This window comes from Kitasatospora sp. NPDC041988 (genome assembly GCF_055588525.1).
This window is the reverse complement of the sequence record NZ_JBVJCO010000030.1, coordinates 1-44,199: the sequence shown is the minus strand read 5'-3', so window position 1 is coordinate 44,199 and position 44,199 is coordinate 1. Positions and strand designations below refer to the sequence as shown.

The window sequence follows — 44,199 nt, the reverse complement described above, 5'->3', positions numbered from 1 at the left end:
CCGACGGCAACCGACCCGCGCACCGACGCCTGGCCTGCCTGGCCGGTCTGTGGCGTGTCGACGTCCTCCCTGTCTCCCCTGCCCCCCCCCCCCCCCCCCCCCCCCCCCCGCCGACGGCCCCCGGCGGGGGCGGGAGCCGGGAGCCGGGGGCCGTCGGGCGGAGCGGCGTCAGTCCTGGTCGCGCGCGCCTTGCCCGTCACGGGGCGCCGAGTTGGTGCCACGCGCGGCACCGGCGAAGGTGTCGCGGAGCTTGCCGCCGACGGTGGCCGCGCCGCCGGCGACGTCGCGGATCAGGCCCATCAGCGGGTCCTTGCTCTCCTTCACCGAGCTGCTGTAGTGGTCGGCGGCGGCCTTCCACTGCTCGCCGACCGAGGTGTCGGCGTCGTCGGTGCGGCGCGGGTAGGCACCGGCCATGATCGAGCGGTACTCCTCGCTCTCCGCCCACTTCTTCAGCTTGGCGACCCGCACCACGGCGAAGGGGTGGCTCTGCGGCAGCACCTGGAGCAGCTTGAGCACGCCGTCGCGCAGGTCCCCGGCCTTCTCGTACTCCTCGGCCTGCTCCAGGAAGGCGTCGACGTTCATCTCGGCCAGGTTGTGGCCACCGGCCAGCTTCATCAGGGCCCGCATGGACGCCTGGAGGTCCTGCCCGGCGAGCAGCCCGGCCCGGTCACTGGAGAGCTCGGCCTTGCGGAACCACTCCTTGAGCGCGGTGACGATCGCCATGATCGCCAGGTTGCCGAGCGGCACCCAGGCGATCCGGGCGGCGATGTTGGTGAGGATCAGCAGCATCGTCCGGTAGACCGCGTGGCCGGACATCGCGTGGCCGACCTCGTGGCCGATGACGGAGCGCAGCTCCTCCTCGTCCAGCAGCTCCACCAGGCCGCTGGTGACCACGATGATCGGGGTGTCGATACCGATGCAGTACGCGTTGACCGTCGGGTCCTGGCTGACGTAGAGGTCCGGGACCTTCTCCAGGTCGAGCACGTAGGCGGCGTCGCGCACCATCTCGTACAGCTCGGGGAACTGCCGCTCGGAGGTCTTCACGGCGGTGGCCAGGAACATCAGCCGGATCGCGCGCTCGGAGACCAGGCCGGCGAGCTTCTTCAGCACGTCGTCGAAGCCGGTCAGCTTGCGCAGGGCGACCAGGGCGGAGCGGTCCGCCGGGTGCTCCCAGGCCCTGGTGGAGATCTCCGGGAAGCGCTGGCGACGCCGGCTGGGGGTCTTCGCGGTGATGTCGGTCATTGGTGTGAGTACCTCCTGGTCGACGGCGGCTCCGGCCGCCGGCCGGCCCCCGCTGGTCTTCGCCTGCAACGACTGTCTGTGCAACGTCCGTGGTTGCGTACTCGTCCCCGCGTTCACCTTACGCGGCACGGAATCCGCCCCGGAGCGGGCCCGGCCGCGCCCGGGAGCGCGGTCCGCGGCGCGCCGCGGACGGGGCCCGAGGGGGCGGTGGGCGGCGCGGGTGTGAGGCCGGTTTACCCTGAATGCCCTGGAGAGCCGAGACCAGACCTGGCCGCGGTACCGAGCAGTCCGAGGAGCCCGCAGATGTCCACCGACGCCCTTGTCAGCCTGGCCGGCCCGATCTCCACGGAGAACGGCCCGGGGCTCTTCCTGCGGATCATCGTGGTGGCCTCGTTCGTCGGGGTCGGCCTGCTGGCCTGGATCCTGCTGCGGGCCGGCCGCAACAACTGAGCACCCCACCGAGCATCCCCCACCGCCCTCCGGACGTCCGGCACCCCTCCCTCACCGTCGGGGCCCGGCTCACACCGGATCAGACGCGGTGGGCCGCCGAGCGGTTGCCTTGTAGGCCCCCGTACGATGACAGGTGGGCCCTCACCGGCCCGCACACCCCCTGGTCCGTCATCCGAGCCGAGAAGGTCCGCCGACCATGAGCACTGCCGCCGCACTTCCCGTCCTGAACCTGCTCGCCTCCGAGGGCGAGGGGGGCAACCACGAGAGCCTCAGCCCGTATCTGACGGGTGGCGCCGCGCTGTTCATCCTGCTGCTGCTGCTCTACGTGACCACCCGGTTCAACCGGGACCGCTGAGCCTCGCTCGGGGACCGCTGAGCTTTGCTCCGGGGCCGCTGAGCCGCGCGGCCCGGGCCGCTCGGGGAGCGTCCGGCAGGTGTGCCGGCCGCTCCCTCACGCATCTCCAGGGAGCCCGCACCCGGGCGTTCCCGCACCGTAACGGGCGTCGCGTATGGTGTGACGCCATGGGAGAGCAGGCCGGGAATCCCGGCGGACCGGCACCGGTGAAGAAGCGCCTCGGCGTCATGGGCGGCACCTTCGACCCGATCCACCACGGGCACCTGGTCGCCGCCAGTGAGGTGGCGAGCGCGTTCCACCTGGACGAGGTGGTCTTCGTTCCGACCGGGCAGCCGTGGCAGAAGACCGACCGGCACGTCACCCCGGCCGAGGACCGCTACCTGATGACGGTCATCGCCACCGCGGAGAACCCGCAGTTCTCGGTCAGCCGGATCGACATCGACCGCGAGGGCCCGACGTACACCGTCGACACCCTGCGCGACCTGCGGGCCATGCACCCGGACGCCGACCTGTTCTTCATCACCGGCGCCGACGCGCTCGCCCAGATCCTGTCCTGGCGGGACTCCGAGGAGCTTTTCTCGCTCGCCCACTTCATCGGCTGCACCCGGCCGGGGCACACTCTTTCGGACGCCGGGCTTCCGGTGGGCGGGGTCTCCCTGGTGGAGGTCCCGGCGCTGGCCATCTCCTCCACGGACTGCCGCAACCGGGTCGCCAAGGGCGAACCGGTCTGGTACCTCGTCCCGGACGGCGTGGTCCGCTACATCGACAAGCGGGCGCTCTACGCGCCGCACCGGACCTGATCCCCGGAGGGGCCGACCGATGAGCGATCGCAGGGGACCGCAGGACGACTGGTCCACCGGACAGTACCCGCAGCACTCCCAGCACGGGCAGCAGTACGACCAGTACGGGCAGCCGGTGCAGGGTGGCGGTTACGAGCAGCAGTACGACCAGTACGACCAGTACGACCAGTACGGGCAGCCGGTCCAGCAGCCGTACGGGCAGGACCAGTACGCGCCCTACCAGGGGCAGGGCCAGGACCAGTACCAGCAGGCCTACCAGCCCTACGAGCAGCCGCAGCAGGGCGGCGGCTACGAACAGCAGCACGGGCAGCAGTACGACCAGTACGACCAGTACGGGCAGCCCGTGCAGCAGCCGTACGGGCAGGACCAGTACGCGCCCTACCAGGGGCAGGGCCAGGACCAGTACCAGCAGGCCTACCAGCCCTACGAGCAGCCGCGGCAGTACGCGACCGCGCCGATGCCGGTGGTCACCGAGCCGGAGCCCGGGCCCGCCGCCGCGGCGCCCGCAGCCGTCCCGGCGGCGGCCCCGGTGCCGCCGCGCCCGCGCACGCCCCGGCCCGCCGCCGGCGAGCCGCCCGCCCGGCCCGAGCCGCCGTCCGAGCAGGTCGGCGGGAGCCGCGCGGCCAGGGCCGCCGCCGGCAAGGTGTCCAAGGACGACTACCCCACCGGCGAGTTCACCTTCGTCGACGAGGAGGCGGAGGAGTCCGAGGACGTCATCGACTGGCTGAAGTTCGCCGAGTCCCGCAGCGAGGTGCGCGCCGAGCGCCGCCGCAAACTGCGCAACCGGCTGATCGGCGTGGGCGTGGTGCTGGCACTCGCGGCGGCCGGCACCGGCGGCTACCTCTGGTTCACCGGCGACGACAAGCAGAGCGCCGCCGGCGCGGCCGGCCCCCGCCAGGTCAACGTGGTGCACCTGCGCGACCTGCAGGGCAAGGTCTCCAGCGCGCTGCTGGTCAACGACTCCGCCGGGCACAAGGGCACCGTGCTGCTGCTGCCCGACACCCTGCGGCTGCCCGGCCCCGGCGACCCGCCGGTCACCACCGTCGGCCAGGCCATGGACAGCATCGGCCCGTCCGCCACCCGCGACGGCCTCACCACCGTGCTCGGCGCCCCCGTGGCCGGTACCTGGCGGCTGGACACCCCGTACCTGGAACTGCTGGTCGCCCAGCTCGGCGGCGTCCGGGTCGACACCAACGCCGAGACCCACGAGGGCGGCAAGCCCGACGGCAAGCTGCTCTCCGCCGTGGGCAAGAACACCCTGCTCAGCGGAAAGGCGGCGGTCGCCTACGCCACCCTCCAGGCGCCCGGCGAGAACCGGGACACCCAGCTGGCCCGGTTCGGCCAGGTGATGGACGCGGTGGTGCACACCATGCCGACCGAGTTCAAGGACGCCAAGGACGACGTGCACCGGATGAACGCGGTGCTCGACCCGTCGCTGCCGGAGGACGCCCTGGCCGGGGTGCTCGTCCAGCTCGCCCAGCAGGCCAAGGACGGTCACCTCGGCACCACCTCGCTGACCGTCAAGCCGGACGGCTCCCTGGACGAGGCCACCGCCGGCAAGCAGGTCAAGGACGTCCTCGGTAGCACGGTGAAGTCCGCCGCCGCCGGCGACGCCCCGGCCCGGGTCGCCATCCAGGACGCCACCGGCAACGACCAGGCGGCCGCCGCCGCGCAGGTCCAGGTGGTCAACGCGGGCCTCACCTTCATCCCCGGCGGGGCGAAGGCAGCGCCGCAGGCGGCCAGTGAGATCCGCTACACCGACGACGCCCGGCAGGCCGCGGCGAAGTCCCTGGCGATCAGCCTCAACCTGCCGGAGACGGCGGCCAAGAAGGTCACCGACGCGCAGAACGCCGACCTGGTGGTCGTCCTCGGCAAGGACTACCAGCCGCCGAAGGCCCAGTAACGCGGCCCGGCCCGGCACGGCGGGCCCGGGCGGCCCCGGAAAACGGTTCCGGGGCCGCCCGGGCGGCGTGAGATCCTGGAAGGCGATGCCCGGCCGCGCGCCGGGCTCGCCCCCAAGCAGTCGAGCCGGAAGAACACCGTGACCGTCACCGAGCACAGCCAGAACCTCATCACCGTCGCCGCCCAGGCGGCGGCCGACAAGCTGGCGCACAACATCATCGCGTTCGACGTCAGCGAGGTGCTGTCGATCACCGACGCCTTCCTGATCGCCTCCGCGAACAACGACCGCCAGGTCAAGTCGATCGCCGAGGAGATCGAGGACCAGCTGCGCGAGCAGCTGGACATCAAGCCGGTGCGCCGCGAGGGCGAGCGCGAGGGCCGCTGGATCCTGCTCGACTACCTGGACATCGTGGTGCACGTCCAGCACTCCGAGGAGCGCTCCTTCTACTCCCTGGACCGCCTCTGGAAGGACTGCCCCGAGCTGCCGCTGCCGGCCGACGCGCTCGCCTCGCGCAACCGCCCCGACGCGGACACCGACGCGGCCGGCAACGCCGTCTCCCCGGCCGAGGTCGCCCCGGCGGACAACTTCGGCGCCGAGGACTACACCGCCGAGGACAACAGCTGAGCCGGGACGCGCGGGGCCCGCGCATCGTCTTCTGGCGGCACGGCCAGACCTCCTGGAACCTCGAATCGCGCTTCCAGGGCACCACGGACATCGAGCTGACCGGCCAGGGCGTCCTGCAGGCCCAGCGGGCGGCCCGGCTGCTCTCCGGCCTGCGCCCCGACCTGCTGATCTCCTCCGACCTCCAGCGCGCCCGGCGCACCGCCGACGAGCTGGCCGAGGTCACCGGCCTGGACGTGCAGCACCACGAGGGGCTGCGCGAGACCTACGCCGGCTCCTGGCAGGGGCTCACCAACGCCGAGATCCGCGCGCGCTTCCCCGAGGAGTACGAGGCCTGGGCGCAGGGCGAGCCGGTCCGTCGCGGCGGGGGCGAGCTCTCCACCGAGGTCGCCGACCGCTCGGTGCCGGTGGTGCTCGACGCGGTCGGGAAGCTGCCGGAGAACGGCACCCTGGTGGTGGTCAGCCACGGTGGCACCATCCGCACCATGCTCGGGCGGCTGCTCGGCCTGGAGCCGGCGCTCTGGGAGTGCTTCGGTGGCCTGTCCAACTGCTGCTGGTCCGTGCTGGGCCGGGGCGCGCGCGGCTGGCGCCTGCTGGAGCACAACGCGGGCACCCTGCCGCAGCCGGTCATCGGCGACGACACCTGAGAGACGCCGGAGCGGTACCTGCGGGGGCGGATTTCGCAGTTCCGGGCCTGACCAGTTAGAGTCTTCCTCGTTCGCACGGAGGGAACGCGGCCCGGAAAACGGGAAGCGGGAAATCCGGTGAGTGCGGGGCTGTAGCTCAGTTGGTAGAGCGCTTGCATGGCATGCAAGAGGTCCGGGGTTCAATTCCCCGTAGCTCCACTCCGCACCTGCGGTCCGCGAGGGCCGTGCGTGTCGCGGGGCTGTAGCTCAGTTGGTAGAGCGCTTGCATGGCATGCAAGAGGTCCGGGGTTCAATTCCCCGTAGCTCCACAGACAGCAGGAAGGCCGCCACCCACCGGGTGGCGGCCTTCGGCGTTCCCGGGGGACCGGGACCGTCTGCGGTCACCGGGGGCCACCCGCCGCGGCGGATCACCTGCCGCGCCCCCGACCGGCGCTCAGGAGGCGCAGCTGTGCTTCCAGCGGCCGGGCGGCAGGGCGGCGAGCTGCTCGATCCGCTCACGGTCCTCCGGACCCTCCGGCAGGTAGACCACGATGTACGTCTCGGGCACCCCCGGCATCGTCAGGTACGAGGCGTTCAGCCGCAGCACCCCGACCTCCGGGTGCCGGAACACCCGCAGCCAGGTCGCCGGCGGCGCCACCTCCTGCCGGTCCCACAGCTCCCGGAACAGCTCGCTGCGCGCGGAGAGCTGCTGCACGTGCTCCTCCCAGGCCGGCTCGCCGACGTGCTTGCCGTACGCCGAGCGCAGCACCGCGACCATCCGGGGCAGCGCCTCGTCCCGGTTCAGGAAGGGGTTGCAGCACGGATCCGAGAAGAGCGTGCACCAGATGCTGTTGAAGGTGCCGTTGGGGGTGACGCTCCGGTCGGTGCCGAACAGCGACTCGTACCCCCGGTTGTACATCAGCACGTCGAACCGGGTGTTGGAGACCGCCGCCGGCAGCGGCGCGAGCGCGTCCAGGATGACCTGGGTGGACGGTTCGAGGACCGGCGGGTCGGACGGCGAGCGGGGAACGGCGGCCACCCCGGCCAGCCGGAACAGGTGCTCCCGCTCGGTCGCGTCCAGCCGCAGCGCCCGGGCCACCGCCAGCAGCACCTGCTCACTGGCGTTGATCGGCCGCCCCTGCTCCAGCCACGTGTACCAGGTGACCCCCACCCCGGCGAGCTGCGCCACCTCCTCGCGGCGCAGCCCCGGTGTCCGGCGGCGCAGGCCGGGCGGCAGGCCGACGTCCTCGGGCGTGACCCGGGCCCGGCAGGCCTTCAGGAACCGGGCCAGCTCCGTTCGGCGGCGGTCCTGCCGGCGCGGCTCGACGGCGGTCACGGTGCGGTCGTCCAGAACGGTCATACCCGCCATCGTGCCGCAGACCGCGCGGCGCAGACAGGTGCTGCCAGTACCAGGATCAGCAGGCTCTAACCACCAGTACCGGCCGGGGCCCACGCTGGAGCCATGACGGACCTTCAGATCCGGCCCGGCGTGGCCGGCGGCACCACCCCCGGCCCGGCCACCCGGCCCGGGATGCTCCTCGCCCTCGTCCTCTGCGGCCAGTTCATGGCCGTCCTGGACGTCTCCATCGTCAACGTCGCGGTCCCGACCATCCGCACCGACCTGCACGCCTCCGGCGCAGCACTCCAACTGGTCATCGCCGGCTACACCATCGCGTACGCGGTGCTGCTCATCACCGGCGCCCGGCTCGGCGCCCGCTACGGCTACAGCCGGCTGTTCCAGCTCGGCCTGGCCGTCTTCACCGCCGCCTCGCTCGCCTGCGGCCTCGCCCCGGCCACCGGCTGGCTGATCGCCTTCCGGCTGCTCCAGGGCGCCGGCTCGGCCCTGATGGTGCCGCAGGTGATGAGCCTGCTCCAGCGGACCTTCACCGGCGCCGCCCGCGCCCGGGTGCTCGGCCTCTACTCGGCGGTCCTGGCCGGGGGCATGGCGATCGGCCAGGTGCTCGGCGGGGTGCTGGTCAGCGCCGACCTGTTCGGCACGGGCTGGCGCCCGGTGTTCCTGGTCAACGTCCCGATCGGGCTGGCCCTGCTGGCGGCCGGCGCCCGGCTGCTGCCGAATGTTCCGGGCGACCGCGACCGCGGCTTCGACATCCCCGGCCTGGTCGTGCTCGGTGCGGCCCTCGGGCTGCTGGTGGTGCCGCTGGTGCTCGGCCACGAACTGGGCTGGCCGGTCTGGGGCTGGGTGATGCTCGCCGGCAGCGCCGTCCTGCTCGTCCTGTTCGCGGTCGTCGAGCGGCGGATCGCCCGGCGAGGAGGCCAGCCACTGATCTCCGGCCGGGTACTGCGGGCACCCGGGCTGCGCCCGGCGGCCGGCGGCCTGTTCATGATCATGGCGGCCTTCTCGGGCTTCCTGTTCGCCTTCGCCCTCCACCAGCAGGCCGGGCTCGGCCACAGCGCGCTGCGGGCCGGGCTCTGCTCGGCGCCGGTCGCGGTCGGGTTCGGGGCCTCCAGCCTGCGCTGGCAGCGGCTGCCCGCCCGGTTGCACGGCGTCCTGCCGGTGCTCGCCACCGTCCTGCTCGCCCCCGGCTACCTGCTGCTCGGCGTACTGCTCGGCGACGGCGCGGAGATCGGCGCGGCCGCGCTGCTGGAGATGACCGTGCTCGGGCTGGTCGCGGGCTTCGGGTACGCGCCGCTGTTCGCCCGGGCGCTGGGCGGCGTCGCCCCGGCGGACGCGGCGGACGCCAGTGGCGTGATGGTGACGGTCATCCAGCTCGGCCAGGTGGTCGGGGTGGCGGTGCTCGGCTCGGTCTTCCTCGGCGGGGTCGACCTCCCGGCCCCGGCCCGCGACTCCGGGCACGCGCTGCTGGTGACCACCGGCGTGATCGCGGGCGCCGTCGCGCTCGCAGCGGTCTTCGCCGCCCGCACCCGGCGGTCGGCGGGGTAGGCGCATGCGGGGGGTGCCCGCGAATCCGCCCGCCCACCTGCCGCGTACCCCGCCGGCGTACGTGCCCGTGCACGTGCCCGTGCGCCCGCCCGTCGGGCCTTTCGGCGGCACGTCCGGGAGGGGCGGCACCTCCCGGACGTACGTCCGGTCAATGGATTCGTGGAGCACCCCTTCGACCGTGTAAAGTAGTCGATGTCGCCGAGGGAAACGGAAGAAAACCTCCGGTGACAACGCAGGTCAAGGGGCTGTAGCTCAGTTGGTAGAGCGCTTGCATGGCATGCAAGAGGTCCGGGGTTCAATTCCCCGTAGCTCCACAGGAATCGAAGGCCGCCTCCCGTTTCGGGGGGCGGCCTTCGGCGTTCCTGGAGTCGTCCGGAGTCCTCGGCGTTCCTGGGGTTCTCGGAGTTCCGGGTGTTCCCGGTGTTCGTCGGGGTGCTTCGGGGTGGTTCGGGTTCACGGGGGTTCTCCGGTCTTCCGGTGGAGGCCGGTTTTCGTGAACGGCTCGGCGGCCGGCCCCGGAGGACCGCTACCGTCGTGTCATGGCCGATCTGGAGCGCAGGCGCAACGAGGAGTTGGCCCGGATACTCCACCAGCTGGGCTGGAACCCGGAGCGGCTCGCCCGCGAGGTGAACCTCACCCTGTCGCCCGGCCTGGCCATCAGCTCCACCGCCCCGTACAAGTGGCGCGACCGCGGCATGGTCCCGCGCAGCCCGCACGACCAGACCGTCTGCGAGGTGCTCGGCCGCGCCCTCGGCATCGCCGTCACCTACGAGCAGCTCTGGGGCCGGATGGGCGGCAATCGGGGCGCCAAGATCCTCTCGCCGCACCTGCTCACCGACCCGTGGACCGCCGACACCGCCCAGACCGCGCTGCGCGAGGCGGCCACCGACGCCGGACCGGTCCGCCTCACCGATCTCTTCCGCGGCGCCGACCTCGACCAGGCCGCCCGGCGGCTGGCCACCCCGCCACCACCGGTCGGCGGCGGCGAGGGCGCGCTGCGGATCGACCCCGGCCTGGTGGGCGACCTCGGGCTCTCCCACCAGAGCAAGCTGCGGCTGGAGCGGGCCTGTGGCGGCGGGCTGGTGCTCGGCCCGGCCCGGGCCGAGCTGGCCATGGTCGCCAAACTGCTGGAACTCGGCGGGTACGACGAGCAGCTCGGCCGCGCGCTGTACGGGACGGCCGCCCGGTTTGCCCGGCTGGCCGGCTGGGCCGCGTACGACCTCGGGCACGAGGCCGCCGCCCAGCGGGCGTTCGTCGCCGCGCTGCGGGCCGCGCACCTCAGCGGGGACCTCCGGCTCGGGGTGGGCGTGGTCGGCTGCCTGGTGGTGCTGGCCACCCAGAGCACGGGCGGACGGGGGCTGGACGCGCGGGGGCTGGACGCCGTCGGCGCGCTCGCCGGGGCGCTGGAGGCGGCCGGGGACGCGCTGGGCCCGGCCGACCGGGCGCTGCAGCTCGGCCGGATCGCCCGGGCGCACGGGCGGCGCGGCGAGCCGGAGGAGGTACGGGCGGCGGCCGAGCTCGCGTTCGCGGAGCTGGACGGGCGGGGGTTCGCGGGGCCCGCCCAGCAGGCTTTCGCGGCGCCGGACGTGCAGGCTTTCGCGGGGCCGGGTGGGCGGACCGGGGGTGTGGCCGGGGGTGCCGGGGCCGCCTCGGTGGCGGGCGACGGGTTCGGGCAGGCGCGGGCGGACCTCGCGGGCATGGTGGGGGAGGGGTACCTCTTCCTCGGCGACCACCGGCGCGCCCAGTCCCTGCTCACCGAGGCGGTGGCCGGCCTCGGTGACGGCCGGGCCCGGGCCAGGGCACTGTTGATGGTCCGACTGGCCGACTCGCAGCGCCGCACCGGCCGCCACCAGGAGGCCGCCACCACCGCCGACCGGGCCCGCGCGCTGGCCGCCGGCATGCAGTCCGAGCGGGTCGCCCGGGCACTGCGCGACTTCGACGCGGCCTCCCGGGCGGGATTGCCGGGAGAGGCCTGATGCCCTTGCGGTACCCTGAGCCCATGCGAACTGTGCGCCTGCTCCTTAGCCGGCCGCGCTGACCAGGACCGGCCCCGCTCACGGGCGGCTGCCGGAGTCGGCGTGGCATCCCCTCCTGCGAGGGGCTTTTTTGTTTTCCACCGCCTTTTCCGCAACCGCCTCACCGGCACGGCCGTCCGCGGCCGGTCACCCGTCCGGTCACCGGCCGCGGTTCGCCAACTGACATCGATGGAGCCAGAAGGACCATGAGCGAGACGACCCCTGCTTCCGGCGCGGCCGAGGCCGCAACCGAGCCGTTCCGGTACAGCGCCACCCTGGCGGCGGAGATCGAGTCCCGCTGGCAGGACATCTGGGAGAAGGAAGGGACGTTCCACGCCCCCAACCCGGCCGGCGACCTGGCCGACCCGGCCGCCGGTGACGTCGCCGCGAAGCCGCACAGCTTCATCATGGACATGTTCCCGTACCCCTCGGGCGCGGGCCTGCACGTCGGCCACCCGCTGGGCTACATCGCCACCGACGTCTACGCCCGCTACCAGCGGATGACCGGCCACAACGTGCTGCACACGCTGGGCTACGACGCCTTCGGCCTGCCCGCCGAGCAGTACGCGGTGCAGACCGGCACGCACCCGCGGGTCTCCACCGAGGCCAACATCGCCAACATGCGCCAGCAGCTGCGCCGGCTGGGCCTGGGCCACGACCCGCGCCGCTCGATCGCCACGATCGACCCGGAGTACTACCGCTGGACCCAGTGGATCTTCCTGCAGATCTTCAACTCCTGGTACGACCAGGAGGCCGGCAAAGCCCGCCCGATCGCCGAGCTGATCGCGCAGTTCGAGGCCGGCACCCGTGAGGTGCCGGGCGGCCGCGCCTGGACGGAACTGTCCGCCGCCGAGCGTGACGAACTGCTGGGCGAGTACCGGCTGGCGTACTCCAAGGAGGTGCCGGTCAACTGGTGCCCCGGCCTGGGCACCGTGCTGTCCAACGAGGAGGTCACCGCGGACGGCCGCTCCGAGCGCGGCAACTTCCCGGTGTTCAAGTCCAACCTGCGCCAGTGGATGATGCGGATCACCGCCTACTCGGACCGGCTGATCTCCGACCTGGACCTGCTGGACTGGCCCGAGGCCATCAAGCTGCAGCAGCGCAACTGGATCGGCCGCTCCGAGGGTGCCCGGGTCGACTTCGCGGTGGACGGTGAGAAGATCACCGTCTTCACCACCCGCCCCGACACCCTGTTCGGCGCCACCTACATGGTGCTGGCCCCCGAGCACGGTCTGGTCGACACGATCGTCCCGGCCGCCTGGCCCGCCGGCACCCGGGACGAGTGGACCGGCGGCGCCGCCACCCCCGCCGAGGCCGTCGCCGCCTACCGCGCCACGGCCGCCGCCAAGTCCGACGTCGAGCGCCAGGTCGAGGCCAAGGTCAAGACCGGCGTCTTCACCGGCGCGTACGCGGTGAACCCGGTCAGCGGCGAGCCCGTCCCGGTCTTCATCGCCGACTACGTGCTGATGGGCTACGGCACCGGCGCCATCATGGCCGTCCCCGCCCACGACCACCGCGACTTCGCGTTCGCCCGCGCCTTCGAGCTGCCGATGCGCTGCGTCGTCCGCCCGACCGACGGCCGCGGCGACGACCCCGCGCAGTGGGACGACGCGTTCGACACCTACGACTCCGTCATCGTCAACTCGGCGCACGACGAGGGCACTCCGGACGGTGTCTCGCTGGACGGCCTGAGCGTGGTCGACGCCAAGGCCGCCGTCACCGCCTGGCTGGCCGAGCGCGGCATCGGCGAGGGCACCGTCAACTACCGCCTGCGCGACTGGCTGTTCAGCCGTCAGCGGTACTGGGGCGAGCCCTTCCCGATCGTCTACGACGAGGACGGCGTCATGCACGCGCTGCCCGAGTCGATGCTGCCCGTCGAGGTCCCCGAGGTCGACGACTACTCGCCGCACACCTACGACCCGTACGACTCCACCTCCTCGCCGAAGACCCCGCTGTCGCGCAACGAGGCCTGGGTCAACGTCGAGCTGGACCTGGGCGACGGACCGAAGACCTACCGCCGCGAGACCAACACCATGCCCAACTGGGCCGGTTCGTGCTGGTACGAGCTGCGCTACGTCGACCCGACCAACGGCTCGCGCGTCGTCGACCCCGCCAACGAGCAGTACTGGCTGGGCCCGACCGAGCAGAAGCCGGCCGGCGGCGTCGACCTGTACGTCGGCGGTGCCGAGCACGCCGTACTGCACCTGCTGTACGCCCGCTTCTGGCACAAGGTGCTGCACGACCTGGGCCACGTCTCCTCGGTCGAGCCGTTCCACAAGCTGTTCAACCAGGGCATGATCACCGCCGACGTCTACCGCGACGAGCGCGGCTTCCCGGTGCCCGCCGCCGAGGTCGAGGAGCGCGACGGCGCGTACTTCTGGCAGGGCGAGCCGGTCAAGCGCGAGGCCGGCAAGATGGGCAAGTCCCTGAAGAACGCCGTCGCCCCCGACGAGATCGCCGACGAGTACGGCGCCGACACGCTGCGCCTGTACGAGATGTCGATGGGCCCGCTGGACGTCTCCCGCCCCTGGGACACCCGCGCGGTCGTCGGCTCGTACCGCTTCCTGCAGCGGCTGTGGCGCAACATCGTCTCCGAGGCCACCGGCGAACTGGTCGTCACCGACGAGGAGCCGGACGAGGCGACGCTGCGCGTGTTGCACAAGGCCATCGACGGCATCCGCGGCGACATGGCCGGGCTGCGCTTCAACACGGCCGTGGCCAAGGCGATCGAGCTGAACAACTTCCTGGTGAAGCGCGGTTCCACGCCGCGGTCGGTGGCCGACCAGCTGGTGCTGATCGTCGCCCCGCTGGCCCCGCACATCGCCGAGGAGCTGTGGCGCCGCCTGGGCCACGGCGAGTCGCTGGCGCACACCGACTACCCGGTCGCCGACCCGGCGTACGTGGTGGACGAGGCGGTGACCTGCGTCGTGCAGATCAAGGGCAAGGTCAAGGCCCGGCTGGAGGTCGCGCCGTCGATCTCCGACGCCGAGCTGGAGGCGCTGGCCCTGGCCGACCCGGCCGTCGTCGCGGCGATCGGGGACGCGCCGGTGCGCAAGGTGATCGCGCGGGCGCCGAAGCTGGTGAACATCGTCACCGGCTGACGGTTGCTGCTGGGTGGGCGGGCGTCCTTCGGGGCGCCCGCCCGTTCGTTTGGGGGCGTGGGGGCCGGTGGCCTGGTGGCGCGGTGGGCGTCAGGGCTGATCAGGTGTGCTTGAGCCCGTCGAGGAGGCGGGCGACGTGGGTGGGTGCCCCGGCCGGTTCGAGCGGGGCGTGGCCGACCAGCAGGCGGTACCAGAAGAGGCCGAAGAGCTGGTCGGTGGCGGCCTCCAGGTCCGCGGTGGCGGGCAGTTCGCCGCGGTCGACCCCGCGGGCGAGGATCCGCAGCACCACCGCCCGCCGGCTCTGCACCCAGGCGCGGAACGGCTCCTCGAACGCCGGGTCGAGCTGGGCCTCGGCCATCAGCCCGCGCAGCGCACGCACCCGGAGCGGGTGCCGCGTGACCGAGTGGAGGGCGGCGACGAAGACGGTGAGGTCCTCGGCGGTGCTACCGGTGTCCGGTTCGGGCATGCGCTGCGCGACCGTCTCCTGATAGGAGTCGAGGACGAGCACGGCTTTCGAGCTCCACCAGCGGTAGATCGTGCTCTTGGCGACCGCGGCCCGTGCGGCCACCCGCTCGATGGTGACGGCCTGGTAGCCGCTCTCCTCCAGGAGCGCGGCGGTGGCGGCGAGGATGGCCTGGTGGGCTTCCTCGCTGCGGATTCGCCCGCCGGCGCGGCGGGTTTTCTGCTCTGGCATGACAGCACGGTAGCAGCGGTGCTAGCTTCAATCGAAACGCAACGGATCGTTTTGATTAAGGGGAGAGTCATGAGCGCGATCGTTGTGTCCCACGGCCTGGGGGCTCGTGAGGACAGTGTCTGGTTTCCGTACCTGGCGCGGGAGTTGGCGAAGTCGGGCGACACCGTCACGGTGCCCTCGCTGCCCGGCCCGCAGACGCCGGACCTGACCGCCTGGCGGCGCACCTTCGGCGACGCCGCCGGGGCCGCCGGCCCGGCCGCGGACACCGTGCTGGTCGGCCACAGCGTCGGCGGGGCCAATGTGCTCCGCTTCCTGGAGCAGTACGACGCCGAGGCACACGGCCGCTTCGCCGGTGTGCTGCTGGTCGCCACGCCGGCCAGGGACGTCGGCTACGACGTACTGAAGGAGTTCTTCGCCGAGCCGTTCGACTGGGAGCGGATCCGGGCCACCGCGGAAGGCTTCCGTGTGCTCCAGGCCCTGGACGACCCGGTCAACCGGCCGGACCCGGCCGCGCACGCCCGCGACCTGGTGGCCGGGCTGGGCGCCACGGCCGTGATCACCGCGGAGGGCGCGCACTTCGGGGCGACGCCGGACGACCACGTGGAGGTGCCGGAGGCGGCGCGGCTGGTGCGGGAGCTGCTCGCGGCGCGGCCGCGGGGGTGAGGCGGGGGTGAGGTGGGGTGTCGGGGGTGTCAGGGTGGCGGGGCGGGGTGTCGGCGCCGCCGGGGCCGGGCTCTGGGGGAGATCCCCGATCTGTCCCTGATCTCCGGCGCAGAGCCCCGTTTGCCCTGCCCCCGGCCCCGGTGTGGCCGCTACGGTGGAACCCTCGGTGGGCCGGTCCGCGTTGGGCCGGGTGGGGGCCGGTTCGGCTGGCGGAAGGTGGCTCGTGATGGACGTGCTCGGCGTGATGCTCGGCCTGGCCCTGCTCTTCGGGCTCGCGGTGGTGGTGTTGGCCGTGGTCGGCACCGTGAAGGCGGCGAAGGCGGTGGCCCAGAAGGTCGAGCGGCACGAGGCCAACGCCCGGCGCGCGGTCGAGAACGTCACCCTCAAGGCGAAGACGTACACCAAACCCGGCCCGCAGGGCCAGATCTCGGCCGTCCGGCTCGGGCTGCGGACCTCCCTCGACGGCACCCGCCAGGTCCTGGAGAGCGGCCTCACCCAGGACGGTCAGCTCGGCGAGGCGCTCGCCCTGCTGCGGCGGCTGGACGCCCACGCGGCGGAGCTGGACGGGGAGCTGCGGATCCTGGAGCGCGAGCCGGACTCCGGGCGGATCGCGGCCAAGCTGCCCGAGCTGCGGGAGCGGGCTGAGCGGATCACGCACTCCGCCGAGACCATGCGCTGGGCCGCCCAGGACCGGATGCAGCGCTTCGCGGACGACGAGCTGAGCCGGCTCAGCCAGGAGTGCGAGAGCGAGGCGGGCGCGCTGCGGCACTGGGACTCCTCGGGCGGGGCTTCGGCGGGTGGTGTCGGGGGCTCGGGCGGGGCTGGTGCCGGGAGTGGCGCGGACGGGGGTCCTGCCCAGGGTTCCGCCACCGGGAGGCCCGCCACCGGGGGGCCCGCCACCGGGCGCGAGCAGGTGCAGCGGGCCGGGCTGACCGACGGCAAGGGCGGGCGGCCGAGCGCCGAGGAGCTGCTGGGGCTGGCCGACCCGCTGGCGCGGCTGGCGGACCGGCTGCGGAAGCCGTCGACGGGCCCTTCGGCCGGCTGAGCGGCAGCGGGGCCTGCGGGCCGTTAGGACCGAGCGGCCCGCGGGGCCGTGGGTCGGAGTGGTTGTGGCCTGAGCGGTCACGGGCTTGAGCGGTTGTGGGCCGGGGTGGTGGGGCTGAGCGGTTGTGGGCTTGAGGGTCGAGAGGGTGTGGGGCTTCGAGTTGCGTCCGGGCCTTCGGGTTGCGTCCGGGGTTCCGGGGTCGCCTCCGAGCCGGTCCGGGCGCTGTCCTCCGGGCCGGGCGCGGAGTAACCTCCGCCTCATGCCCGCCGACCTCGCGCTTGTCACCGATTCCACGGCCTATCTGCCGCAGGAGGCCGTCGACCGGTACGGAATTTCCGTGGTCCCGCTGAGCGTCGCGGTCGGTGACGCGGTCCTCGCCGAGGGCGTGGAGATCTCCCCCAAGGACGTGGCCGAGGCGCTGCGTGGCAAGCAGCGGGTGACGACGTCCCGGCCCAGCCCCGAGGCCTTCGCCGCCGCCTACCGGGCGGCCGCCGAGGCGGGCGCGCCGGGGATCGTCTCGGTGCACATCTCCGGCGAGCTGTCCGGCACCGTGGAGGCGGCGCGACTGGCGGCCGCCGAGGCGTCCGTCCCGGTGCAGGTGGTGGACAGCCGGCTGGTCGGCATGGCCCTCGGGTACGGCGTGCTGGCTGCGGCGGAGGCGATCGCGGCCGGGCAGGAGCTGGCCGAGGTGGCCGCGGCCGTCACTCGGCGTACGGCGCTGACCAGCGGTTTCTTCTACGTGGACACCCTTGAGTACCTGCGCCGCGGTGGCCGGATCGGGGCGGCTCGGGCGCTGCTCGGGTCGGCCCTGGCGGTGAAGCCGCTGCTGCACCTGGACGGTGGGCGGATCGAGCCGCTGGAGAAGGTGCGGACGGCCTCGCGGGCGATCGCCCGGCTGGAGGAGGTCGCGGTCGAGCAGGCGGGGGAGCGGGAGGTCGACATCGCCGTCCACCACCTGGCGGCCGAGGACCGTGCCGAACCCCTCGCGGAGCGGCTGCGGGGCCGGGTCCCCGGGTTGCGGGAGCTGTACGTGGGCGAGGTCGGCGCTGTGATCGGTGCGCATGTCGGGCCGGGGCTGCTGGCGGTGGTGGTCTCGCCGCGCTGAGGCGGGATCGGGTGGCGAGTAGTCAACTCTGAGGGGCGCTCCTCCCTCGTGTGAGTGACCTGATTTATCCACAACCCCCGGGTTGTCCACAGGCTTTCGGAAATTCTCGCGCGGGCGTCGGACCGCTCCTACCGTGCTCCGCATGACGAGCCTGACAAGCACGAAGACCGGCGCGCGCAAGCGCCAAGAGGTGATTGAGGCCGCGCGCCTGCGGATGGCGGCCCTGTTGCCGGCGGCCGATGCACAGGTCGGGGCGGGGGAGCCGACGACCACCGGGCCGCCGCCCGGTGGGTCGGCCGAGTCGTCCTTCGAGTCGTTGTCCGAGGCGTCGTCCGGTTCGCCGGCCCAGGCATCCTCCGGGCTGCCGTTCGGTGTGCTGCCCGGTGGGGCGACCGCTGAGGTGGCAGGCGGTCCGGCCGCCGCGGGTGCGGTGCCCGCGAGCGGCCCGGTGGCGGGCGAGCCCGGCCGTGTGCCGTTCCGGTTCGGCCCGGCGGTGATGCTCGACCGGCGGGCCGTGGTGGGGCTGATCGTCCTGCTGCTGCTTGCCGCGGGCTACGGCGTGCAGCACTTCTGGCTGGCCCGGCCCCAACCCGTCGACGTGCCGGCGATGGCGGTCGCCTCGGCGGAGCCGGAGGTGCGCGTTCCCGGCTCGCCCGAAGCCGCCCCCGGCCCGGCTCCGCCCACTGCGGGCAGCCCGGACGCGAGCACCGTGGTGGTGGTCGACATCGGCGGCCGGGTGCACTCGCCCGGCCTGCACGCCCTCCCCGGCGGCTCCCGGGTGGCCGACGCCCTCCGCGTGGCCGGTGGCCCCTTGCCCGAGACGGAGACCAAGAACCTCAACCTGGCAAGGGTGCTGACTGACGGTGAGCAGATCCTCGTCGGCGAGCCCGCGGCCCCGCCGGCCGGCGGCGCGGGTGCCGGGCCTCCCGCTCCGGCTGGGCCGAAACAGCCGGTCAGCCTGAACCACGCCACCCCCGAACAACTCGACACGCTCCCCGGGGTCGGTCCGACGCTTGCCCAGCGCATCATCGCGTTCCGCGCGGCCCACGGATCGTTCCGCTCGCTCGACCAGCTCCGGCAGGTGAGCGGCATCGGCGAGCGCACCTATGCGGAGATCAAGCCGATGCTCACCCTCTGACCAGCGGCCTGGTCCGGCCCGTGCGTCTTGCCCGTCGCCGTTCCCCCACCGCCCCGCCGACCCCGCCGAAGGGAGGTGCCGTCATCGCCGCCACCATGACCGTCACCGTCCAGTCGCCCGTCCGCCCGTCCTCGACCCCACCGCCGGTCGGCGACCTTCGACTCCTCCTTCCCGCCGTCGCGGCGTGGTCCGTCACGGCGGCCGTCCTCGGCCCCGGCGCGTGCCACCGCTCCCTGCTGCTCCCGGCAGCGGCTGCGGCCGCGCTCGCCGCCGTCCTCCTGATCGCCCGCCCGGGCGTGCGCCGTCGCCGGGGCGCAGGCCTGACGCTGGCCGCGGTGCTGCTCACCGGTGCGGCGGCCACCGTCGTGACCATGCTCCACACCGCCGACCTGCACCGGGGCCCGCTGCCGGCACTGGCCCAGGTGGCCGGCCCCGCCCCCGAGGTGGGCGTCGAGCTGACCGTCAGCGGCGACCCGGAGGCCCGCACCTCCCGGACCAGAGGGACGGCCGCCGGGCAGGCCGTCGTCACCCTGGACGCCGTGGTGGACCAGGTCACCGTCCTGGCCGGTCCCGAACCGTGGCTGGGCACCGGCGCGACCAGGACCCGAACCCCGGTGACGGTCCTGGCACGCGGGCCGGACATCGAGCGGTGGCGGCGACTGCTTCCGTCGGCCCGGGTCGCCGTCGAGGCCGACGTCCGCCCCGCGGGGGAAGGCCACGACGACGAGTCGGCCGCGCTGCTGGTCGCGCACGGGCCGCCCCGCGAGCTCGCGCCGCCGAGCCTGCCGCAGCGGATCGCCGGCCAGCTGCGCGCGGGCCTGCGGTCCGCGAGCGACGGGCTCCCGCCGGACGCGCGAGGACTGCTCCCGGGGCTGGTCGTCGGGGACACCTCGCGGCTGCCCGGTGACCTCCTGGACGCCTTCCGGGCCACCGACATGGCGCATCTGGTCGCGGTGAGCGGTGCCAACCTCGCGATCGTCCTCGGCCTCCTGCTCGGCGCGCCCGGCCAGGCCGGCACGCCCGAACGGCGAGGCCTGGCCGCCCTGTTCGGGATTCCGCTGCGCACCACCGCGCTGCTCGGCGCGGCGGTCACGCTGGCCTTCGTCACCATCTGCCGGCCCGAACCCAGCGTGCTGCGGGCCGCCGGCACCGGTCTTCTCGGCCTGCTCGGGCTGGCCACCGGCCGTCCCCGCCAGGCGGTGCCCGCCCTGGCCGGCACCGTCCTGCTCCTGGTGCTCGTCGACCCCTACCTGGCGCGGTCCTTCGGCTTCCTGCTCTCGGTGCTCGCCACCACCGGGCTGCTGGCCCTCGGCCCGCACTGGGCCCAGGCCCTGCGGGCACGGGGCTGGCCGCACCACCTGGCGGGCGCCGTCGGGGCGACGGCCGCGGCGCAGGCGCTCTGCGCACCCGTGACGGTGGTGCTGTCCGGGCACGTCAGCCTCGTCGCCGTCCCGTGCAACCTGCTGGCCGAGCTGGCCGTGGCCCCGGCGACGCTGCTCGGCTTCGCGGCGCTCGTGCTGGATCCGCTCTCCCCGGCAGCGGCCCGGCTGCTCGCGGAGGTGGCGGGCCTCCCGGCCGGCTGGCTGGCGGCGGTGGCCCGGCACGGCGCCGATCTGCCGGGCGGGCAGCTCTCCTGGCCGGGCGGACTCCTCGGCACGGTGACGCTCGGGCTTGCCACCGTGGCGCTGTGCTGGACGGTGCCGCTCCTGCTGCCCCGGCGGGCCCGAGCGGCCGGCCGCCGCGTTCGTGGCGGGTGGATCCGTCCGGTGGTCGCGGGCCTGCTCTTCCTCGTCCTGCTGGCCGTGCTGTTGCGCCCGCCCCTGCTCACCCGGCTCGCGACCGGCTGGCCACCCCCGGGGTGGCGGCTGGTCATGTGCGACGTGGGCCAGGGCGACATGCTGGTGCTGCCGGTGGCTTCGGACGGCGATTCCGCTCCGGACAGTGCGTTGGTGGTCGATGCCGGTCCGGATCCGCAGGCGGCCGACCGGTGTCTCCGCGATCTCGGGATCACCCGGGTCCCGCTCCTGTTGGTGACCCACTTTCATGCCGATCACGTGGAGGGTGTGCCGGGGGTGCTGCGGGGTCGCGCGGTCGGGGCGATCGAGGGAACGAGCGTGAACGATCCGCCGGGCGAGGCGGCCCGGGTGTCCGGGTGGGCGGCCGCCGCCGGGATCCCGTTGCTGCGGGCCCGGCGGGGTGAACGACGGGCGGCCGGGCCGGAGTTGTCCTGGCAGGTGGTCTGGCCGGAAGCGGAGCTGCCGGTGGAGGCGTCCGGCGCCAACAACGCCAGTGTGGCGTTGTTGGTAACCCTTGCGGGCGGGTTGCGGCTTGCTCTCCTGGGTGATCTCGAACCGCCGGCCCAGTCGGCGCTGCTGGGGAGGTTGGGAGGTGGGGTCAAGGTGGACGTTCTGAAGGTGGCTCATCACGGTTCGGCGCACCAGGACTGGGAGTTGGCCGCGGCGCTACGCCCCCGGTTGGCGTTGGTCTCCTGCGGCGAGGGCAACCCGTACGGTCACCCGTCGGCCAGGACGGTCGATCACTTGCGTTCTCTGGGTGCCACGGTGCTGCGTACGGACCGTGCCGGGGACATCGCCGTGACGGGCGACGCCCCGGCCCACCTCGCCGCAGTCGTCCACCCGCACGACGCCCATGCCGTGCACGGGCCCCGCGCTTCCCATGGCCTCCACCCGGCCGGCGGGCCGCGCGGCCCGCCGGCCTGACCGTCGCCCGCTCTCCTGCCCTCCTCACCGGGAGGAAGGGGACAGGGTGGGGAGGGAGGGAGGGAGGGGGTGGGGGCGGGGCCCAAGGTGACACGCCGGCCCGGGCACTGCCCGGGCCGGCGCGAGAAGAGACCAGGCCACCGCTTCGGCCCTGGCCTGGCACTTCCGAAGCGGGCCCGGAGGGCCCACAGCGTGGAGGAGTAGGAAGTCGGACAGGCCGACTTCCTACTCCGGGGACTGCGGCGGTCGGCCCCGTCGGAAGGGCCGGAGGCGACACGACGACCCGACCCCGCCCAGCCGGACCGCCCGGCCCAGCCGGACCGCCCCGCCCAGCGACCGCCCGGCCCGGGAGGACCAGTCCGGCTCAGCAGGACCAGCCCGACCCGGGGGGTGAGGTGGGGGCGAATGGGGGACCGGGACGGACGGTCAGCTCTCCTCGCGCCAGCCTTCGGCCTCGGCGGCGATGGCGTCGAGGGCGCGCAGGTGGGCGGGGGTCCAGCCGTTCTCTGGGGGTTCCACGACGACCAGCCACTGGGCGTCCTCGGCGTCGTCCTCGCCGGCCAGGGCGTCCCGGACGATTTCGAGCTCGCCGAGGTCGGGGTGGTTGGCGCTGAGCTCCTCCGCGGCCTCCTGGGCGGCGTCGCGGTCGGGCAGGACGAGGAGCTGCCGGGCGTTCGGGTCGAAGGCGTCCGGCTGGTCGGTGGTGGAGTGTTCGGTCACCCGTCCATTTTCCAGGCGCGCGCCCGGCGCCTGCGCGCACCCCCGGACTCCGGGCCGGGCGGGCCTGTCCGTACCGCGTGGGATGCTGGTAGGCGATGGCCAGGAAGAGTGCACCCGACGACCTGCTCGCCCCGCTGACCCTCGTGGTCGGCCAGGAGGAGCTGCTGCTGGACCGTGCGGTCGCCCAGGTGGTGGCCGCGGCGAAGGCGGCGGACCCCGACACCGACGTACGGGATCTCGCGCCCGGGAGCCTCCAGCCCGGCAGTCTGGCCGAGCTGACCACGCCCTCGCTCTTTGCCGAGCGCAAGGTGATCGTGGTCCGGGCCGCCCAGGATCTCGGTGCCGACTCCGTGAAGGAGGTCAAGGCGTACATCGAGGCACCGGCCGAAGAAGTGATCATGGTGCTGGTGCATGCGGGCGGCGCCAAGGGCAAGGGGTTGCTGGACGCGGGGCGGAAGGCCGGCGGCCGCGAGGTCGCCTGCGCGAAGCTGGCCAAGGCGTCGGAGCGGTTGGCCTTCGTGAAGGGCGAGTTCCGCACGCTCGGGCGGTCGGCGACCCCGGAAGCGTGCCAGGCACTTCTGGACGCGCTCGGCAGCGACCTGCGCGAGCTGGCAGCCGCGTGCAGCCAGCTCACCTCGGACGTCGAGGGCACCATCGACGACACCGTGGTGGCGCGCTACTACAGTGGCCGGGCCGAGGCGACCGGCTTCGAGGTGGCGGACCTGGCGGTCACCGGCCGGGCGGCCGAGGCGCTGGAGCGGCTGCGCTGGGCGCTGGCCGTGGGGCAGCCGCCGACCGGCATCACCTACGCGCTGGCGTCCGGGGTGCGCAGCATCGGCCGGCTGGCGACGACCGGGCGGAACATGCGCCCGGCCGATCTGGCGCGTGAGCTGGGCATGCCGCCGTGGAAGGTCGAGCGGGTCCGCCAGCAGATGCGCGGTTGGACGGGCGATGGCGTGGCCACCGCGCTGACGGCGATCGCGCAGGCGGACGCCGCCGTCAAGGGCGGCTCCGACGACCCTGCCTACGCCCTGGAGCGGGCCGTGGTGGCCGTCGCCCGGGCCGCCCGGGCCGGCTCCCGCCCGTACTGACCGGAGCGGGAGAACGGGCGAGGCAGATGGCCTCGCCTACTTCCCGCCGATGGCCTTGAGGATGTCCCGGGTGTCGTCGAGCATGGCCCGCCGGACGGAGTCGCGGTCCAGCGTGTAGTCCTTGCCGACCTGGTAGTTGTCGGTCCAGTAGAGCGAGAACGTCATTCCGCCGTCCAGGACCTGCAGGTAGTAGTTGATGTCGTGGTAGGTCCTGTCGGAGCTGGTCGGCTCGTCGCCGTAGGCGTAGTAGGCCTCCTGGCCGAGGTTCGGCACGTCGGCGATCTCGTACTTCTGCTGCTCGAAGTAGTGCCGGGTGGCGGCGTATTCGGGCGAGGAGTCGACAGCCTTGTGCAGCTCGACGCGGATGTCGAGGGTGGCGTAGTCCGGGGTGTCGCTCCCGCTGACGGAGCGTTTCATCAGGGCGTAGCACCGCATGATGTCCATGGACCCGCTGCGGCCGGTGTGCTCCAGCGGGTAGTTGTCCACCATCTTGTACTTCTGCCGGAACGCGGTGAGCTTGCCCGTCTCGCAGATCTTGTCGATGGCGTGGTACCCGTGGATGCTCTGCGCCGAGGAGTGGCCCTGCACCATCCTGGGCACGACGGCCACGGTGCCGGACCAGACGACCGAGGCGAGGATGGCGCCCACGAACGCCCAGACGGCGTTCCGCCGCAGGTTCCCGCGCTGACGGCCGGACCCGCCCGGCCCGCCCGCCGCGCCGGGCGAAACCGGCGGCACTCCGGGGGAGGTGGGCGGCAGCCCCGGCGAGGTGGGCAGTCCGGGCGGCGGGCCGAACCCGGGGGCGCCCGCCGGCGGCGGTTGCTGCCGCGGAAAGCCGGTGAACCCCGGCTCGCCCTGGGTCGGCGGTGGTGGCGGTGGCGTCGCCATAGGTGCTGCCCCCCTGAGCCTTCAACGCTTTCAAGGATTCCGTCGAACTCGGCGATTTCGGCGAACTCGGGGATGTCCGAACTCGGCGAACTCGGCGGCTTCCACGGACCGGCGAAGGTGATCGCCGGCCGGCGCTCTCCACGATGGCGGTCCCTGCGACCGTGATCCCGAAACTGCCGTGACCGACCATAGCGGTCGGACCACAGAACGCGACAGGCGCCGCAGCAGCCTCGGGGAAGAGGTCTGCTGCGGCGCCTGCCGCACTGCATGTGCACCGCACCCGCGTGGCGAACGCAGGCCGCGTGCGGTGCGAGTCTTGGTTCTCGCCTCGGGGATCCGGGTAGAGGGCCGGTTCGTCCCGAGGTGGTTGGGGCCCTGGGGCCCCGGGGGCGTCAGGCCTGGGTGGCGTTGACGCGCTTGGTGATGGCCGACTTCTTGTTGGCGGCCTGGTTGGCGTGGATGACGCCCTTGCTCACGGCCTTGTCGAGCGCCTTGGAGGCGGCGCGGGCCAGCACGACGGCCTTCTCGGTCTCGCCGGCGGCAGCGGCCTCACGGGCCTTGCGCAGAGCGGTCTTCAGCGAGGACTTGACGGCCTTGTTGCGCAGGCGCGCCTTCTCGTTGGTCTTGTTGCGCTTGATCTGGGACTTGATGTTCGCCACGAAAGAGCCTCAGTCTTGTGTGTTAAACGATTCTGGGGTCCCCCCGGCCGGAGGCTGGGGGAGGTTGCACCGCGCGGCCGTCGGACCAGCTGAGAGGGCATGCCGAGGCCAGGTGCAGCGCCCCACGCTACCAGGGGCGCACCGCCTGCCCCAAACCGGACGCCGCGGGAAGCGTTCACGTCCCGAGTGGCCCCGGGCAGCCGACTCCGTCGCAGCCGGGCCGGGGCCGGGTCAGGCCCGGAGCACTGGCTCCCCGTAGTGCTCGACCTCGGGGAACGGCTCGTAGAAGCGGTGCAGCAGCTCCCGCCACCGCTGGTACTCGGGGGAGCGGCGGAACCCCTCCGTGTGGTCCTCCAGCTGTTCCCACTCCACCTGGAGCAGGAACCGCGAGCCGCGGCCCTCGTCCAGGCAGCGCCGCAGCTCCAGGGAGCGGAAACCGGCCTGGACCGCGATCAGCGGCCGGGCCTCGGCGAAGGCGGCGAGGAAGACCTCCTCCTGGCCGGGAACGACGTCGAGCAGCGCACTTTCCAGGATCATGCGACGGCATCCTGCCGCACACCCGGACGCCGGGGGAACGGCCATCCGACGCCCCGGCGCAACCGATCGCCCGCCCGGGGAACGGCCGACCGACGCCCGGGCAACAGCCGACCGCCCCTGCGGGGGACAGCCGGTCGCCCCCACCGGAAGGCCCGCCGGAGCCCCCGGGAAGAACCGAACGGCGGGGCACGTCGCGCTCGTGGGAGTATGGGAGGAACTATTTCGATCGGACGACTGTCCGGTCCCCGGGAAACCGGTCAGCGATGACCAGGACACCCCCGGCCCCCGGACCAACGGAGAATCGGACCAAGGTGCCCGCGACCCCCAGCAATGTGCCAGAGCCCAGCCGTACCGACCCGGCGCTGATCCGCAACTTCTGCATCATCGCCCACATCGACCACGGCAAGTCGACGCTCGCAGACCGGATGCTCCAGATCACCGGTGTGGTCGACCCGCGGCAGATGCGCGCCCAGTACCTCGACCGGATGGACATCGAGCGCGAGCGCGGCATCACGATCAAGTCGCAGGCCGTCCGCCTCCCGTGGGCGCCGAAGACCGGGGCTGACGCCGGCACGACGCACATCCTCAACATGATCGACACCCCGGGCCACGTGGACTTCACGTACGAGGTCTCCCGCTCGCTCGCCGCGTGCGAGGGCACCATCCTCGTGGTGGACGCCGCCCAGGGCATCGAGGCGCAGACCCTCGCCAACCTGTACCTGGCGCTGGAGAACGACCTCACGATCGTCCCGGTGCTGAACAAGATCGACCTGCCGGCCGCCCAGCCGGAGAAGTACGCCGCCGAGCTCGCCCACATCATCGGGTGCGACCCGGAGGACGTCCTCAAGGTCAGCGCCAAGAGCGGCCTCGGCGTGCCGGAGCTGCTCGACCACGTGGTCGACCGGATCCCGGCGCCGGTCGGCGTCAAGGACGCCCCGGCCCGCGCGATGATCTTCGACTCGGTCTACGACTCCTACCGCGGCGTGGTCACCTACGTCCGTGTCGTCGACGGCCAGCTCACCAAGCGTGAGCGGATCGCGATGATGTCCACCGGCGCGACCCACGAGCTGCTGGAGATCGGCGTCATCTCGCCCGAGCCGAAGGTCGCCGACGGCCTCGGCGTCGGCGAGGTGGGCTACATCATCACCGGTGTGAAGGACGTCCGGCAGTCCAAGGTCGGTGACACCATCACCTCGATGCACAAGGGCGCGACCGAGCCGCTGGGCGGCTACAAGGACCCGCGCCCGATGGTGTTCTCCGGCCTCTACCCGCTGGACGGTTCGGACTACCCGCTGCTGCGCGACGCCCTCGACAAGCTGCGCCTGAACGATGCCGCGCTGGTCTACGAGCCGGAGACCTCGGTCGCGCTCGGCTTCGGCTACCGCTGTGGCTTCCTCGGCCTGCTGCACCTGGAGATCATCCGGGAGCGCCTGGAGCGCGAGTTCAACCTCGACCTGATCTCCACCGCCCCGAACGTGGTCTACCGCGTCGTGATGGAGGACGGCACCGAGCACACCGTCACCAACCCGAGCGAGTTCCCGACCGGCAAGATCGCCGAAGTGCACGAGCCGGTCGTGCGCGGCACCATCCTGGCGCCGAACGAGTTCGTCGGCGCGATCATGGAGCTCTGCCAGAGCCGCCGCGGCAACCTCCAGGGCATGGACTACCTCTCCGAGGACCGGGTCGAGCTGCGCTACACCCTGCCGCTCGCGGAGATCGTCTTCGACTTCTTCGACCACCTGAAGTCCAAGACCCGTGGTTACGGCTCCTTCGACTACGAGCCGATCGGCGAGCAGACGGCCGACCTGGTGAAGGTCGACATCCTGCTGCACGGCGACGCGGTGGACGCGTTCTCCGCGATCGTGCACAAGGACAAGGCCTACAACTACGGCGTGATGATGGCCGGCAAGCTGCAGAAGCTGATCCCGCGCCAGCAGTTCGAGGTGCCGATCCAGGCGGCGATCGGCTCCCGGGTGATCGCCCGCGAGACGGTCCGCGCGATCCGCAAGGACGTCCTCGCCAAGTGCTACGGCGGTGACATCTCGCGTAAGCGCAAGCTGCTGGAGAAGCAGAAGGAAGGCAAGAAGCGGATGAAGATGGTCGGTCGCGTGGAGGTCCCGCAGGAGGCCTTCATCGCCGCGCTGTCCACCGACGCCGAGGCGCCGAAGGAGAAGAAGTAACCGACGGCGCACGAGGGGCCCGGGGCGATCTGATCAGCCCCGGGCCCTCGGCGTGTCCGGCCGGCCGGGGGTGCCACGCCCGGGCCCGCCGGGGTCACCGCAGCGACCACACCACGCCGTTGACGATGAGCGCCTTGGTCAGCCGCCCGGTCAGGCCGGTGAGCACGGTGGGCCGCATCGAGTCGTCGCCGTGGATCAGCTGGACCATGCCGTCCCGGCGGCCGAGGCTCAGGCACTGCACCGCGTACCGGAACGCGAAGGGCTTGTCGGTGCCCCCGGCGAGCAGCTTGCCGAGGTAGCGGCCCATCGGCTGGGCGGTGGCGCAGGCCATCCGCAGGGTGCCGGTGCCGGGGACGGTGACCTCGGCGGCGTCGCCGATCACGTGGACGTCGGGGTGCGAGACCGAGCGCAGGTGGCTGTCGACCACGGCCTGGCCGGCCGCGTTGACGGTCAGGCCGGCCTCGGCGGCCAGCGGGTGCGGCTCCAGAGCGGCGGCCCAGGCGACCACGTCGGCGGGGATCCGGCCGGCGGTGGTCTCCAGGCCGTCCGGGTCGACGGCGGTGACGGTGCTCTGCTCGTGCACCTCGACGCCGAGCCGGCCCATCACGTCCAGGACGTGGCGGCGGCCGCGGGCCGAGAACCAGCCGCCGACCTGGCCGGCGGCGACGATCCGGACCTTCCAGCCGGGGTTGGCCTCGGCGATCTCGGTGGCCAGTTCGATGCCGGTGGCGCCGCCGCCGACCACGGCGACGGTGCCGGGGCGGCCGGCGGTGCGCAGCCGCCGGCCCAGTTCGGCGGCCCGCTCGACGGGGTAGGCGTGCTCGGCGGCGCCGGGGACGCCGTGCCAGGCGGTGCGGCTGCCGAGGGCGTAGACCAGGGTGTCGTAGGGGACGGCCTCGCCGGTGTCCAGGAAGACCTTGCGGGCGTTGAGGTCGAGGGCGGTGGCGCGGGCCGCGATGTGTCGCACGCCGCGGCCGCGGACGACCTCGGCGACGGTGGGCCGGTGTGCGGGCCGGCCGGCGGCGGTCTCGTGCTGGCGGACGCGGTGCAGGAAGCGGGTTTCCGGGGCGATCAGAGTCACCCGGTTGTGCTTGCCGCGCCCGGGTCGCCGCGGTCAGTCCCGCGTAGCCGGCGCCCAGTACGACGATCTGCTTCTCGGTCATGTCGTCCGCCTCCTTCGAAGCGCCTTCTCGAAGCGCTCGCTGCGTTTTCGGGAAGGGGACGACGCGGCCGGTCGAACCGTGACAGTGACCTGCGTCACATGGCGCGCGGGGTCGGGCTAGCCGGCGATCGGCGCGATCCGGGTGAGCTTCTCGGGGTTGACCACCACGTACGCCTCGGTGATCCGGCCGTCGGCGACGGTGAAGGCGAGCACACCGCCGACCGCGCCGTCTGCGTCGTGCCAGAGCAGGCCCGGCTCGCCGTTGACCAGGGCGAACGCGAGGCCCATGTCCGGGGTGAACCACTTCGCGACCAGGCCGGCGACCAGTCGGGAGACCTTGTCGGCGCCGAACACCGGACGGGCACCGGCGGTGACGACCCCGCCGCCGTCGGAGTGCCAGACGACCTCCGGGTCGAGCACGGCGAGCAGGCCCTCGATGTCGCCGCGCGTGGACGCCGCGGCGAACGCCTCCACCGCCTGCCGGTGCTCGGCGCGGTCGGCGGTGGCGCGGCGGCCGCCGTCCTTCACCCGGCGCCGGGCCCGGGAGGCGAGCTGGCGGGTGGCCTCGGTGGAGCGGTCGAGCGAGGCGGCGATCTCGTCGAAGCCGACCGCGAACACGTCGTGCAGCACGAACGCGGCGCGTTCGGCCGGGGTGAGCTGTTCCAGGACGGCGAGCAGTGCCAGCGAGACCGACTCGCCGAGTTCGGCCAGCTCGGCGGGGGAGGAGGGGGAGTCCTGGTAGGAGACGGCCGGTTCGGGCAGCCACTCGCCGAAGTAGGCCTCCCGGCGGGCCCGGGCGGAGCCCAGCTGGTCGTAGCAGAGCCGGGTGACGACGGTGGTGAGGAAGGCCCGCGGGTCGGTGACGGCGGACTGGTCGGCGGACCGCCAGCGCAGCCAGGCCTCCTGCAGTACGTCCTCGGCGTCGCTGAACGACCCGAGCAGCCGGTAGGCGACCGAGCCCAGGTAGCGCCGGTTCACCTCGAAGGCGTCAGGGGTCGCGTCCGGGCTCGGCACGGCTGCAGCCGACGGGTCGTCACTCACAGGCCCCACGGTAGCGCCCGCCGCCCGGAAGGCGAAGATCGGAAGGCGAAGACCGGAAGATGAAGAGCCGGAGGGGGGCGCCGCAGTGGCCGGCGTCCCCCTCCGGCTCCTCGCCGGGCGTGCCCGGTCAGTCGACCTCGGCCACCGCCTCGGCGAACTGCGCCTTGTACAGCCGCGCGTACGCGGCGTCGGTGGCGATCAGCTCGTCGTGCGTGCCCTGCTCGACGATCGAGCCGTTCTCCATCACCAGGATCACGTCGGCGTCCCGGATGGTGGAGAGCCGGTGGGCGATCACGAAGCTGGTGCGGCCGGTGCGCAGCCGGGCCATGGCGCGCTGGATCAGTACCTCGGTGCGGGTGTCGACCGAGCTGGTCGCCTCGTCCAGGACGAGGATCGACGGCTGTGCGAGGAACGCCCGGGCGATGGTGATGAGCTGCTTCTCGCCGGCGCTGACGCCGGTGCCCTCGTCGTCGATCCGGGTGTCGTAGCCGTCCGGCAGGGTGCGGACGAAGCGGTCGACGTGCGCGGCCTTGGCCGCCTCGATGACCTGCTCGCGGGTGGCGCCGTCGGCGCCGTACGCGATGTTCTCGGCGATGGTGCCGCCGAACAGCCAGGTGTCCTGGAGGACCATGCCGATGCCGGAGCGCAGCTCCTCGCGGGACATGGCGGCGATGTCCACCCCGTCGAGGGTGATCCGTCCGCCGCTGACCTCGTAGAACCGCATCAGCAGGTTGACCATGGTGGTCTTGCCGGCGCCGGTGGGGCCGACGATGGCGACGGTCTGCCCGGGTTCGACCTTGAGCGAGAGGTCCTCGATGAGCGGCGTGTCGGGCTCGTAGCGGAAGGAGACGTCCTGGAAGGAGACCCGGCCGCGGACGGCGTCGGGACGTTCCGGCATGGCCGGCTCGGGGGTCTGCTCGGGAGCGTCCAGCAGTTCGAAGACGCGTTCGGCGGAGGCGATGCCGGACTGCACCAGGTTGGCCATGCTGGCGACCTGGGTGAGCGGCTGGCTGAACTGCCGCGAGTACTGGATGAAGGCCTGTACGTCGCCGATGGACAGCGCGCCGCTGGCCACCCGGAGCCCGCCGACCACGGCGACCAGCACGTACTGGAGGTTTGCGAGCAGTATCATCGCGGGCTGGATGATCCCGGAGATGAACTGGGCCCGGAAGCTGGACTCGAAGAGCGACTCGTTGTGCTCGCGGAAGGTCTCGGCGGACTCCTTCTGCCGGCCGAAGACCTTGACCAGGGCGTGCCCGGTGTACATCTCCTCGATGTGCGCGTTCAGCTGGCCGGTGGACTTCCACTGCTGGACGAACTGCGGCTGGGCCCGCTTGCCGACCTTGGTCGCCACGACCACCGAGAGCGGCACCGAGACCAGCGCGATCAGGGCGAGCAGCGGCGAGATCCAGAACATCATGGCCAGCACGCCGACCACGGTGAGCAGCGAGTTCACCACCTGGCCCATGGTCTGCTGCATGGACTGGCCGATGTTGTCGATGTCGTTGGTGACCCGGCTGAGCACCTCGCCGCGCGGCTGCTTGTCGAAGTAGCTGAGCGGCAGCCGGGCGAGCTTGGCCTCGACGTCCTGGCGCAGCCGGTAGCCGGCCCGCTGGATGGCGGTGGTGGCGAGCCGGCCCTGGACGATGCCGAAGACGGCGGAGGCGACGTAGATCGCCAGCACCCAGAGCAGCACGGTGCCGATCGCCCCGAAGTCCATGCCCTGGCCGGGGGTGAAGTCGATCGAGGAGAGCACGTCGGCGACGTTGCCGTCGCCGCCGGCGCGCAGGCCCGCGATGACCTGCTCCTTGGTGGTGCCGGCCGGGAACTTGTCGCCGACCACGCCGGCGAAGATCAGGTCGGTGGCGTTGCCGAGGATCTTGGGGCCGGTGACGGCGCAGCCGATGCTGAGCACGCCGAGCGCGAGGACGCCGGAGAGCAGGGCGCGTTCCGGGCGCAGCAGCTTGAGGACGCGTTTGCCGGAGCCCTTGAAGTCCATCGACTTCTCGGCGCCCTGGCCGCCCATGAACCGGCCGGGGCCGGCCGGGCCGCGGCGGGCGGCGGCGGACTGCGAGTCGCTGCGCGGCTCGCCGGGGCCCGCCGCGCCGGGGCCCGGGCCCTGCTGTGCCGGGCCCTTCGTCAAGGGCGTCTTCTTGTCCGCGGTGGTCACGCCGCCTCCTGCTCGGTGAGCTGGGAGAGCACGATCTCCCGGTATGTCGGGTTGCCGGCCATCAGCTCGCCGTGGGTGCCGCTGCCGACGACGGCGCCCTCGTCCAGGACGATGATCCGGTCGGCGTCGCGGATGGTGGAGACGCGCTGGGCGACGATCAGCACGGTGGCGTCGGAGGTCTCCCGGGCGAGCGCCTTGCGGAGCCTGGCGTCGGTGGCGTAGTCGAGCGCCGAGAAGGAGTCGTCGAACAGGTAGACGCCGGGCTTGCGGACCAGTGCGCGGGCGATCGCGAGGCGCTGGCGCTGGCCGCCGGAGACGTTGCTGCCGCCCTGGGCGATGGGCGCGTCCAGGCCTTCGGGGAGGAGCTCGACGAAGTCCCTGGCCTGGGCGACGTCGAGGGCGTGCCAGAGCTCCTCGTCGGTGGCGTCGGGCCGGCCGTAGCGCAGGTTGCTGGCGACGGTGCCGGTGAACAGGTAGGGCTTCTGCGGCACGAGGCCGACGGTCTCGGCGATGGCCTCGGGGGCGAGGTCGCGCACGTCGACGCCGTCCAGCAGGACCTGCCCGGAGGTGGCGTCGAAGAGCCGGGGGACGAGGCCGAGCAGGGTGGACTTGCCGCTGCCGGTGGAGCCGATGACGGCGGTGGTCTGGCCGGGGCGGGCGGTGATGTCGATGCCGCGCAGTACGGAGGCCTCGGCGCCCGGGTAGCGGAATTCGACGTCGCGCAGCTCCAGGTTGCCCCGGGCCAGCACCTCGGTGACCGGAGCGGACGGCGGGACGACGCTGGAGCGGGTGTCCAGCACCTCCTGGATACGCTCGGCGCAGACCTCGGCGCGCGGCACCATCATGAACATGAAGGTGGCCATCATGACGCTCATCAGGATCTGCATCAGGTAGGAGAGGAAGGCGGTCAGCGCGCCGATCTCCATGCCGCCGCTGTCGATCCGCTGTGCGCCGAACCAGAGCACGGCGACGCTGGAGACGTTCACCACCAGCATCACGAGCGGGAACATCAGCGACATCAACCGGCCGACCTGGAGCGAGACGTCGGTCAGCTCCCCGTTGGCGCCGGCGAACCGGGTCTGCTCGTGGTCGTCTTTGACGAAGGCTCGGATGACCCGGATGCCGGTGATCTGCTCGCGCAGAACCCGGTTCACGGTGTCGATCTTCGTCTGCATGCTGCGGAACTTGGGGCGCAGCGAGCGGACCAGCAGGGTGACGACGATGCCGAGCACCGGGACGACGGCGAGCAGCAGCCCGGAGAGCGGGACGTCCTGGTTGAGCGCCATGATGATGCCGCCGACGCACATGATCGGCGCGGCGACCATCAGCGTGAAGGACATCAGGACCAGCATCTGGACCTGCTGGACGTCGTTGGTGGTGCGGGTGATCAGCGAGGGGGCGCCGAACTGGCCGAGTTCGCGGGCGGAGAAGCTCTGCACCCGGTCGAAGACGGCGGCCCGGACGTCCCGGCCGACGGCCATCGCGGTGCGCGCGCCGTAGTAGACGGCGCCGATCGAGCAGAACGCCTGGGCCACGGTGATGGCGATCATCACGCCGCCGAGCCGCAGGATGGTCCCCGTGTCGCCCTTCACCACACCGTCGTCGATGATGTCGGCGTTGAGTGTGGGCAGGTAGAGCAGGGCGAGCGTCGAGACCAGCTGGAGCAGCACCAGCAGGGTGATCGGTCGGGAGTAGGGGCGCAGGTACGCCCGGAGCAGTCTGATCAGCACTGGCACACTCTTGTCGTCGGCAGTGGGATTCGCATCCCGATTCTCGTTCTTTGGTGGACTCGTACAGGCGATTCTGGGTACGCCGCCCGGATGTTTGTCCAGTCCTTTGCCTCCTTTGCCCGGTGTTGCGGTGGAGCCGGTTGCGGGCGCTCTCGCAGGCTGCACCCGGCGCCCGGAGGCGTGCCAGGCTGTCCCGCCCTCTTACGGAATGACCGGTTTCCCCCTAGGCTGCTGATTGCCCCCTTGTTACTCACCGGTACCAGTCCGGTCGGTCGGGGGCCCGGCGACCGCCCCCACGGGAGCCGCGACAATCCCTCAGACGGCCACCCGCCCCCGGAGGTCCTCGTTGAGTTCCGCGCAGTCCCTGATCGACTCCGGCCGTGCCGACATCGTTGCCGCGCGTCCCGCCTCCGTCGCCCACCTGTTCCAGGAGCGGGTCGCCGCCACCCCGGCCGGTGAGGCGTACCGCTTTCCCGTCCCGGTGGACGAGCACGCGGCGGACAGCACCCCCGGCGCCGAGCAGTGGCGCTCGCTGACCTGGGCGCAGACCGCCACCCGGGTGTACGCGGTGGCCGCAGGCCTGCTGTCGCTGGGCATCCAGCCCGAGGACCGGGTCGCGCTGGCCTCCTCCACCCGGCTGGAGTGGGTCATCGCCGACCTCGGCAACATGTGCGCGGGCGCGGCCACCACCGCCGTCTACCCGAGCACCAACGCCGACGAGACGGCGTTCATCCTCTCCGACTCCGGCTCCAGGGCCCTGTTCGCCGAGAACGCCGCCCAGCTCGCCAAGGCCGTCGCCGAGGCCGACCGGCTGCCCGAGCTGCGCACCGTCGTCCTCTTCGACGCGCCCGCCGAGGCTCCCGAGACCGGCGGGCTGAACGTGCTCACCCTGGCCGAGCTGGAGCAGCTCGGCGCCGAGTACCTGGTGCAGCACCCGGACGCCGTCGAGAAGACCATCGCCGCGCTCGACAAGGAGCAGCTGGCCACCCTCATCTACACCTCCGGCACGACCGGGCGTCCCAAGGGCGTGCGTCTGGTGCACGACTGCTGGGCGTACGAGGGACGGGCCCAGGAGGCCAGCGGGCTGCTGGCCGCCGACGACGTGCAGTTCATGTGGCTGCCGCTCTCGCACGTCTTCGGCAAGACGCTGATCTCGGGGCAGATCGCCACCGGCCACGTGATGGCCGTGGACGGCAGGGTCGACCGGATCATCCACAACCTGCCGGTCATCCGGCCGACCGTCATGGCCTCGGCGCCGCGCATCTTCGAGAAGGTCTACAACGGCATCGCCGGCAAGGCCCGGGCCGAGGGCGGCGCCAAGTACAGGATCTTCATGTGGGCGGCGCAGACCGCCCGGGAGTACGCCCGGGTCGTCCAGGACAACCGGGTCGCCACCGGTGTCGGCAGTGCCCCGCTGGGCCTGCGGCTGCAGCACGCGCTCGCCGACAAGCTGGTGTTCGCCAAGATCCGGGCCGCCTTCGGCGGGCGGCTGCGCGGCGCGGTCTCCGGCAGTGCCGCGCTCGCCCCCGAGATCGGCTACTTCTTCGTCGGCGCCGGGGTGCCGATCCTGGAGGGCTACGGCCTGAGCGAGACCAGCGCCGGCTCGTCCGTCAACCGTGCGGAGGACGTCCGGGTCGGCACGGTCGGCCGCGCGCTGCCCGGCACCGAGGTCCGGATCGCCGAGGACGGCGAGATCCTGCTGCGCGGCCCCGGCATCATGCGCGGCTACCACAACCTGCCGGAGAAGACCGCCGAGGTGCTGGAGGCCGACGGCTGGTTCCACACCGAGGACATCGGCGAACTGTCCGCGGACGGCTTCCTGCGGATCACCGACCGCAAGAAGGACATGTTCAAGACCTCCGGCGGCAAGTACGTCGCGCCCAGCGAGGTCGAGGGCAAGTTCAAGGCGGTCTGCCCGTTCGTCAGCAACATCCTGGTGATCGGCAACGGCCGCAACTTCTGCACCGCGCTGATCGGCCTCGACGAGTCGGTGATCATGCCGTGGGCCGCCGAGCACGGCCTGGCCGGCAAGTCCTACGCCGAGGTGGTCGCCGACCCGCAGGTGCACAAGCTGATCGACGGCTTCGTGCAGCGCCTCAACTCCGGTCTCCAGCGCTGGCAGACGATCAAGAAGTTCACCCTGCTCCCGCGCGACCTGGACATCGAGCACGGCGAGCTCACGCCGAGCCTGAAGATCAAGCGCCCGGTGGTCGAGCGGACGTACGCCGACGCCGTCACCGAGATGTACGCGGGCGCCAACGAGGCCTGACCCGCTTCCGCCCCGTACGGCCCGGGCAGCCCGATCGTTTCGGGGCTGCCCGGGCCGTACGGGACAATGGGGTCATGCCCTCCGCACTCCCCGACGGCGAACCCGTGCCGTCCGACGGTTCCCTGCCCGCACACGCCCTCGCCGGGCTCGGGTCGCGGCCGTTCGGCTTCTACCTGCACGTGCCGTACTGCGCGAGCCGCTGCGGCTACTGCGACTTCAACACCTACACCGCCACCGAGCTGCGCTCCTCCGGGGCTGTCGCCTCCCAGGAGACGTACGCCGACAACGTGGTCGCGGAGATCAGGCTGGCCCGCAGGGTGCTGGGCGACGCCGACCTGCCCGTGCAGACCGTCTTCCTCGGCGGCGGCACGCCCACCCTGCTGCCCGCCCGGGATCTGGTGAAGATGCTCGCCGCGATCCGCGACGAGTTCGGGCTGGCGGAGGGCGCCGAGGTCACCACCGAGGCCAACCCCGAGTCCGTCGACCCGGCCTACCTCGCGGAGCTGCGCGCGGGCGGCTACAACCGGGTCTCCTTCGGCATGCAGAGCGCCCGCCCGCACGTGCTCCGGCTGCTCGACCGCCACCACACCCCGGGCCGCCCCGAGGCCTGCGTCGCCGAGGCCCGCGCGGCCGGCTTCGAGCACGTCAACCTGGACCTCATCTACGGCACCCCCGGCGAGTCCGACGACGACTGGCGGGCCTCCCTGGACGCCGCCATCTCCGCGGGCCCCGACCACGTCTCGGCCTACTCGCTGATCGTCGAGGACGGCACCAAGCTGGCCGCCCGGGTCAAGCGCGGCGAACTCCCGATGATCGACGACGACGTGCACGCCGACCGCTACCTGATCGCCGAGCAGGCGCTCGCCGCCGCCGGCTACTCCTGGTACGAGGTCTCCAACTGGGCCACCACCCCCGAGGGCCGCTGCCGCCACAACGAGCTGTACTGGACGGGCGCCGACTGGTGGGGCGCCGGTCCCGGCGCCCACAGCCACGTCGGCGGCGTCCGCTGGTGGAACGCCAAGCACCCCGCCGCGTACGCCGGCTCCCTCGCCGAGCAGCGCACCCCCGCCCAGGGCCGCGAACTGCTCACCGACGAGGACCGCCGGGTCGAGCGCATCCTCCTCGAACTCCGCCTCGCCGAGGGCATCCCGCTCGCCCTCCTGACGGAGACCGGCCTGAAGGCCGCCGAGCGGGCCCGCAGCGAGGGCCTGCTCGACCCCGTCACCTACGCCGAGGGCCGTGCCACCCTCACCCTCCAGGGCCGCCTGCTGGCCGACGCGGTCGTGCGTGACCTGGTGGACTGACGTACCTGATCGTCGATCCGATCAAGGGCGTCTGCGTGCTGTTGACCGAACCGAGCAGGGCGGCTGCCTCGGGGCTGCCGGACTACGTGGTCGAGCGGACCACCAAGTTCGGTGAGCCGGTTCCGATCGACCTGCTCGGCCTCGCCCTCGACACCTCGGAGTTCCAGGCTTACGTGTAGTCACTCGGGCAGGGTCACGAAGTCGATCAGTTCCTCGACCTTCGCCAGCAGGGCCGGCTCCAGGTCCTTGTAGGAGTCGACCGAGGCCAGGATCCGCTTCCACGCGGAGGGGCTGTCCACCGGCCAGCCGAGGCGGCGGCAGATGCCCTCCTTCCAGACCTCGCCGTACGGGACGTCGGGCCAGCCGGGGATGCCGACGGAGGCGGGCTTCACGGCCTGCCAGATGTCGATGTAGGGGTGGCCGACGACCAGGACGGCGTCGCCGGTCACCCGGGCCGCGATGCGGTGCTCCTTGGTGCCGGGGAGCAGGTGGTCGACCAGGACGCCGAGGCGTCGGCCGGGGCCGGGGGCGAAGTCGGCGACGATCGCGGGCAGGTCGTCGATGCCCTCCAGGTACTCGACCACCACGCCCTCGATCCGCAGGTCGTCGCCCCAGACCCGCTCGACCAGTTCGGCGTCGTGCCGGCCCTCCACGTAGATCCGGGACTCCCGGGCCACCCGGGCGCGGGCACCGGGGACGGCCACCGAGCCGGAGGCCGTCCGGCCGGGCGTGCGGGCGGGCGCGGGCGAGGCGGCCGCGGGCCGGACCAGCGTGACGACCGTGCCCTCCAGCAGGAAGCCGCGTGGCACCAGCGGGAAGACCCGGTGCTTGCCGAAGCGGTCCTCCAGGGTGACGGTGAGGCCCTCGGCGGTCTTCTCGCAGCGCACCACCGCCCCGCAGAAGCCCGTCGCCGCCTCCTCCACGACGAGGTCCCGCTCGGCGGGCACCTCCGGGGCGGGCTGTCGTCCCGCAGCCTGGCGGCTGGGAGGTGCCCCCATCTTCCACGGCGGGGTGAGGTCGGGTCCGTACTGGCGGCTGCGCATGCAGCCGACTATAGGCAGCGGGACCGTCACGGGCCCCGACAGCCGTCACAGACCCGGCGCGCCCCAGACCGGGAACCAGCGGGTGAGGTCCTTCTCCAGCCGCAGGTCGTTCCCGAGCATGGCGTTGACCTGCAGCTCCAGCGGGCTGTTCCGCTTCTCCCCGCCGCCCGGCACCGGCGCGAACGGGTAGAAGGTGCCGCGCTTGTACAGGTAGACCAGCGCCAGCGGCTGCCCCTCGGCGTCGCGGAAGGCGACCAGCGAGCAGAGCAGCTGCGGCCCGAAGCCGTTCGCCTCCAGCTCGCTGTTGACCGCGTGCAGGTCGTTGACCAGCTCCGGCAGCTCCTCGGGCGTGTGCCGGGCGAGCAGCCAGGAGTACCCGTACGCGTCCTTGGAGGCCTCGACCGGCACGCCGCCGCGTTCGGTGTCGGCGTCCAGCAGCGCCCGCACCTGCCGCTCGACCTCGCCGAACGCCCCGCCCTCGACGGAGGCGAAGCAGACCGACCCGACGCCGGTGGGGCGGAAGCCGGAGGCCGCCTCCAGGGTCAGCGCGGCGGACGGTACGCCGAACAGCTGGTCGAGGTCGGGCCTGACCGGCTTGGTGCGGCCGAACAGCGTGTCCAGGAATCCCACGGCGGTCCCTTCCGGAGGTGGTCCCGGCGGCCGGAGCGGCCCGGCCGCCTGAGGCGGTTCAGCGGCCGAGCTGGGCCGAGATCTTCGCCAGCTGCGCCAGCCGCTGCTCCAGCGACGGGTGGGTGGAGAGCAGCTGCGAGGCGGCGTCCCGGGCGCTCAGCGCCGGGGCGAAGTAGAAGGCGTTGTACGGCTGCGCCTTGCGCAGGTCCTTGGTGGGGATCGCGGCGATCTGGCCGGTCACCTTGGTCAGCGCCGAGGCGAGCGCGCTGGGCCGGCCGGTGAGCTGGGCGGCGGCCCGGTCGGCGGCCAGCTCGCGGTAGCGGGAGAGCAGCCTGGTCAGCAGGAAGCTGATCGCGTACACCACCACCGACACCAGCGGGATGATCAGCGCGGCGATCGCGGCGTTGGAGTCGCTGTTGTTCCGGCCGCCGCCCATGAAGCCGCCGTACATCGCGATCCGGGTCATCGCCCCGGCCAGCACCCCGAGGAACCCGGCGATGGTCATCACCGCGACGTCCCGGTGGGCGACGTGCGACAGCTCGTGCGCGAGCACGCCCTCCAGCTCCTCCGGATCCAGCCGTCGCAGCAGCCCGGTGGTGACGCAGACCACGGCGTTCTGCGGGTTGCGGCCGGTCGCGAAGGCGTTCGGCATGTCGTTGTCGGCGACCGCCACCCGGGGTTTGGGCATGTCGGCGAGTGCGCAGAGCCGGTCGACGGTGCCGTGCAGCTGGGGGTACTGCTCCGGGGTGACCCGGTGGGCGCCCATCGCCCGTTCGGTGATCTTGTCGCTGAACCAGAACTGCGCGACGAACAGCCCGCCCGAGATCAGCACGATCAGCGGCCAGGCCCCGCGCAGCAGTGCGATCAGCAGACCGGTGAAACCGACGTACAACAGCCCGATCACGAACATGGTCCCGACCATCCGGCCGGTCAGGCCGCGGTCCGGTGCGAAGCGGGTGTGCTGGCCCGAGGTCGACATCTCTGCTCCTCTGTTCGCCGTCCGCTATCGATGCTGCCACCCGGACGGGCGCGGGGCATCACCCCCGCGCCACGGACTGCGGGCAGGATCACTGTGGCCGGGCCGTTCCTGCCGTCGGACCCGGGCCTTACACTGGCAGGTACGGTTCTGGCACTCGTGTGTTCAGAGTGCCAAAGCCGGGGCCCGCAGTGGGGTCCGCAGCGGGACATACGGACACATGTCACATCGGACAACGTGCGAAGACGGAGGTGCGTGCCCCATGGCCGGTGAGGTCCGCCAGCTCGACGACCGCAAACTCGCGGTGCTTCGCGCCATCGTCCAGGACTACGTGGGCACCGAGGAGCCGGTCGGCTCCAAGGCCCTCGTGGAGCGGCACAGCCTGGGCGTGTCCCCGGCCACCGTTCGCAACGACATGGCGGCGCTGGAGGACGACGGCTACATCCACCAGCCGCACACCAGCGCCGGGCGGATCCCCACCGACAAGGGGTACCGCCTGTTCGTCGACCGGCTGGCCGAGGTCAAGCCGATGAGCGCGCCCGAGCGGCGGGCGATCCGGCACTTCCTGGACGGCGCGGTCGACCTCGACGACGTGGTCGCCCGTACGGTTCGGCTGCTCGCCCAGCTCACCCGGCAGGTCGCGGTGGTCCAGTACCCCTCGCTCTCCCGGTCCACCGTGCGCCACATCGAACTGGTGGCGCTGGCCCCGGCCAAGGTCATGCTGGTCCTGATCACCAACACCGGCCGGGTCGAGCAGCGGCTCGTGGACTGCCCGGGCACGGTCGGCGAGACCGTCCTGGCAGACCTGCGTGCCAAGATCAACACAAGGGCCGTCGGGCAGCGCCTGCCCGAGGTCCCGGAGCTGCTGGACGAGCTGCCGTCCCAGTTCGAGGCGGCCGACCGGCCGGCCGTCACCACCGTCCTGGCGACGCTCTTCGAGGCGCTCGCCGAGCAGAACGAGGAGCGGATCATGCTGGCCGGCACGGCCAACCTGACCCGCTTCGGGCACGACTTCCCGCTCACCATCCAGCCGGTGCTGGAGGCGCTGGAGGAGCAGGTCGTCCTGCTCCGCCTCCTGGGTGAGACGGCCGACGCCGGGATGACGGTCCGGATCGGCCGGGAGAACGCGTACGAAGGGCTCAATTCCACCTCGATCGTCTCCGTGGGCTACGGTTCGGGCGACGAGAGCGTGGCCAAGCTGGGTGTGATCGGTCCGACCCGGATGGACTACCCGGGCACAATGGGGGCGGTGCGAGCGGTGGCACGGTACGTGGGCCAGATCCTGGCCGAGTCGTAGGAACGGCCACCATCGGACGGCCGATGGTGGTACCAGTCGCAAGCACTTCAACAGGCGGAACAAGCGGAGCATTTGGTGGCCACGGACTACTACGCGGTACTCGGCGTCCGACGGGATGCGGGGCAGGACGAGATCAAGAAGGCGTTCCGGCGCCTGGCACGCGAACTGCACCCGGACGTCAACCCGGACCCGAAGACGCAGGAGCGGTTCAAGGAGATCAACGCCGCCTACGAGGTGCTCTCCGATCCGCAGAAGCGCCAGGTCTACGACCTCGGCGGCGACCCCCTGTCGCCCAGCGGCGGCGGCGCGGGCGGATTCGGCGCGGGCGCGGCGGGCTTCGGCTTCTCCGACATCATGGACGCCTTCTTCGGCGCCGCCTCCGGTCAGCGCGGCCCGCGCTCCCGGACCAGGCGTGGCCAGGACGCCATGATCCGGCTGGAGATCACCCTGGAGGAGGCCGCCTTCGGCACCACCAAGGAACTCCAGGTCGACACGGCCGTCACCTGCACCACCTGCAGCGGCGAGGGCGCGGCCCCCGGTACCTCCGCGCAGACCTGTGACATGTGCCGCGGCAAGGGCGAGGTCTCCCAGGTCACCCGGTCCTTCCTGGGCCAGGTCATGACCTCCCGCCCCTGCCCGCAGTGCCAGGGCTTCGGCACCGTGGTGCCGACCCCGTGCCCGGAGTGCGCCGGTGACGGCCGCGTCCGCGCCCGCCGCACCCTGACCGTCAAGATCCCGGCCGGTGTCGACAACGGCACCCGGATCCAGCTGGCCGGCGAGGGCGAGGTCGGCCCCGGCGGCGGCCCCGCCGGCGACCTCTACGTCGAGATCGCCGAGACCAGCCACACGGTGTTCCAGCGGCGCGGCGACGACCTGCACTGCACCGTCACCATCCCGATGACGGCCGCCTCGCTCGGTACCCAGGTGCCGCTGCAGACCCTGGACGGGCTGGAGGAGGTCGACATCCGGCCCGGCACCCAGTCCGGCCAGTCGATCCCGCTGCACGGCCGCGGCATCACCCACCTGCGCGGCGGCGGCCGGGGCGACCTGATAGTGCATGTCGAGGTGCAGACGCCCACCAAGCTCGACGCCGAGCAGGAGGACCTGCTGCGCCGCCTCGCGGTGCTGCGCGGCGAGGAACGGCCCTCAGGCCAGTTCGCGCCGGGCCAGCAGGGGCTGTTCTCCCGTCTGAAGGACGCCTTCAACGGCCGCTGACCGCACCGGCGCCCGGTGACCCGGACCGGGTCACCGGGCGCCGTCGTTCCATCGCACAGAGATCTCAGGGGAACCCCCATGACCGCGCCCGTGTTCGTCGTCGAGACCGCGCAGCTCGCCACCGCCGCCCCCGGCGCGGTGGTCCGGCTGGACGGTCCGGAGGGGCGGCACGCCGCCGCCGTGAAGCGGCTGGAGCCCGGCGAGGCGGTGACCCTCGCGGACGGGCTGGGCCTCGGCGTGGACGGCACGGTGGCGGCGGTGCACGGCAAGGACGCGATCGACGTGGCCGTGACCGCCGTCCGGCGGGAGCCCGAGCCGGCGCCGCGGATCGTCGTCGTCCAGGCGCTGCCCAAGGGCGACCGCGGCGAGCTCGCCGTGGAGACCATGACCGAGGTCGGCGTGGACGTGGTGATCCCCTGGGCCGCCTCGCGCTGCATCACCCAGTGGAAGGGCGAGCGCGGCGCCAAGGCGCTGGCCAAGTGGCGGGCCACCGCCCGCGAGGCGGGCAAGCAGTCCCGCCGGCTGCGCTTCCCCGACGTCCGCGAGCCGGTGACCACCCGGCAGCTGGCGCCCGTCCTGGCCGGTGCCGCGCTCGCCGCCGTGCTGCACGAGGACGGCGCCGAGCCGCTGGCCGGTGCAACCCTGCCGGCGAGCGGGGACATCGTGCTGGTGATCGGCCCCGAGGGCGGGGTCTCCCCGGACGAGCTGGCCGCCTTCGCCGAGGCCGGTGCCAGGCCGTACCGGCTCGGTCCGTCGGTGCTGCGCACCTCCACGGCGGGCGTGGCCGCCGGCGCCCTGCTGCTGGGCCGCACCGGCCGCTGGAGCTGAGCCGTCAGCCCCGGGGCCGTCAGCCCCGGGGCCGTCAGCCCCGGGTCCTGAGGTCCCGGGGCCGTGGGCGGGCGTCCCCCACCCGGGTTGGCTGTTCCGGAAAACCCCGGTGCATCGTGTGCGGACGTGCCTAGGCTGACTGCGTGAGCGAATCTCCGAGCACCCCTGCCGGCGCCTACCTGCGCCACCCGCACCTGCACGGTGACCTGGTCACCTTCGTGGCCGAGAACGACGTCTGGCTCGCCCCGCTGGACGGCGGCCGGGCCTGGCGGCTGACGGCCGATCATGTCCCCGTCCGCAGACCGCGGTTCTCCCCGGACGGGCGGCACATCGCCTTCACCTCCACCCGGGACGGCGCGCCGGAGGTGCACCTCGCGCCGGTGGACGGCGGCCCGTCCCGGCGGCTGACGTACTGGGGCAGCGACCAGACCCAGCTGCAGGGCTGGACGGCCGACGGCCGCCCGATCGCCACCACCACCGCCGGGCAGGCCACCCTGCGCCGCACCTGGGCGCACGCCGTGCCGCTGGACGGCGGAGAGCCGGTCCGGCTGCCGTACGGGCCGGTCGGGGGCCTGGCGTTCGAGCCGGACGGCGACCGGGTGCTGCTGGTCTCGGCGAACAACCGGGACCCGGCCTGGTGGAAGCGGTACCGGGGCGGCCAGGCCGGCAAGCTCTGGATCGGCCGCGACGAGTTCGTCCGCGTCCACGAGGAGCTGGACGGGCAGCTCGACTCCCCGCTCTGGGTGGGCGGGCCCGGCACCGCCAGGATCGCCTTCCTCTCGGACCACGAGGGCGTCGGCGAGCTGTACTCCAGCCTCCCGGACGGGACCGACCTGCGCCGTCACACCACCTCCCCGGAGGGCTTCTACGCCCGCAACGCCACCACCGACGGCACCCGGGTGGTCTGGCACCGGGCCGGTGACCTCTGGCTGCTGGACAACCTGGACGACCAGGCCGGCGCCGACGCCACGGGCGGCGCCGGGCCGCGCCGGCTCGACATCCGGCTGGCCGGGCCGCGGGCCGGGGGGGGGGGGGGTACGGGGGGGGACAACACCCGGCCGGGGGGTGAAGCTACATAC

Annotated in this window: 36 protein-coding genes, 3 tRNA genes and 1 pseudogene; 26 read left to right on the top strand and 14 right to left on the bottom strand. The window is 72.8% G+C overall.

Features of this window, described 5'->3' with window-relative positions; all coding sequences use genetic code 11:
• Positions 1-168: 168 nt before the first annotated feature.
• Complete coding sequence (locus tag ACZ6NC_RS27085; RefSeq protein ID WP_465736367.1) at positions 169-1,242, bottom strand: M48 family metallopeptidase; 1,074 nt, start codon at positions 1,240-1,242, stop codon at positions 169-171.
• A 303-nt stretch (positions 1,243-1,545) separates the two neighbouring features.
• Here ACZ6NC_RS27085 and ACZ6NC_RS27080 point away from each other — a divergent pair, with 303 nt between their 5' ends.
• The 8 genes from ACZ6NC_RS27080 to ACZ6NC_RS27045 all read left to right on the top strand — a co-directional run bounded on the left by ACZ6NC_RS27080 (position 1,546) and on the right by ACZ6NC_RS27045 (position 6,326).
• Entirely contained in the window at positions 1,546-1,692 is a 147-nt protein-coding gene (locus ACZ6NC_RS27080; protein ID WP_174315742.1) for a hypothetical protein, read from the top strand.
• A 196-nt stretch (positions 1,693-1,888) separates the two neighbouring features.
• Positions 1,889-2,047: a hypothetical protein gene (locus ACZ6NC_RS27075; RefSeq protein WP_465736366.1), complete on the top strand. Its 159-nt coding sequence runs from the start codon at positions 1,889-1,891 to the stop codon at positions 2,045-2,047.
• A gap of 167 nt (positions 2,048-2,214) precedes the next feature.
• Positions 2,215-2,847: a nicotinate-nucleotide adenylyltransferase gene (gene nadD / locus ACZ6NC_RS27070; RefSeq protein ID WP_465736365.1), complete on the top strand. Its 633-nt coding sequence runs from the start codon at positions 2,215-2,217 to the stop codon at positions 2,845-2,847.
• A 19-nt stretch (positions 2,848-2,866) separates the two neighbouring features.
• Positions 2,867-4,750: an LCP family protein gene (locus ACZ6NC_RS27065; protein ID WP_465736364.1), complete on the top strand. Its 1,884-nt coding sequence runs from the start codon at positions 2,867-2,869 to the stop codon at positions 4,748-4,750.
• Positions 4,751-4,888: 138 nt separating this feature from the next.
• A complete protein-coding gene (rsfS, locus tag ACZ6NC_RS27060; protein ID WP_465736363.1) occupies positions 4,889-5,374 on the top strand; it encodes a ribosome silencing factor in 486 nt (161 codons plus the stop codon).
• The gene (locus ACZ6NC_RS27055) at positions 5,371-6,018 is read left to right on the top strand and encodes a histidine phosphatase family protein (protein WP_465736417.1); all 648 of its coding nucleotides are present in this window, start codon (positions 5,371-5,373) and stop codon (positions 6,016-6,018) included. The genes rsfS and ACZ6NC_RS27055 overlap by 4 nt, the downstream gene beginning before the upstream one ends.
• 125 nt (positions 6,019-6,143) lie before the next feature.
• A tRNA-Ala gene (locus ACZ6NC_RS27050) sits at positions 6,144-6,216 on the top strand.
• 37 nt (positions 6,217-6,253) lie between these two features.
• A tRNA-Ala gene (locus tag ACZ6NC_RS27045) sits at positions 6,254-6,326 on the top strand.
• A 125-nt stretch (positions 6,327-6,451) separates the two neighbouring features.
• Here the strand turns inward: ACZ6NC_RS27045 and ACZ6NC_RS27040 are convergent.
• The gene (locus ACZ6NC_RS27040; RefSeq protein ID WP_465736362.1) at positions 6,452-7,357 is read right to left on the bottom strand and encodes a helix-turn-helix transcriptional regulator; all 906 of its coding nucleotides are present in this window, start codon (positions 7,355-7,357) and stop codon (positions 6,452-6,454) included.
• Positions 7,358-7,459: 102 nt separating this feature from the next.
• Between ACZ6NC_RS27040 and ACZ6NC_RS27035 the strand changes: the two genes are divergently transcribed.
• The 4 genes from ACZ6NC_RS27035 (at position 7,460) to leuS (ending at position 14,015) form a co-directional block, all read left to right on the top strand.
• Positions 7,460-8,899: an MFS transporter gene (locus tag ACZ6NC_RS27035; protein WP_465736361.1), complete on the top strand. Its 1,440-nt coding sequence runs from the start codon at positions 7,460-7,462 to the stop codon at positions 8,897-8,899.
• A 241-nt stretch (positions 8,900-9,140) separates the two neighbouring features.
• Positions 9,141-9,213: transfer RNA gene (locus ACZ6NC_RS27030), tRNA-Ala, on the top strand.
• A gap of 225 nt (positions 9,214-9,438) precedes the next feature.
• On the top strand, positions 9,439-10,875 hold the full coding sequence (locus ACZ6NC_RS27025; protein ID WP_465736360.1) for a hypothetical protein: 1,437 nt from the start codon (positions 9,439-9,441) through the stop codon (positions 10,873-10,875).
• 245 nt (positions 10,876-11,120) lie between these two features.
• Complete coding sequence (gene leuS / locus ACZ6NC_RS27020; RefSeq protein ID WP_465736359.1) at positions 11,121-14,015, top strand: leucine--tRNA ligase; 2,895 nt, start codon at positions 11,121-11,123, stop codon at positions 14,013-14,015.
• Positions 14,016-14,115: 100 nt separating this feature from the next.
• Here leuS and ACZ6NC_RS27015 read toward each other — a convergent pair whose 3' ends face one another.
• The gene (locus ACZ6NC_RS27015; RefSeq protein WP_465736358.1) at positions 14,116-14,709 is read right to left on the bottom strand and encodes a TetR-like C-terminal domain-containing protein; all 594 of its coding nucleotides are present in this window, start codon (positions 14,707-14,709) and stop codon (positions 14,116-14,118) included.
• Between the two features lie 69 nt (positions 14,710-14,778).
• On the opposite strand from ACZ6NC_RS27015, the gene ACZ6NC_RS27010 reads away from it, so the two are divergent.
• From ACZ6NC_RS27010 to ACZ6NC_RS26990, 5 genes are all read left to right on the top strand, one after another.
• Positions 14,779-15,372 carry an alpha/beta fold hydrolase gene (locus ACZ6NC_RS27010; protein ID WP_465736357.1) on the top strand — a complete coding sequence of 198 codons (594 nt, stop codon included), beginning with the start codon at positions 14,779-14,781 and terminating at the stop codon, positions 15,370-15,372.
• Between the two features lie 226 nt (positions 15,373-15,598).
• On the top strand, positions 15,599-16,417 hold the full coding sequence (locus ACZ6NC_RS27005) for a hypothetical protein (protein WP_465736356.1): 819 nt from the start codon (positions 15,599-15,601) through the stop codon (positions 16,415-16,417).
• Positions 16,418-16,676: 259 nt separating this feature from the next.
• Positions 16,677-17,522 carry a DegV family protein gene (locus ACZ6NC_RS27000; protein ID WP_465736355.1) on the top strand — a complete coding sequence of 282 codons (846 nt, stop codon included), beginning with the start codon at positions 16,677-16,679 and terminating at the stop codon, positions 17,520-17,522.
• Between the two features lie 142 nt (positions 17,523-17,664).
• Positions 17,665-18,660, top strand: coding sequence for a helix-hairpin-helix domain-containing protein (locus ACZ6NC_RS26995; protein ID WP_465736354.1), 996 nt, complete (start codon positions 17,665-17,667; stop codon positions 18,658-18,660).
• 95 nt (positions 18,661-18,755) lie between these two features.
• Entirely contained in the window at positions 18,756-21,380 is a 2,625-nt protein-coding gene (locus ACZ6NC_RS26990; RefSeq protein WP_465736353.1) for a ComEC/Rec2 family competence protein, read from the top strand.
• Between the two features lie 426 nt (positions 21,381-21,806).
• On the opposite strand, the gene ACZ6NC_RS26985 is transcribed toward ACZ6NC_RS26990, so the two are convergent.
• On the bottom strand, positions 21,807-22,100 hold the full coding sequence (locus tag ACZ6NC_RS26985) for a hypothetical protein (RefSeq protein ID WP_465736352.1): 294 nt from the start codon (positions 22,098-22,100) through the stop codon (positions 21,807-21,809).
• Positions 22,101-22,195: 95 nt separating this feature from the next.
• On the opposite strand from ACZ6NC_RS26985, the gene holA reads away from it, so the two are divergent.
• Entirely contained in the window at positions 22,196-23,191 is a 996-nt protein-coding gene (gene holA, locus ACZ6NC_RS26980; protein WP_465736351.1) for a DNA polymerase III subunit delta, read from the top strand.
• A 36-nt stretch (positions 23,192-23,227) separates the two neighbouring features.
• On the opposite strand, the gene ACZ6NC_RS26975 is transcribed toward holA, so the two are convergent.
• From ACZ6NC_RS26975 to ACZ6NC_RS26965, 3 genes are all read right to left on the bottom strand, one after another.
• Entirely contained in the window at positions 23,228-24,079 is an 852-nt protein-coding gene (locus tag ACZ6NC_RS26975) for a hypothetical protein (protein ID WP_465736350.1), read from the bottom strand.
• A gap of 392 nt (positions 24,080-24,471) precedes the next feature.
• A complete protein-coding gene (rpsT, locus tag ACZ6NC_RS26970) occupies positions 24,472-24,738 on the bottom strand; it encodes a 30S ribosomal protein S20 (protein WP_350741439.1) in 267 nt (88 codons plus the stop codon).
• Positions 24,739-24,969: 231 nt separating this feature from the next.
• Positions 24,970-25,275, bottom strand: a complete 306-nt coding sequence (locus ACZ6NC_RS26965; protein WP_465736349.1) for an antibiotic biosynthesis monooxygenase family protein — start codon at positions 25,273-25,275, stop codon at positions 24,970-24,972.
• A gap of 311 nt (positions 25,276-25,586) precedes the next feature.
• Here ACZ6NC_RS26965 and lepA point away from each other — a divergent pair, with 311 nt between their 5' ends.
• Positions 25,587-27,455, top strand: a complete 1,869-nt coding sequence (gene lepA / locus ACZ6NC_RS26960; RefSeq protein ID WP_465736348.1) for a translation elongation factor 4 — start codon at positions 25,587-25,589, stop codon at positions 27,453-27,455.
• 94 nt (positions 27,456-27,549) lie between these two features.
• Here the strand turns inward: lepA and ACZ6NC_RS26955 are convergent, their stop codons facing one another.
• The 4 genes from ACZ6NC_RS26955 to ACZ6NC_RS26940 form a co-directional block, all read right to left on the bottom strand.
• Positions 27,550-28,536: an NAD(P)/FAD-dependent oxidoreductase gene (locus ACZ6NC_RS26955; RefSeq protein WP_465736347.1), complete on the bottom strand. Its 987-nt coding sequence runs from the start codon at positions 28,534-28,536 to the stop codon at positions 27,550-27,552.
• A 198-nt stretch (positions 28,537-28,734) separates the two neighbouring features.
• Positions 28,735-29,658, bottom strand: coding sequence for an RNA polymerase sigma factor SigJ (gene sigJ, locus ACZ6NC_RS26950; protein ID WP_465736346.1), 924 nt, complete (start codon positions 29,656-29,658; stop codon positions 28,735-28,737).
• Between the two features lie 127 nt (positions 29,659-29,785).
• Entirely contained in the window at positions 29,786-31,684 is a 1,899-nt protein-coding gene (locus ACZ6NC_RS26945) for an ABC transporter ATP-binding protein (protein WP_465736416.1), read from the bottom strand.
• Between the two features lie 140 nt (positions 31,685-31,824).
• Positions 31,825-33,558 carry an ABC transporter ATP-binding protein gene (locus ACZ6NC_RS26940; protein WP_465736345.1) on the bottom strand — a complete coding sequence of 578 codons (1,734 nt, stop codon included), beginning with the start codon at positions 33,556-33,558 and terminating at the stop codon, positions 31,825-31,827.
• 346 nt (positions 33,559-33,904) lie between these two features.
• Here ACZ6NC_RS26940 and ACZ6NC_RS26935 point away from each other — a divergent pair, with 346 nt between their 5' ends.
• The 3 genes from ACZ6NC_RS26935 to ACZ6NC_RS26925 all read left to right on the top strand — a co-directional run bounded on the left by ACZ6NC_RS26935 (position 33,905) and on the right by ACZ6NC_RS26925 (position 37,310).
• A complete protein-coding gene (locus ACZ6NC_RS26935; protein WP_465736344.1) occupies positions 33,905-35,827 on the top strand; it encodes an AMP-dependent synthetase/ligase in 1,923 nt (640 codons plus the stop codon).
• Positions 35,828-35,901: 74 nt separating this feature from the next.
• Entirely contained in the window at positions 35,902-37,131 is a 1,230-nt protein-coding gene (gene hemW / locus ACZ6NC_RS26930; RefSeq protein ID WP_465736343.1) for a radical SAM family heme chaperone HemW, read from the top strand.
• 35 nt (positions 37,132-37,166) lie between these two features.
• A complete protein-coding gene (locus ACZ6NC_RS26925) occupies positions 37,167-37,310 on the top strand; it encodes a hypothetical protein (protein WP_465736342.1) in 144 nt (47 codons plus the stop codon).
• On the opposite strand, the gene ACZ6NC_RS26920 is transcribed toward ACZ6NC_RS26925, so the two are convergent.
• Genes ACZ6NC_RS26920 through htpX form a run of 3 tightly spaced genes read right to left on the bottom strand, consistent with a single transcriptional unit; the run spans position 37,311 to position 39,783 of the window.
• Entirely contained in the window at positions 37,311-38,174 is an 864-nt protein-coding gene (locus ACZ6NC_RS26920) for a DUF3097 domain-containing protein (RefSeq protein ID WP_465736341.1), read from the bottom strand.
• Positions 38,175-38,219: 45 nt separating this feature from the next.
• Positions 38,220-38,804 carry a PspA-associated protein PspAB gene (pspAB, locus tag ACZ6NC_RS26915; protein ID WP_396323215.1) on the bottom strand — a complete coding sequence of 195 codons (585 nt, stop codon included), beginning with the start codon at positions 38,802-38,804 and terminating at the stop codon, positions 38,220-38,222.
• A 58-nt stretch (positions 38,805-38,862) separates the two neighbouring features.
• Positions 38,863-39,783 carry a zinc metalloprotease HtpX gene (htpX, locus tag ACZ6NC_RS26910; protein ID WP_465736340.1) on the bottom strand — a complete coding sequence of 307 codons (921 nt, stop codon included), beginning with the start codon at positions 39,781-39,783 and terminating at the stop codon, positions 38,863-38,865.
• A gap of 259 nt (positions 39,784-40,042) precedes the next feature.
• Here htpX and hrcA point away from each other — a divergent pair, with 259 nt between their 5' ends.
• The 4 genes and pseudogenes from hrcA to ACZ6NC_RS26890 form a co-directional block, all read left to right on the top strand.
• Positions 40,043-41,077 (top strand): heat-inducible transcriptional repressor HrcA, encoded by a 1,035-nt coding sequence (gene hrcA / locus ACZ6NC_RS26905; protein WP_465736339.1) that lies wholly within the window; start codon positions 40,043-40,045, stop codon positions 41,075-41,077.
• Positions 41,078-41,152: 75 nt separating this feature from the next.
• Complete coding sequence (gene dnaJ, locus ACZ6NC_RS26900; protein WP_465736338.1) at positions 41,153-42,292, top strand: molecular chaperone DnaJ; 1,140 nt, start codon at positions 41,153-41,155, stop codon at positions 42,290-42,292.
• A gap of 78 nt (positions 42,293-42,370) precedes the next feature.
• Complete coding sequence (locus ACZ6NC_RS26895; RefSeq protein WP_465736337.1) at positions 42,371-43,120, top strand: 16S rRNA (uracil(1498)-N(3))-methyltransferase; 750 nt, start codon at positions 42,371-42,373, stop codon at positions 43,118-43,120.
• 143 nt (positions 43,121-43,263) lie between these two features.
• Positions 43,264-44,199, top strand: a pseudogene (locus ACZ6NC_RS26890) (hypothetical protein); the annotation flags it as partial.

Excerpts from the sequence above, each read along its gene's own strand:
- ACZ6NC_RS26920 (WP_465736341.1), bottom strand. The coding sequence starts at position 38,174 with ATGCGCAGCCGCCAGTACGGACCCGACCTCACCCCGCCGTGGAAGATG.
- ACZ6NC_RS26975 (WP_465736350.1), bottom strand. The coding sequence starts at position 24,079 with ATGGCGACGCCACCGCCACCACCGCCGACCCAGGGCGAGCCGGGGTTC.
- ACZ6NC_RS27025 (WP_465736360.1), top strand. The coding sequence starts at position 9,439 with ATGGCCGATCTGGAGCGCAGGCGCAACGAGGAGTTGGCCCGGATACTC.
- ACZ6NC_RS26945 (WP_465736416.1), bottom strand. The coding sequence starts at position 31,684 with ATGGGCGGCCAGGGCGCCGAGAAGTCGATGGACTTCAAGGGCTCCGGC.
- hemW (WP_465736343.1), top strand. The coding sequence starts at position 35,902 with ATGCCCTCCGCACTCCCCGACGGCGAACCCGTGCCGTCCGACGGTTCC.
- ACZ6NC_RS26965 (WP_465736349.1), bottom strand. The coding sequence starts at position 25,275 with ATGATCCTGGAAAGTGCGCTGCTCGACGTCGTTCCCGGCCAGGAGGAG.
- ACZ6NC_RS27000 (WP_465736355.1), top strand. The coding sequence starts at position 16,677 with ATGCCCGCCGACCTCGCGCTTGTCACCGATTCCACGGCCTATCTGCCG.
- hrcA (WP_465736339.1), top strand. The coding sequence starts at position 40,043 with ATGGCCGGTGAGGTCCGCCAGCTCGACGACCGCAAACTCGCGGTGCTT.
- nadD (WP_465736365.1), top strand. The coding sequence starts at position 2,215 with ATGGGAGAGCAGGCCGGGAATCCCGGCGGACCGGCACCGGTGAAGAAG.
- ACZ6NC_RS26990 (WP_465736353.1), top strand. The coding sequence starts at position 18,756 with ATGACCGTCACCGTCCAGTCGCCCGTCCGCCCGTCCTCGACCCCACCG.
- ACZ6NC_RS27040 (WP_465736362.1), bottom strand. The coding sequence starts at position 7,357 with ATGACCGTTCTGGACGACCGCACCGTGACCGCCGTCGAGCCGCGCCGG.
- htpX (WP_465736340.1), bottom strand. The coding sequence starts at position 39,783 with ATGTCGACCTCGGGCCAGCACACCCGCTTCGCACCGGACCGCGGCCTG.
- ACZ6NC_RS27075 (WP_465736366.1), top strand. The coding sequence starts at position 1,889 with ATGAGCACTGCCGCCGCACTTCCCGTCCTGAACCTGCTCGCCTCCGAG.
- ACZ6NC_RS27065 (WP_465736364.1), top strand. The coding sequence starts at position 2,867 with ATGAGCGATCGCAGGGGACCGCAGGACGACTGGTCCACCGGACAGTAC.
- ACZ6NC_RS26995 (WP_465736354.1), top strand. The coding sequence starts at position 17,665 with ATGACGAGCCTGACAAGCACGAAGACCGGCGCGCGCAAGCGCCAAGAG.
- ACZ6NC_RS27035 (WP_465736361.1), top strand. The coding sequence starts at position 7,460 with ATGACGGACCTTCAGATCCGGCCCGGCGTGGCCGGCGGCACCACCCCC.
- ACZ6NC_RS27085 (WP_465736367.1), bottom strand. The coding sequence starts at position 1,242 with ATGACCGACATCACCGCGAAGACCCCCAGCCGGCGTCGCCAGCGCTTC.
- ACZ6NC_RS27080 (WP_174315742.1), top strand. The coding sequence starts at position 1,546 with ATGTCCACCGACGCCCTTGTCAGCCTGGCCGGCCCGATCTCCACGGAG.
- holA (WP_465736351.1), top strand. The coding sequence starts at position 22,196 with ATGGCCAGGAAGAGTGCACCCGACGACCTGCTCGCCCCGCTGACCCTC.
- ACZ6NC_RS27005 (WP_465736356.1), top strand. The coding sequence starts at position 15,599 with ATGGACGTGCTCGGCGTGATGCTCGGCCTGGCCCTGCTCTTCGGGCTC.
- ACZ6NC_RS27015 (WP_465736358.1), bottom strand. The coding sequence starts at position 14,709 with ATGCCAGAGCAGAAAACCCGCCGCGCCGGCGGGCGAATCCGCAGCGAG.
- ACZ6NC_RS27010 (WP_465736357.1), top strand. The coding sequence starts at position 14,779 with ATGAGCGCGATCGTTGTGTCCCACGGCCTGGGGGCTCGTGAGGACAGT.
- ACZ6NC_RS26895 (WP_465736337.1), top strand. The coding sequence starts at position 42,371 with ATGACCGCGCCCGTGTTCGTCGTCGAGACCGCGCAGCTCGCCACCGCC.
- leuS (WP_465736359.1), top strand. The coding sequence starts at position 11,121 with ATGAGCGAGACGACCCCTGCTTCCGGCGCGGCCGAGGCCGCAACCGAG.